The sequence below is a fragment of the Lacticaseibacillus sp. 22 genome (assembly GCF_055413445.1).
The window spans coordinates 1-57,671 of sequence record NZ_JBVAYD010000003.1; the positions used below are offsets into that span (position 1 = coordinate 1).

At 46.1% G+C, this 57,671-nt stretch carries 50 protein-coding genes and 1 pseudogene (1 of these 51 running past the window's edge); 8 read left to right on the top strand and 43 right to left on the bottom strand.

What is annotated here, in order from left to right; all coding sequences use genetic code 11:
• The 9 genes from ACWP87_RS02305 to mgtA form a co-directional block, all read right to left on the bottom strand.
• The coding region (locus ACWP87_RS02305) for a pectate lyase-like adhesive domain-containing protein (protein ID WP_463843713.1) at positions 1-2,408 on the bottom strand (2,408 nt) is incomplete at its 3' end.
• 333 nt (positions 2,409-2,741) lie between these two features.
• The gene (locus ACWP87_RS02310; RefSeq protein WP_005688092.1) at positions 2,742-3,113 is read right to left on the bottom strand and encodes a KxYKxGKxW signal peptide domain-containing protein; all 372 of its coding nucleotides are present in this window, start codon (positions 3,111-3,113) and stop codon (positions 2,742-2,744) included.
• 149 nt (positions 3,114-3,262) lie between these two features.
• Positions 3,263-4,759: a glycosyltransferase gene (locus ACWP87_RS02315; protein WP_005688090.1), complete on the bottom strand. Its 1,497-nt coding sequence runs from the start codon at positions 4,757-4,759 to the stop codon at positions 3,263-3,265.
• Positions 4,756-6,309: a glycosyltransferase family 4 protein gene (locus tag ACWP87_RS02320; RefSeq protein ID WP_005688088.1), complete on the bottom strand. Its 1,554-nt coding sequence runs from the start codon at positions 6,307-6,309 to the stop codon at positions 4,756-4,758. Before ACWP87_RS02320 ends, ACWP87_RS02315 begins: the two co-directional genes overlap by 4 nt.
• 549 nt (positions 6,310-6,858) lie before the next feature.
• Positions 6,859-8,232, bottom strand: coding sequence for an NAD-dependent succinate-semialdehyde dehydrogenase (locus ACWP87_RS02325; protein ID WP_005688087.1), 1,374 nt, complete (start codon positions 8,230-8,232; stop codon positions 6,859-6,861).
• A 166-nt stretch (positions 8,233-8,398) separates the two neighbouring features.
• Positions 8,399-8,944, bottom strand: coding sequence for a GNAT family N-acetyltransferase (locus tag ACWP87_RS02330; protein WP_005688085.1), 546 nt, complete (start codon positions 8,942-8,944; stop codon positions 8,399-8,401).
• 100 nt (positions 8,945-9,044) lie between these two features.
• Positions 9,045-9,734: a 50S ribosomal protein L1 gene (rplA, locus tag ACWP87_RS02335; protein ID WP_005688083.1), complete on the bottom strand. Its 690-nt coding sequence runs from the start codon at positions 9,732-9,734 to the stop codon at positions 9,045-9,047.
• A gap of 96 nt (positions 9,735-9,830) precedes the next feature.
• A complete protein-coding gene (gene rplK, locus ACWP87_RS02340; RefSeq protein WP_005688081.1) occupies positions 9,831-10,256 on the bottom strand; it encodes a 50S ribosomal protein L11 in 426 nt (141 codons plus the stop codon).
• A 158-nt stretch (positions 10,257-10,414) separates the two neighbouring features.
• The gene (gene mgtA, locus ACWP87_RS02345) at positions 10,415-13,045 is read right to left on the bottom strand and encodes a magnesium-translocating P-type ATPase (RefSeq protein WP_015765040.1); all 2,631 of its coding nucleotides are present in this window, start codon (positions 13,043-13,045) and stop codon (positions 10,415-10,417) included.
• Between the two features lie 740 nt (positions 13,046-13,785).
• Here mgtA and ACWP87_RS02350 point away from each other — a divergent pair.
• Positions 13,786-15,237, top strand: a complete 1,452-nt coding sequence (locus ACWP87_RS02350; RefSeq protein WP_014570019.1) for an amidase — start codon at positions 13,786-13,788, stop codon at positions 15,235-15,237.
• A 157-nt stretch (positions 15,238-15,394) separates the two neighbouring features.
• Here ACWP87_RS02350 and ACWP87_RS02355 read toward each other — a convergent pair whose 3' ends face one another.
• From ACWP87_RS02355 to pplA, 14 genes are all read right to left on the bottom strand, one after another.
• Entirely contained in the window at positions 15,395-15,931 is a 537-nt protein-coding gene (locus ACWP87_RS02355; protein ID WP_005686188.1) for a cob(I)yrinic acid a,c-diamide adenosyltransferase, read from the bottom strand.
• A gap of 15 nt (positions 15,932-15,946) precedes the next feature.
• Positions 15,947-16,489: an ECF transporter S component gene (locus tag ACWP87_RS02360; protein WP_005686187.1), complete on the bottom strand. Its 543-nt coding sequence runs from the start codon at positions 16,487-16,489 to the stop codon at positions 15,947-15,949.
• Positions 16,486-16,878 carry a DUF4430 domain-containing protein gene (locus ACWP87_RS02365; protein ID WP_005686185.1) on the bottom strand — a complete coding sequence of 131 codons (393 nt, stop codon included), beginning with the start codon at positions 16,876-16,878 and terminating at the stop codon, positions 16,486-16,488. The genes ACWP87_RS02360 and ACWP87_RS02365 overlap by 4 nt, the downstream gene beginning before the upstream one ends.
• Positions 16,879-16,900: 22 nt before the next feature.
• The gene (gene nrdJ / locus ACWP87_RS02370; RefSeq protein ID WP_005686184.1) at positions 16,901-19,147 is read right to left on the bottom strand and encodes a ribonucleoside-triphosphate reductase, adenosylcobalamin-dependent; all 2,247 of its coding nucleotides are present in this window, start codon (positions 19,145-19,147) and stop codon (positions 16,901-16,903) included.
• A gap of 307 nt (positions 19,148-19,454) precedes the next feature.
• Entirely contained in the window at positions 19,455-19,898 is a 444-nt protein-coding gene (locus ACWP87_RS02375) for a nucleoside 2-deoxyribosyltransferase (protein ID WP_005686183.1), read from the bottom strand.
• A gap of 174 nt (positions 19,899-20,072) precedes the next feature.
• Complete coding sequence (locus tag ACWP87_RS02380; protein WP_005686181.1) at positions 20,073-20,918, bottom strand: alpha/beta fold hydrolase; 846 nt, start codon at positions 20,916-20,918, stop codon at positions 20,073-20,075.
• Positions 20,919-20,927: 9 nt separating this feature from the next.
• On the bottom strand, positions 20,928-21,482 hold the full coding sequence (nusG, locus tag ACWP87_RS02385) for a transcription termination/antitermination protein NusG (protein WP_005686179.1): 555 nt from the start codon (positions 21,480-21,482) through the stop codon (positions 20,928-20,930).
• A gap of 101 nt (positions 21,483-21,583) precedes the next feature.
• Complete coding sequence (secE, locus tag ACWP87_RS02390) at positions 21,584-21,754, bottom strand: preprotein translocase subunit SecE (protein ID WP_005686177.1); 171 nt, start codon at positions 21,752-21,754, stop codon at positions 21,584-21,586.
• Positions 21,755-21,773: 19 nt separating this feature from the next.
• Positions 21,774-21,923: a 50S ribosomal protein L33 gene (gene rpmG / locus ACWP87_RS02395; protein WP_005686176.1), complete on the bottom strand. Its 150-nt coding sequence runs from the start codon at positions 21,921-21,923 to the stop codon at positions 21,774-21,776.
• 297 nt (positions 21,924-22,220) lie between these two features.
• Positions 22,221-23,180 carry a UbiA family prenyltransferase gene (locus tag ACWP87_RS02400; RefSeq protein WP_014570020.1) on the bottom strand — a complete coding sequence of 320 codons (960 nt, stop codon included), beginning with the start codon at positions 23,178-23,180 and terminating at the stop codon, positions 22,221-22,223.
• Positions 23,177-24,115, bottom strand: coding sequence for a 1,4-dihydroxy-2-naphthoate polyprenyltransferase (gene menA / locus ACWP87_RS02405; RefSeq protein ID WP_014570021.1), 939 nt, complete (start codon positions 24,113-24,115; stop codon positions 23,177-23,179). The genes ACWP87_RS02400 and menA overlap by 4 nt, the downstream gene beginning before the upstream one ends.
• Positions 24,116-24,194: 79 nt before the next feature.
• The gene (locus tag ACWP87_RS02410; RefSeq protein ID WP_014570022.1) at positions 24,195-25,259 is read right to left on the bottom strand and encodes an FAD:protein FMN transferase; all 1,065 of its coding nucleotides are present in this window, start codon (positions 25,257-25,259) and stop codon (positions 24,195-24,197) included.
• Positions 25,260-25,434: 175 nt separating this feature from the next.
• Entirely contained in the window at positions 25,435-26,616 is a 1,182-nt protein-coding gene (locus ACWP87_RS02415; protein WP_014570023.1) for an RNA-guided endonuclease InsQ/TnpB family protein, read from the bottom strand.
• Between the two features lie 952 nt (positions 26,617-27,568).
• A complete protein-coding gene (gene pplA, locus ACWP87_RS02420; RefSeq protein ID WP_005686167.1) occupies positions 27,569-28,477 on the bottom strand; it encodes an extracellular electron transfer flavoprotein PplA in 909 nt (302 codons plus the stop codon).
• Between the two features lie 287 nt (positions 28,478-28,764).
• On the opposite strand from pplA, the gene ACWP87_RS02425 reads away from it, so the two are divergent.
• The 6 genes from ACWP87_RS02425 (at position 28,765) to ACWP87_RS02450 (ending at position 34,698) form a co-directional block, all read left to right on the top strand.
• On the top strand, positions 28,765-30,663 hold the full coding sequence (locus ACWP87_RS02425) for an NAD(P)/FAD-dependent oxidoreductase (RefSeq protein ID WP_005713555.1): 1,899 nt from the start codon (positions 28,765-28,767) through the stop codon (positions 30,661-30,663).
• Positions 30,664-30,835: 172 nt separating this feature from the next.
• Positions 30,836-31,279 (top strand): NusG domain II-containing protein, encoded by a 444-nt coding sequence (locus ACWP87_RS02430; protein ID WP_005686164.1) that lies wholly within the window; start codon positions 30,836-30,838, stop codon positions 31,277-31,279.
• Positions 31,276-31,863 carry a Gx transporter family protein gene (locus ACWP87_RS02435; protein WP_005686161.1) on the top strand — a complete coding sequence of 196 codons (588 nt, stop codon included), beginning with the start codon at positions 31,276-31,278 and terminating at the stop codon, positions 31,861-31,863. The genes ACWP87_RS02430 and ACWP87_RS02435 overlap by 4 nt, the downstream gene beginning before the upstream one ends.
• On the top strand, positions 31,838-32,815 hold the full coding sequence (locus ACWP87_RS02440) for a polyprenyl synthetase family protein (protein ID WP_005692383.1): 978 nt from the start codon (positions 31,838-31,840) through the stop codon (positions 32,813-32,815). The genes ACWP87_RS02435 and ACWP87_RS02440 overlap by 26 nt, the downstream gene beginning before the upstream one ends.
• 443 nt (positions 32,816-33,258) lie before the next feature.
• Entirely contained in the window at positions 33,259-33,756 is a 498-nt protein-coding gene (locus ACWP87_RS02445; protein WP_014570024.1) for a hypothetical protein, read from the top strand.
• Positions 33,757-33,906: 150 nt separating this feature from the next.
• Positions 33,907-34,698 (top strand): metallophosphoesterase family protein, encoded by a 792-nt coding sequence (locus ACWP87_RS02450; RefSeq protein ID WP_005698625.1) that lies wholly within the window; start codon positions 33,907-33,909, stop codon positions 34,696-34,698.
• A 441-nt stretch (positions 34,699-35,139) separates the two neighbouring features.
• Here ACWP87_RS02450 and ACWP87_RS02455 read toward each other — a convergent pair whose 3' ends face one another.
• Positions 35,140-35,700, bottom strand: a complete 561-nt coding sequence (locus ACWP87_RS02455; protein WP_014570025.1) for a hypothetical protein — start codon at positions 35,698-35,700, stop codon at positions 35,140-35,142.
• 244 nt (positions 35,701-35,944) lie between these two features.
• Between ACWP87_RS02455 and ACWP87_RS02460 the strand changes: the two genes are divergently transcribed.
• The gene (locus tag ACWP87_RS02460) at positions 35,945-36,829 is read left to right on the top strand and encodes an Rgg family transcriptional regulator (protein WP_014570026.1); all 885 of its coding nucleotides are present in this window, start codon (positions 35,945-35,947) and stop codon (positions 36,827-36,829) included.
• 208 nt (positions 36,830-37,037) lie between these two features.
• Here the strand turns inward: ACWP87_RS02460 and ACWP87_RS02465 are convergent, their stop codons facing one another.
• The 19 genes and pseudogenes from ACWP87_RS02465 to ACWP87_RS02555 form a co-directional block, all read right to left on the bottom strand.
• Positions 37,038-37,223 carry a hypothetical protein gene (locus ACWP87_RS02465; protein ID WP_014570027.1) on the bottom strand — a complete coding sequence of 62 codons (186 nt, stop codon included), beginning with the start codon at positions 37,221-37,223 and terminating at the stop codon, positions 37,038-37,040.
• A 153-nt stretch (positions 37,224-37,376) separates the two neighbouring features.
• On the bottom strand, positions 37,377-38,252 hold the full coding sequence (locus tag ACWP87_RS02470) for an ATP-binding cassette domain-containing protein (protein ID WP_014570028.1): 876 nt from the start codon (positions 38,250-38,252) through the stop codon (positions 37,377-37,379).
• Positions 38,246-39,484: a hypothetical protein gene (locus tag ACWP87_RS02475; RefSeq protein WP_029943655.1), complete on the bottom strand. Its 1,239-nt coding sequence runs from the start codon at positions 39,482-39,484 to the stop codon at positions 38,246-38,248. The genes ACWP87_RS02470 and ACWP87_RS02475 overlap by 7 nt, the downstream gene beginning before the upstream one ends.
• Positions 39,474-40,589, bottom strand: a complete 1,116-nt coding sequence (locus ACWP87_RS02480; RefSeq protein ID WP_014570030.1) for a hypothetical protein — start codon at positions 40,587-40,589, stop codon at positions 39,474-39,476. The genes ACWP87_RS02475 and ACWP87_RS02480 overlap by 11 nt, the downstream gene beginning before the upstream one ends.
• Before the next feature lie 524 nt (positions 40,590-41,113).
• Positions 41,114-41,800, bottom strand: coding sequence for an NADPH-dependent F420 reductase (locus ACWP87_RS02485; protein WP_029943657.1), 687 nt, complete (start codon positions 41,798-41,800; stop codon positions 41,114-41,116).
• On the bottom strand, positions 41,797-42,852 hold the full coding sequence (locus tag ACWP87_RS02490; RefSeq protein ID WP_014570033.1) for an LLM class flavin-dependent oxidoreductase: 1,056 nt from the start codon (positions 42,850-42,852) through the stop codon (positions 41,797-41,799). Before ACWP87_RS02490 ends, ACWP87_RS02485 begins: the two co-directional genes overlap by 4 nt.
• A gap of 228 nt (positions 42,853-43,080) precedes the next feature.
• Positions 43,081-43,620 carry an NYN domain-containing protein gene (locus ACWP87_RS02495; protein WP_005686136.1) on the bottom strand — a complete coding sequence of 180 codons (540 nt, stop codon included), beginning with the start codon at positions 43,618-43,620 and terminating at the stop codon, positions 43,081-43,083.
• Positions 43,621-44,403, bottom strand: coding sequence for a 23S rRNA (guanosine(2251)-2'-O)-methyltransferase RlmB (gene rlmB / locus ACWP87_RS02500; RefSeq protein WP_014570034.1), 783 nt, complete (start codon positions 44,401-44,403; stop codon positions 43,621-43,623).
• Positions 44,375-44,803, bottom strand: coding sequence for a Mini-ribonuclease 3 (locus tag ACWP87_RS02505; RefSeq protein WP_005713584.1), 429 nt, complete (start codon positions 44,801-44,803; stop codon positions 44,375-44,377). Before ACWP87_RS02505 ends, rlmB begins: the two co-directional genes overlap by 29 nt.
• Positions 44,800-46,206: a cysteine--tRNA ligase gene (gene cysS, locus ACWP87_RS02510; protein WP_014570035.1), complete on the bottom strand. Its 1,407-nt coding sequence runs from the start codon at positions 46,204-46,206 to the stop codon at positions 44,800-44,802. The genes ACWP87_RS02505 and cysS overlap by 4 nt, the downstream gene beginning before the upstream one ends.
• A gap of 143 nt (positions 46,207-46,349) precedes the next feature.
• Positions 46,350-47,234, bottom strand: a complete 885-nt coding sequence (locus ACWP87_RS02515) for a helix-turn-helix domain-containing protein (protein ID WP_223804835.1) — start codon at positions 47,232-47,234, stop codon at positions 46,350-46,352.
• Positions 47,235-48,211: 977 nt separating this feature from the next.
• Positions 48,212-49,601 (bottom strand): annotated as a pseudogene (locus ACWP87_RS02520) (FAD-binding oxidoreductase).
• A 124-nt stretch (positions 49,602-49,725) separates the two neighbouring features.
• Positions 49,726-50,295, bottom strand: a complete 570-nt coding sequence (locus tag ACWP87_RS02525) for a hypothetical protein (protein WP_005686125.1) — start codon at positions 50,293-50,295, stop codon at positions 49,726-49,728.
• A 636-nt stretch (positions 50,296-50,931) separates the two neighbouring features.
• A complete protein-coding gene (gltX, locus tag ACWP87_RS02530; protein ID WP_005686122.1) occupies positions 50,932-52,425 on the bottom strand; it encodes a glutamate--tRNA ligase in 1,494 nt (497 codons plus the stop codon).
• Between the two features lie 550 nt (positions 52,426-52,975).
• Complete coding sequence (locus ACWP87_RS02535) at positions 52,976-53,806, bottom strand: YhfC family intramembrane metalloprotease (RefSeq protein ID WP_014570039.1); 831 nt, start codon at positions 53,804-53,806, stop codon at positions 52,976-52,978.
• A 13-nt stretch (positions 53,807-53,819) separates the two neighbouring features.
• Positions 53,820-54,836 carry a DUF5808 domain-containing protein gene (locus tag ACWP87_RS02540; protein ID WP_014570040.1) on the bottom strand — a complete coding sequence of 339 codons (1,017 nt, stop codon included), beginning with the start codon at positions 54,834-54,836 and terminating at the stop codon, positions 53,820-53,822.
• Entirely contained in the window at positions 54,833-55,219 is a 387-nt protein-coding gene (locus ACWP87_RS02545) for a GntR family transcriptional regulator (RefSeq protein ID WP_014570041.1), read from the bottom strand. The genes ACWP87_RS02540 and ACWP87_RS02545 overlap by 4 nt, the downstream gene beginning before the upstream one ends.
• A gap of 131 nt (positions 55,220-55,350) precedes the next feature.
• The gene (locus ACWP87_RS02550) at positions 55,351-56,979 is read right to left on the bottom strand and encodes an ATP-binding cassette domain-containing protein (RefSeq protein WP_014570042.1); all 1,629 of its coding nucleotides are present in this window, start codon (positions 56,977-56,979) and stop codon (positions 55,351-55,353) included.
• 497 nt (positions 56,980-57,476) lie between these two features.
• Positions 57,477-57,671, bottom strand: partial view of a MucBP domain-containing protein gene (locus tag ACWP87_RS02555; protein WP_015765046.1) — the end only. 1,122 nt of this gene lie beyond the right edge of the window; only the last 195 of its 1,317 coding nucleotides appear in the window; the start codon falls outside the window, past its right edge — the gene reads right to left on this strand; the stop codon is at positions 57,477-57,479.

The window sequence follows — 57,671 nt, forward strand, 5'->3', positions numbered from 1 at the left end:
TATGAACCGGCTTCACTGGCACTCGAACTTGCAGCACTAGCATACGCAGATGTTGCAGTCGATGCTTGACCCGCTTCGCTGGCACTGGAGCTTGCGCCACTTGCGTAATCAGTTAGAGACTTGATCTTATTCAAATCATCAAGTGCTTGACTTCTTGCTGTAGCTGCAGTCGCTTGTTTATTCTTGGAGTCGCTTTGAGCTGCACTAGCAACAGCAGCTGCACTACCCGCTGCTGCTGCATCACTCACTGCAACCTTGGCAGCAACTTGCGCTGTCGATAACGCTGCGCTCATGGCAGCCGCAGCGGAACTTGCTGCAGATGATGCAGTGGCATATCCCGAACTATCATTAGCAGCAGAAGCGGCACTGGCCTCAGAAGCGTAGGAATCATAAGCAGCGGCTGCAGAGTTTGCTGATGCATCAGCGTTACTTACGGCAGCAGCTGCAGATGACGCTTCACTAGCCGCGCTACTTGCCACGATTGCTGCGGACGCTGCCGCACTGGAACTAGCCGCAGCAGACTTGCTAGCTGCCAAAGCAATTTGCGATTGCTTCTCAGCATCACTGGCGAGAGACTTGATTTCCATATTATCAGCATGACTGCCAGCAATCGATTGCGCTTCACTTGCATAACTCGCCGCATCACTAGCAGCAGCACTTGTAGCCTTTGCCTGTGAAGCTGTGACATCAGCAGCACTATTGGCGTTGATTAAGCTGCCAGCTGCACTGGATGCCTGCTTTGGCGTTTCGGCATCGTTGATCACTACCGTCGCTGTTTTCACAATGAATCCAGCACTCGAAATAACTTCAAATGAAGCATTGGCAGGTAACGAAACCCCAGTCGGCAGTTCGTAACTCCAATTACCGTCCTTGTCCGCCTGTACCAAATATTTTGTACTATCATAGGAATTCGCAGTTAAGCTGCCTTCTGGAATCCCCTTTAAACCTGAAATCGTTACATAGGCTCCGGCAGTGGTTTTACCTGTAAGCGTTGTGGTTTCATCAGTAACTGGATTTACCTTAATAAAATTATCACTGGCACTGACGAACTCCAAGCTTTTGTCAGTCGCAAACGTGTCGGCAAGTGCTTTCCCGGATTGTTCATCTTCTGCTGTCTCACCTTCAACCGTAGCGGTATCTGAAGAAGAGCCATTCCCTTTTAGTGTATAGATAGCGGACTTATATGGCCCATAGGCATTCCCGTCATCCGGAATGATTTTCACATATTGACCTGTTAGCGTGCCGGTACCACTGACTTTAAATAAACTGCTGTCTGCGTCATCGTTATCGGTAATCTTAAAAAGAACGGATTTCGGCATATAGATGTTAATGTTGGCATCGTCACCGACTTTCAACAAATGCGCTTCGCCCGTGCCACCGTCAATGGTTAAGTTGGCCGTAGCATCCTGTGCAAAACTCAGTTGACCGTCATTTGCTACATTAATTGCATTGACACTCTTTGTCCCTGTACCCGTTACATTAAGATCCAAAGTGCTGCCACTTGCAACGAAGAAGCCTCCGGTACCTTTAATATTGATAAAGCCATAGCCAAGTTTAGGCGCACCATTTTGAGTGATCGTCATGTGCGATCCTTCGTTGAGGTTGACAGTTCCGGTACCGTCAATTCTTACCGGGATGTTTCCAGTTGCACCGGTAATGGATACCGTTGCATTCTTATCAACGGTTAGATTACCACCGTCTTCAATATAGATTGGTGCAAAGCCATCTTTCACAAGTGCATTTTTATTAAGGATAACGGTTGATCCATCCTTAAACTCAACGTTACCTCCCTGTGTATCAATCAATGCATTCGTACCACGTTCATTCGATTTGCTTGCATCCGTGCGTTGTAAGTTAACGGTTGCTCCCTTGTCAACAATAAATGAACCGCCATCATATACTTCAACGTTAGTCCCACCAGTAGTTGTCCCCGTGTAAGTAGCGCCAGGCAAAACCTCTAAATAACTAATTTGAAAGTTTTGCTGGTTGCCTAAGCCTTGGGTTGTCTGGGTTGATCCGTCCAGCGGGGAAACATAACTGCCCACTGACTGAATCTTTGTATTCCCCTTAATAAAGGCTTTTGTATAAATGCCATACATCAGTTGTGCACCTGTGTATGTGACATTATTGAACACTACCGAATGATCGATGCCGTCTTTCGGCTTACTGCCCTTGATAGTAACCGGGCCCCACCAACTGTAACCGTACATATTTAAATCGTTGATGGTAAATGATTCATTCTGACTACTTGTAGGATCAGCTTCGAAATACTTCTTTTGAAAATCAATTGTGTGGTTATTGCCATTAATAATTAGGTTTGGCCGATAAGCATACGATTGGCGATCACCACTAACATCCATAACAAAGTCGGACTGTACGTTGATGACACTTACCGTTGAATCGGCCATGGCTGCATCAAACTCTGACGCGGTGCTGACATCGGCGCTAGAAGCATCGTTTGATACCGCTTCATTAACTGGAGTTTGACCTTCAGATGTATTTGTTGCAGAGGCACTATTGGCGCTTGCACTTGTTACACTGGCGGCGCTGTTGCCTTCATTTGCCTGACTCGTAGTATCTGAACTACCACTTGACGTGCCGCCAACACCCTGACTCGCACGACCATCGCTGGCATCAACTGCACTACTGCTTAGAGCGCTGGTCGCTTTTTCGCCGTTACTGCCAGCACTGGCTAAACTAGTGCTTTTGATCTGGCCACTACTTTCAACGCTAGCACTACTTTAAGACGCACTGGCTGCGTTGGCACTACTTTGACTGCCGCCAATTTTACTATTAGTGGTCGTTGCCACATTAGCCGTGCTCGCTTTGGCTTGACCATCGCTCGCACTGCTGCTGGCTGTAGCTACACTTGCACTTGCTGATTTCAGGCTATTTGTTCCATTTTGACCACTACTGGCTCCCGATGAAGGCGCTTCGGTAAACTCTGAACTGTTGGGCGCTTGAGCATCAGCTTTAACCAAATTCGTCTGATAGGCGGTCCCCAAACCGATGCCGATGAAGAATAATGGAGCAATTAACCATTTCTTCTTTGCCTTAAACATCTTGAAACGCTTTTTCTCCACCAAAACATTTGCTCTATTTATCTTTTTCATACCCAAGATCCTCTCAATAAATAATGAGCAACCCACTTGATTTTTTACTTGTATTTAAAAATCCGGCTTAGAACTGTTTAAATAGTTTCTCGTGGTGCGATCATCCCCTTTCCTGAGTACTTGCAAGCAAAAGCGAACCGGGAGTCATCTCAAAAGAACGCTGATAATACTGACTTCCATGCACCGATGAAATCAGCTTCTGAATGTTGTTTTGCAGTACTTAAAGCACCAGCTTGTAATTTGTGATAAAGCCGATTATCTTGCAACACGACCAAAATCGCCTTGCCTAACTCGCTAGGCGTCATATTAACAACCGCCACCCCATTTTGTCTGTTCACTAACAGGTTATGCTTCAAGAAGTGGCATCCGTATGCAACCACTGGTATGCCATACGACATTGCCTCAAGACTATTCATACCGAAAGCTTCTGACTTCGCCGCAGAAACAAACAGCGTCGTCTTGTCCAAAATATCCTGATTGTCATTGCTATAGGCAACCAGATGAATCGCATCATCAAGTTTTTTCTTGTGGATTCTATCGCGGATCTCCCGGCGATAGGCCTCGTCTGAAAAATAACCTTTGAGGAACAGTTCAGCATCCGGACGTTCTCGGTGTACACGTTCAAACGCATCAACCAAATCCGTAATCTGTTTATCTGGAAAAAGACGCCCGATATACGCCAATCGTGGATGATCGGGTTGTATTTTCTTGGCTTTCGGCGTCTGTGCATAAGTATCCGGGGCAGCCGCAATGGTTAAGTGCGGATATTGAGTCTCAATCGCTTTAACTTGATCATGCGTAGGAAAAATAACGGTACTAAACGGATGCTGCTCGCTTAGTACCTCGTTGTAAATGACATTAGGTACGCGCTTCTTCCCTTCTCCTTTCAAGAACAGGTCACCTTCATGAATAAAAGCGAGCTTAGCAGTTGCATGGTTAACTTGCTTGACGGCAGCATCAAGCGTTCTGCGATCTGAAATCATGATTCCCGGATTGCCTTTACTAATTTCATTCAGGAAAAAACGGAACAGGTCATCTTCGGAATCAAATACATAATCATGTCCTTGATAATGAACCAACTTCCACATTGTCGGTGCAAGCTGACCATTTTTATTCATGTGGATAATCTCCAAAACCACATGGCCTTTCTGATCCAAAAACTTCTGTGCAGCCACGGTTCCATCGGGATTATAATTTTGTTCCATAGACTTAAACCCGCGCCAATCCCAGAATTCGGTTAACTCTTTGTGATCAAAGCGATCATAATAATCAATACTTCCAACTAATCCGACCGTCTCTGGCATGACAGTAATCTTTGCAAGCGTTCGACCTAACAGATCGATAGTTGTCGTATTATTGTCAATCCCAACGACATGATATTTCGTCAGGGGAATCGATTCGAGTAAGCGTAACTTCTGTTCTTTACGCTCAACCCCGACAACACCCTGAAAATAATCGTACATGTTGATATATGCATCTTTGTTAACTCCTGCACGCTTGGCATCCCGATACAAGAAGCGATTATAGTTCCGGAGTAGCAGTTTAGATTCAATGCCATTTTGATTGAAGGCTTTCAGGCGTTGCAGCTGCGAGAACTCAGTGCCGGAATTAAATGTGAAAACATTTTCACCAACCATGTAAATCATTTCGTCACCTTCCCCTCACTCTTTTGTGCATCCATTAAAACTTTGTGCCATTTCTTCCAAACATTTTCTTCAGAATATCTGTTAGCAGATTCGTATGCATTCGTACTCATCTGCTGCATCTTGTCACGATCGGATAGCAATAACTGAATCTTCTCCGCTAAGGCATGAATATCGCCATACGGAGTGACATACCCATTGATGCCGTCTTGCACGATTTCGTTTGGACCGTAGTTAACGTCATAGGTCACGCCGACAACACCATGCGAAATCGCCTCCAGTAATGAGAGATCAAAACCTTCCATGATAGAAGTTAAGCCAAAAATCTGGGCAGTATCATACGCACTTTCCAGATTTTCCGTGTAGCCTTTAAAAGTCACAACCCCTTCCAATGAAAGTTCTTGGATTGTTTTTTCGATTTTTCGTTTTTCAGCATAATGATTCGTTGCATCCGGGTAATCATACAAATCCAGCGTCACTTGCGGTATTTGTTTGTGGACGATGGCAATGGCTCGAACCAGATCATTCAGATTTTTTTCCGGTGCAATCCTAGCAACCGCGATGACTTTGCCGAATATTCGATTTTCCGACAGAATTCGCTGGCGGTGAAGCACGTCATCCGATACCACGCCAACAGGAACATGGAAGGACTTTTTGATGTAAGGGAAGCGTCTTTGAACATCAGCTGCCTGCTTTTTAGTTGCAGAAACAAATGCTGAATACTTCGCACCATTAACTAATGCAAATTCATAATTGTTATTCATAATCGAATCCATTGGCCGTTGCGCATCGCCAGCATGTGAATTATGTAGGTGCATAATCGTGTAAGCGGGTTTCTCTAGATGAATAAGCGCTTCATCCGCCAATAAAGACCGATCAAGGATAAAGACATTCTGGCCAGTTTCATTCATGTCATTAATAAAATGTTCAAAAAACGCATCAATCGTGTCAAACTGAAAAATTTTACCTTTGCGATCTGTCAGAATCCACCCAGTCTGCTTAAGCTTGCCATCTTCATTTTTCTTGTTAAATGCTCTGATTACCGGACGGCCATCCACCGTTAGCCATTCCTCGTTGCCAACCTTATTGTCTGGGGTATACCACTGAACCAATGATTTAAATCCGCGAACATCATAAAATTCAACTTGGTATAGATTCTCAACTCCGTCAAACAATTCGACAGAAACCACCTGTCTAGTGCCGCGAACATAGTTGATCCGCGCAGCCAATCGCCCATCAGCTCGTGAAACCAACATACGATTGTGCTCGTAATCATCGGAATATTGAAGATCTTTAAGTCCCAGGTCTACCTGCTCCGGTAACAACCGGACCGCGTCAACATGGCAGGCGTGCTGATAGTAATCAAACATGTTAACGAGGTGATCATCCGTAATTCCTGCATTGGCAGTGTTAGTATGTAGATCCCGTTCCCAATCCCGTAGAAGAAATACGTAAGGTTCACCATGCTTATCAAATAGGCGCTTGCGCTTTATCTGCGCATGCTCAATACCCGATTTGCTGGCAGGCATACCGAAATTGATGAAATAGTTCACTAGCAATCACTCCTAGACTCAAAAATAAACTTATCGAGAAAAATTGTGTTAGTTATGAAACGAATTCTGACTATTAATTAACCTTGTCCCCCGGAAGCGTTATCTATCCAATATAGGTGCTAACACGTCGGCCACTCAGAACCGTCACTGGCTAGAATTTAACTCATACCCTACACTAATTTCTGACTACTTATACAATACTAGCATTAAAAAATTTGTTAATATATAAATACAATGAAATCGATTCCACTTTTGAATTTTCCTCGAGCATATTGCACCATCCCCCTTTATAATCAGCGCCATATCAGCCATCCACAGGTTAAAAAAAATTTTCGAAAATTATTTTCCAAAAACCGATTCATCACCAAAAAAGCATGCCACCATAAGCTGTTCCTTGGTCTACAAATTTTTTCGCGCCAAATTCCAGTTATTGACTCATGCTTCTGACCATTAAAAAAGACTTTATCACGCCAAATGCGCAACAAAGTCTTTTCAAAGTTTCGTTATGATACAAAGGCGGTTTTTCACTTGAAACTCGTGCGGGCTAGATCACTGACGCAGCGCCCGGGTCACCGTTTGCTCATTGACAAACGTATACAGGCCTAAATCGCCAAGTTCACGACCATACCCGGAGTTCTTGACCCCGCCAAATGGAAGCTCAGCATTGTAACTTTGACTCTGATTGGCACCGACCATACCGGTTTCAATCTGCGCAGCGACTTCTGCCGCATGATTGGTATCACCGGCAAAGACTGCTCCGCCAAGGCCATAAGGAACATCATTAGCCAACGCAATCGCTTCTTCTTCGCTATGCACCTTATAAACGCAGGCAACCGGGCCGAATAATTCTGTCCGATACGCCGGATTGTCCTTGTCAATATCCGTTAAAATAGTCGGCCGGAAGAAGGCACCAGGCAAATCAACCGGTGTATTGCCGTAAACAACTTTGGCTCCGTGTTCAATGGCAGTATCAACCTGACCTTGCAGCTTATCTTTTGCCTTTTGACTGTTCAACGGACCCACATTGACTGATGGATCACTCGGATCGCCAATTTTGACGTTTTTAAAACCTTTCTTCAAGCCGGCAACAAAGTCATCGTAGTATTTATCCAACACAATAAACCGTTTGGAGCTGGTGCAAACCTGTCCGCAATTCATGAGGCGAGTTTTAATGGCTTCTGGAATCACGTGCTCAAGATCAGCCCCGTCCAAGACCAGAAAAGCATCCATACCGCCTAATTCCATCAGCGACTTCTTCAAATACTTACCTGCCAACGCCGCCACATGCGAACCCGCACCTTCTGAACCCGTCAAGCAGACACCGGCAACGCGCGGATCTTTAATAAAGGTCTCGGTATCATCATGCCCGATAAGTGCGATTTGGAAAGCACCCTTGTCAGCGCCGCCAGCCAGAACTGCTTTTTCAAATTCAAGGCCGCTAGCCGGAACATTGCTGGCAGGTTTAATGATCACCGCATTCCCCACCATAAAGTTTGGTGCGAAAACACGCATTAACTGGTAGTAAGGGAAGTTCCACGGTTCAACGCCAAACACAATACCACTGGCAACGTGATTGACCACCGCAGCCCCTGCAGTACTGTTAAGCGGTTGCGGCTGCAACAATGCCGGAGCCCGATCAGCGTACATATCCGCAATTTCAGCGCAAAGTTCAACTTCGCCTAACGCTTCTTCGGTCCGCTTACCCATTTCTTTGGTAATAATAGCCGCCATTTCATCGGCATTGTCGCGGAAATAAGCAGCAACCGCATGCAATGTTGCACTACGCGTTTCAGGGTCAAGATTACGCTGCTGCTTGTAAAAAGCATGCCCCGCCGTCAACATCTCACTAATTTGTGCCGATGTTGTGTTCGCATAAGTTTTCTCCAACGTGTTCGTGTTCGGATCAACGGTTTGATAAGCCATTTTTGTAAACGCTCCCTTCGTGTCCTTACTTAATCATAGCTTATTCAGAGGGTAGATGCCAACCGGATAAATTCCAAGACAGCGGATGAACCTTCGACGACAGATTGCCTGGCAAATTATCGTATCAACAAGCACCGAATAATCCGCTATCAACAAGTCGTCGGGCTCAAATACCCGTTGCAGCAGCTAACTGAATATGGTAAATGGCAAGCGGTTCAGTGTTTTGTCCGGGCAAAATTTCCTGTAAAACGCCGCCACTGGCCTCAATCGTCTTGCGGCTCGCCCAATTAGCCGATTTTGCCGTCACAATGACATAAGGTTCCCGGCGTTGCTGATAATAGCCTAACGCAAATTTGAGCAAGTTTTTCGCATAACCGTGGCCGCGCTGAGACGGAGCCACATGATAGCCAAAATGCCCACCGGTTCTGGCTAGCATCGGTGTCATTTCAGTCCGGCAGCGAACCCGCCCCAAGATGACGTTTTCCGAGTTAAACATGAAAAAAGCAAACTGCGGCACTAGCTCGGGTTTTTCGGGATTCTGATCGGCGGTTAGTACTGCCAACCTTGTCGTAAAGTCGGTTGCAGGCGTCAATTCGCGAACAATATTTTGACTGTAAGGATTTTGCTGATCGAAATTTAAAACATCGCGCCGAAACTCATTAAATGCATCCTCATCATTGGGTCGAAGCGAACGGATCGTGAACGATTCCATAGTAAGACCTCTTTTCGTAACTTGACGGTTCAGACTTAATTTACCGCAAAAGAAAAAGACCCGCTAGTCATAGCGAGTCTTAAAATATTCAATGAATGTTTTAGAAGTCTGTTGGGTTAACCTTGATGCCAGGTGCCATCGTTGAGGTCAACGTCAAACTCTTGATGTAAATACCTTTGGTGCTTGCTGGGCGAGCCTTCAGCACAATATCATTCATTGCTTTGAAGTTTTCAAGCAACTTGTCAGCATCGAAGCTCTTCTTACCGATTGGGGCATGGATGATACCAGCCTTGTCAACACGATAAGCAACTTGACCAGCCTTGATGTCATTAACAGCCTTGGCCGTGTCCATCGTAACAGTACCGGTCTTCGGGTTTGGCATTAAGCCTTTCGGGCCAAGAATCCGACCTAAACGTCCAACTTGGGCCATCATTGGTGGTGTCGCAACGGCAACATCAAAGTCCAACCAGCCGTCCTGGATCTTTTGCACAAGATCTTCGGCGCCAACAATATCAGCACCTGCATCTTCAGCAGCCTTAGCCTGATCGCCTTGGGCAAAAACAATAACCTTCGACGTTTTACCAGTTCCGTTTGGTAGCACAACAGCGCCACGGATCTGCTGGTCAGCCTGCTTTGGATCAACATTCAATCGATATGCAACTTCAACGGTTTCGTCGAACTTTGCAAAGTCGATTTTCTTAAGCAGATTAACTGCTTCTTCAGGGGTATACTGCTTGGTCGCATCAACGGCCTTAGCAGCCTCTAAATACTTTTTACCTTTTTTAGCCATTCTGGGTTTTCCTCCTTGCAAATGTGGTCACTGGGAGCATTTTACTCCCTTCCACCTGATTGCCTCAGTTTTCACTGAGAATCCGAACAGTGCGGCCTAGTCTTCGACTTCGAAGCCCATGGAGCGAGCTGTTCCTTCAACCATGCGCATTGCCGCTTCAACATCGGCAGCGTTAAGGTCTTGCATCTTTGTTTCGGCGATTTCCTTAACCTGAGCTTTGGTTACCTTAGCAACCTTCTTCGTGTTCGGTTCGCCGGAACCATGTTCAACACCAGCAGCTTTCTTCAGTAGAATAGCAGCCGGCGGGGTCTTGGTTACGAAATCAAATGAACGATCTTCATAAACCGTGATAACAACCGGGATAATCATGCCAGCCTGATCAGCTGTCCGTGCATTGAAATCCTTGGTGAACCCCATAATGTTGATACCGGCTTGCCCAAGTGCAGGGCCAACCGGAGGAGCTGGGGTTGCTTTCCCAGCAGGAATTTGGAGTTTGACAATGTTTGCTACTTTTTTAGCCACGAGACATACCTCCTTAAGTCCGTGATGTGGTTATGATGGCCAGAATTTTTGACCTCCCACGCGTATGCTGAAAACATACTCGAATAGATTACCATGTTGGACGATAAAAGGCAAGAAGAACCGGCACATCCCTGCGTTTTATCTGTTCCCAAAAACCTTCATAACCACGGTCGTCCGCGCTTTAGGTAAATTCTTTTAACAGTTTCAACCAATATCAAATAGACAAGAATAATGACGGCAGCTCCGGGCCAGTAAGTGACTGGTAAAATACCGAAATCAAATGCCTGATGGAATGGCGATAGAATGATGAAAAGGCCAACTAACAAAGCCATCATGGTTGACAAGATGACAATAGCTGAGGCTGGTGACCGCCAAAATGGTGTGTGACGAGTACGTAACACATGAACCACCAGCGACTGCGTAAACAATCCAACCACAAACCAACCCGCTTGAAATAGATGCTGCGCCGACACACTGGCGGCGTGAGTTCCAACGCCAAGCCCGAACCATAGAAATAGGAAAGTCGTGATATCAAAAATCGAACTTAGCGGTCCAAAAGTCAATGTGTAGCGCAATAATCCCTTGGCTCGCCATGGTGTCGGTTGCGCTAAGGTTGCTTCATCCACATTGTCCCATGGAATCGTCATTTGCGAGGTATCATAAATCAGATTTTGAACCAGCAATTGAATGGCCAGCATCGGTAGGAAAGGTAAAAAGATACTCGCCACCAACACCGAAAAAGCATTACCGAAATTAGACGCAATGGTCATTTTAATGTACTTCATAGCGTTAGCATAAACGCGACGGCCTTCTAGAATCCCATCTTCCAACACCAGCAAGCTTTTTTCTAACAAAATAATGCCGCTTGCATCTTTGGTAATATCGGCAGCTGTATCCACGCTGATGCTGACATCCGCTTCACGCAACGCTGCAGTATCATTGATGCCATCACCCATGTATCCGACTGTGTGACCGGCCGCACGCATGGTTTTAATGATTCTGGCTTTTTGCATCGGACTTAGTTTCACAAACAAATCCGTGGTCTCAACTGCCTGTCGCAACGCGCTATCATCCATGGCGTCAACGTCATTACCGGTTGCAACAAGCTGATTGGCAATTCCTACTTCCTCAGCAACATGCTGCGTAATAATGGCGTTATCGCCGGTCAGAACCTTAACCCGGACACCATGCGCGCCTAACAACCCAATTGCTTCTTTTGCATCGGGTTTGGCCGGATCAAGAAAACCCAGAAAACCAGCCAAAACCATATGCTGTTCATCCGACGGCGTATAAATTTCCTGTTGATGGACGTCTTGACGATATGCCACGACAATCATGCGCATACCTTGACCACTCATGGCCGCGTTAGTTTGTTTAAGTTTTCGGATCCGCTCAGGTGTCAGCGGCAGCACATCACCATTGAGTTGCACTCGGTCACAAACCGCCAGCATTTCTTCAAAGGCGCCTTTTGTGATCATCCATTGATGCGCATCGTTAGCAACGACAACCGTCAGTCGGCGGCGTTCAAAATCAAACGGAATCTCATCAATTTTGGTCAGCCCGCTTGGTAAATCGGTTAAAAGATGCTGATGCTCACGGGCATAATCCACCACTGCAGTATCCATCAAGTTGTGCCACCCGGTTTGATAATTAGCATTCATATATGCCATCCGCAACACTGCCGGATCGGTTTCGCCCGTAGCATCAACATAGCGCATCACAACGACCCGGTCCTCAGTGATGGTCCCGGTTTTGTCCGTGAAAAGCGTATCAATTGCGCCAAGATTTTGAATGGCGTGCAGTCGTTTCACAATGACTTTCCGCTTCGACATCGCCAACGCCCCTTTTGCCAGGTTACTGTTGACAATCATCGGCAGCATTTCCGGTGTCAGTCCGACCGCCACCGCGATGGCAAAAAAGAATGCCTGGGACCAATCGTGCTTGGTAATACCGTTAATGACAAAGACCACCGGCACCAGCACCAACATCATGCTAATTAAAACCCGGCTAATGGCGCGCATCCCTTGCTCAAAACTGGTCGGCGCCGGCTTATCGCTAATTTGACTCGCCATGTCGCCAAAATAAGTCGCGTCTCCCGTTTTTAGAATAACGGCCGTCCCCGATCCGGAAATTACATCAGTTCCCATAAAAACGAGATTAGGAGCATCAAACAAGCTTTGTTCATCGCTTAAATTCGCCGCGCCTGCTTTCTTCTCTACCGGCATCGCTTCACCAGTAAACGACGACTGATTGACAAATAAATCATGAGTCGCAACTAAATAGGCATCAGCCGGGATCATATCACCGGTCGCCAGCTGAACAATGTCACCAGGCACCACTTCATCCATGGGGTGCTCTTTGGTTTCACCGGCACGTGTGATCGCCGTGGTATTGGCAATCAAGGCCGCCAATGCATGACTTTCCTTTTGAGAACGGTATTCCTGCCAAAAATGAATGGACACCGATAAGATAATCATCAAGCCCATCATTCTGGCGCCGTCATAATCCGCAGTCATGGTTGAGACTGCACACAACAATAGCAATACCCAGACAAAGGGTTCATTGAATGCAGCGAATAAAATTAAATACCACGGGCGCGGATGTTGGGTAACAACCGTGTTGGGGCCGTCCTGTTCAAGCCGTTCTGCTGCCTCTTGTGAAGACAAACCCGCTTCTTGCGTCTTCAAAGCTGCAAAAATGGCTTGTGGTTCTTGCTGGCTGTACCGTGTCAGTGCAGCAGTTTTCTCCTGAGTCGAAGCATCGCGCCTCGATATGGTTTTATTGAACATCATTATTTGTTATATAAACTGTGGAAGCATGCCGCTATGACACGAATTAAAGCTTTATATCGTTCCTCCTCATAAATTTGACGTATGCATGTCGTCTCTAGCAAGCATCCGCGAGACACTTACTGGTTTCATCATACTTGGCAAGGTTTCAGAGCCCATGTTGCTTAATAACAGCTCATCAATACATTTCGCCATTGAGTTTGTTTTGACCACATGAGCACCTTCCACTTAATGATTGCACTCATGTCTGCGTGGGTGCCGCGTCGCTATTATCCATAAACTGCCATTGTTTCCTCACTCCCTCGTTTTCATGCCTTAGCCGAAAAAATATAACGGTCTAAAACAATTAGCTTTACTCAAAGCTTAACTTGACGGTAAGATGGTTGTCAAAGGTAACTAAAAATAACTGCTGTCAGGGAAACAAAAGGCGCTTGTTGGCATGAGGTCTAACCGCGCCGGCTCGCGCTTCGACCATAACGCGCTCACCAGCCCAGAAACCTGCGTGTAAGGACCTCGAACGCGACGGCCAAGCCCGGGCCATCACGCCCGAGGCCGCTTACACTCCGGTTTCTAACCGGGCTGGTTCACGCTCACTTTCTATAACGCGCTCCCCGGCGCAGAAGTCTGCGTGTAAGGACCTTGGTCGCAATGGCCAAAGCCCGGCCATCACGCCCAAGGCCACTTACACTCCGACTTCTAACCGCGCCGGCTCGCGCTCACTATCTTTTTGGAGGCTAAACATGATTTCTTCAGCATTAGCTCAAGCCGCGGCTGTTCGTGCAGGTACCGTGACGAGTGGTGACTTGATTGACATGACTGCAAAAAAATTAACCACGCGCAATCTGCAACTGAATGCGGTAACGTGGACGAGGTTTGATGCGGCAAAGCATGAAGCCGCGGCACTCACGGATACTGGTCAGCCTTTTTTCGGGGTCCCTTTGTTTTTGAAGGGACTCGGTCAAAGCCTCGCCTGCGCTCCAGAAACGGGCGGCAGTCGCCTTTTTAAAAATGCCAAGGCAACCCGTACGAATAACTTTGTTCAGGCCTTGCAAAGACTGGGTTTCATCATTGTCGGTCAAAGTAATGTGCCGGAATTCGGATTTAAAAACATTACCGATGCTGCACTTTACGGACCGGCGCGAAATCCTTGGAATCTGGCCTACTCACCGGGTGGCTCTTCCGGCGGTGCTGCAGCGTTGGTTGCCGCAGGAATTAGCCCGCTCGCAGCCGGTTCTGACGGTGGCGGCTCTATCCGCATCCCCGCTTCATTTTCTGGACTGATCGGGTTAAAACCAACGCGCGGCCGTGTTCCCACCGGTCCCGATGAATGGCGCGGCTGGCAAGGCGCCTCCATTAATTTTGCCTTGACCCGGACGATGGCAGATACCGAAGCGCTCTTACGCGGTTTAGCCACTACTCAATTAGCCGCACCGTTTATTGCCCCACCACTGCGGCTTGATCAAGTCAACGACACGCGACCGTTAAGAATCGCTTACACAACGCAATCTCCCGTGGGCACACCGGTCAGCAGCACCGCCATAACTGCCGTCGAAAAAGCTGTCGATGCGTTGCGCGCTGCAGGGCATACGGTGACCGAAGCCGCTCCGGATGTAGACGGTGTTGCGCTCATGCAGGCTTATTATCTGATGAATGGTGGCGAAACGGCTGCCATGTTCCAAGCCTACACCGATCAAACCGGTCGGACGGTTACGCCTAACGATATCGAGTTAATCACTTGGGCCATTTACCAAGCAGGGTTGCACACCACCGCCGCTGATTACAGCCGGTCATTAGGCATCTGGGATCGGGCCGCTGAAGCTTACAGTCGATTTCATGAAACTTACGACTTGCTGTTAACCCCGACCACCGCCAAAACCGCCCCGCGCATTGATGCCGCGTTACAATCACCAGCGATCATTGAAAAAATGCACCACGCAGCCGAGCTTGACCCAAGCGAACAACAAACGCTGATCTGGGATTTATTCGAACCCAGTCTCACCTATTCACCATTCACGCAACAAGCGAACTTAACCGGCGCCCCAGCCATCAGCTTGCCGACCGCTATTTCAGATGAAGGCCTGCCACTAGGGATCCAATTTACCGCCGCCAAGGGTCGTGAAGATCAACTTCTACGGATCGGCTATTGGTTTGAACAACACCATCTTTTGAAAATGTTGCCAGTAGCGGAATAAGGTCGCCAGCCGCAAGCCAATCTTCGCAAGCGACAGGATAGCTTTTAGTTAAAAATACGTTCCACTATCACAGTATGCAAAAAGCCTTGGTCCAATTTTTCGGATCAAGGCTTTTTACTTGCCGGTCTTTTCAAACTAACGATCACGCTAACCTTGTTTACTTACTTTTCACCTCAGCAACGCCTGCTTTGAAGTTGACATAGCGTGCCAACGCAAAAAGATAGTCAGATAGCCGGTTGCTATATTGCAATGTGACGGCGCTCAAAGTGTCATCTTTAGTAGCTAATTGATCCAATGACCGTTCTGCGCGCCGGGCCACTGTTCTGCCGTATTGTAACGCGGCTGCTAGCGGATGTCCGCCTGGCAAAACAAACGCTGTGATATGGGGAACGGCGGCCATCATTTGATCAATCGCATCTTCTAGTGCTTTCACATGTGCTTCTGTGATCGTTTGGTGCCGCGGAACCGCAATATCCGCCAGCAGCTCATATAATTCCCGCTGCCGTGTTTCCAATGCCTCCGTAAGCCAGTTAAATCCTGGCATTGCCTGCGCTTGAGCAGCAACATAGCCGAGCCACGAATCGAGTTCATCAAGTTCGCCTAGTGCCACAATCTGCGGATCGTATTTTGGCACCTTCTTACCGTTAATCTGTTTGGTCGCACCGTGATCCCCGACTTTTGTGTATAGCTTCATGACTGCCTCCTGTCTTCAACCCTGATGAGAAAAGCGTTTCAATCCCTGTTGCAAAACCAGCACCACTATCGGATAAAACACGAGATTTCCAATGGCGTGATAAGTATCAAACAATAAACCACTTAAATAATAAGCCCAAAAGCCAAGACCATTCAAACTACCAATGACCGCCATTCCTAAACTAACGATGAACCCGTATAAGTAGCCAAGCAGACCGGCTATCCCAATCTGAAGCCAAAGTGTGCGCCGAATCAGTGGTATCAACGTTACGATAACTTGAACCACGACTAGGCACATCGCATAAGCAACAATCTGTGGCAACGTCCACAAGCCAAATCCTAAAATCAGATTTGAAACCACCAAGGTACTCATGGTCAAAGCAATGCCCCACCGAATTCCCAGTAGCAGCGTTGTCACCATCAAAATATCCGTGACGGGCTGAACATTAGGAATCGGTACTTTAATAATGCGCAAAACCGTACACAAGGCGGTTAATAAACCAAGCAAAGCCACCGCCCGGACAGGCGATGGCTTTTTGGCTGCTACTGGCAACTTCATTTAGTCACACTCAAGTCAAACACAACTTTATCATGGTTCTTAACCGGTTGCTGCGAGGCACCTTTTTTAGCCATCTTGCCATTGATGGTGTACAGCCAGTATGTTTTCTTGGCAACATTTTGCTTCTTGCCAGCGATCTCGGTGATGAAGCCCTTGGAAGCCTTGACTTTCCAGCCCTTCTTCAAACCGGTCATAACAACAGATTTTTTAGGTTGCGTAATTTTCTTATTCGCAAATGCCTTACCGTTTTCCTTCAGTTGATACGTGACCACAATCTGATTGGGTTTGCTGCTGCTTTTGGCCGTACTGCTAGCACTGCTGCTGCACCCGGTAAGAACCAACATCGCAGTGAAGAAGACAACCAGTGACCGTAAAACTTTCTTTAACATGAACCTACATCCTCCGTATCGTTTATTTAATCGGGCAAGCACCGCCAGCACAATCGGTTTGATCCACTAATTCGAGATCTTTTTGATCATGATCGGCATTTTGAGCCGCAAAAACCGCTGCAACCGAACCGTGAATCTGTTGGCATTTCTGCTTGTAAGTCTGGACGTCAATTGGCTCTTTTGGTGCTTGTTTAAAGCCTGCGCCAACGTATGGCAGCATTGACGTGGACTTGATGACATGCCGATATTGTGATAATAAGTCAGCAATCTGGTCAGCTTCTTCAGGCTGGAAGGTCACGGTGCAACTCACCGCATTATCAGACCAGTACGTTTGCAAGAACGCTTGGGTGGCAATTTGTTCGGCAATCGAAACCGTGCCTGCCGAAGCAAATGCCGGATCATCCGCATGCGCTGCACGAATCGGAAATTCAACGACCATCGTATTTTTAGTGTAAACATCCGGTTCAATGTGATAGCCGCATGCCTTCAGTGCCGGCAATAGCGGATCATTGGCCTGGAACCGAATCCGTTGAATCAAATAACCGGCATAATGGAAATGCATGCCTTCGGAAACACCCGCCAATTTAGCCACAGTTCCGGATGGTTTAACGGTTGTGTGCTTGCGCGACGGTTCGCATCCCAAGGCTTCAGAATAAGCTTTATCCGCGTTGACCACCGTACGATAAAGCCCATCAACCGCTTGTTTAATTTCCGGATCATAAACCGGTTTCTCAACCATTTTACCCGTATGCGGATCAACAACCGGTTCAAATCCGGAAACAACTCGATGACCGAAATCATCCAGGAACCAGTCTTGAATCCCGGACATCGAAATGCCGATTCGCCGGTTCTTCTTGATAATATCGCGTGAAACCTGCCAGTCGTAGTTGCTAAAGGTGACCCGTTTAGCATAACGCGCAGCTAACGTGAAGGCCTGTTTTAGCTTCCAACCTTGCTGCACGGCCACAACCGGGAATACTTCAAATAAATTGCAGGGCTCACCGTTGGCCAAAGAAATTTCGCCGCAAGGATTTGTCCCTTCGACATCCGGATCATTGGCGGCATTTTCGCCATCGACAATGCGTCCATAGCGCCGGGACAAGTCGAGATTGACAATGCCTGGTTCGCCATTTTTGGCAATCGCCGTCGCAATCGGTGCATAGGCTTCAAACTGGGTATCAATCGCAACACTGTTATTCGATGCCCAACGATGATGATACAGTTGCTTTTGATCCTGCTTCATGGTGATAAACGCATCATCATCAGCTGAACCTAACGACATTTCGGCAGAACGGCGAACATTACCTGCGACAACGGTTTTACCAATCAGATTACCAATATCGGTTGCATCAACCGCCGTCAAATGCTTACCAACTCGCGCATTAAGCACGTTATTGATATCCTGCAACATTTCAACTAACGGCATGGGCCCTGAAGCCGTACCGCCAAAGCCATGAATGCGCGCGCCTTTTGGTCGAATATTGGTAATGTCTAATACCAATTTCGTTTGGCCACTAGGATTAGTTGCGGCAAAATGGTGATCAATCACCTTGGCATTGGCCAAAACCCAGCCTTCGCGCGTATCCGGCAAAACATACCGATCGTTGCGTTCGGTTGCATGGGCTTGTTCCCATGCTTGTCGATCAACCGCGCCCATCTTAAGTGAAGCTTCATAACTGGCGCTGCGCCGATCAATGACAATCGTCAAATCAACCGCACTGGCTACTGGTGGCAACTTGGCGATATTGTCTTTGGTGACGGAAAAACCAACACCGCCGCCTTTCATCAATTCATCAAACATGAAGGAATATGGCATCGAAACAGCAGGCTGATCAGCAGAAAAATCGGCTGGTACAATGTGTGAATCGCCATATGGTTGGGGACGAATCGCAATAAACCAGCAATTATTCAATGCATCGCCATTACGCTTTTGATAATCCGTTCCGGAAATCCAAAGGTTACGGCCAGATGGCGTGCCTGCCAACCCATAAATAAGTTTGAAAAGATTGCGCGCCTCTTTTTGCAAGGCCGTTACTACTTTAGGATCCGGATCCGCAGTATGTAAACGCGGATCAAGGTTAATATTGCCTTCAACAACGCGCTTGACGGTTTCATCCCAATTTTCGGTTCGCTCTTCATTCGGCAGCCACCGCGCATAGGTCCGCTTGTAGGTTACCCAGCCAAGCTCCCCCCAGTGCGGCTTAATTTCTTTCTTAACCTCGGCAATGAATTCAGGCGCCAAGGTGATCGGTTTCATCATAACTTGCATATCCGTCCCTCCCGTATACAAGATATGGTATAGCCAAACGAATCTAATATCAAGATATAGATTAATCAATAACAATTCGTTAATGCTGGCGATGACCGGTCAAACAGAGAATGGCGGGCTTTTAAAAAATTCAGGATGACATTAAAAAAGCCAGCGTCACATCACGCTAGCAAGTTATCAGTTATCACCATAACGCGCTCCGATGCAGAAACCTGCGTGTAAGGATCTTGGTCGCAATGGTCAAAGCCCGACCATCACAACCAAGGCCACTTACACTCCGGTTTCTAAGCAGCCCTGTTCACGCTCACTAAAACACCGGTCCCACATAAGGACGAACGAGCACATGATCTAAATCCAGTGTTTTCAGCTCGGCAATATCTGTTACAAAACAAGTAATGGAGCCGGCGAGCATCAGGTTCATTTTCATGTCCGTCAGTTGTAGCGCCACAATTGGCATGTGGTGCGCATACGCATAGCCGATTTCAAAGGCGGTTCCCGGATCAGGGTCTTCGCCAATATAATCCAAAATCGCGACCATCACCGTTGCTTGGTGCAAGCCGCGAATATCTTCACCAAAAACCTGTCGCTGCCAAGCTGGTGAATTTTCCGTCAAACCTGCTTTGTTAGTATCATCGCGTGGTGAAAAAATACCGCTAACGGACTCATTTTCATTTAAGGCCGCTAATACCTGATTCAACCGCTTTGTCTGAGCGGGGTCAAAAAAAGGAGCGGCAAGATAGACTTGGGCCATATTTTCCTCCTAGCAAGCATTGCGGCAACTCTATTGTCGCCAATGCCTTATTTCCGGTGACAGCAACTTGCGGGTAAAACATAAGGAACCTTGGCCATCATGGTCAAGGTTCCTAAGCAATGCCAAAAATAATGTGCCGTTGCTTATCGCGCAACCGATATCTTCTGACAATAGCTAAAAATCGCGTTGCTGCTGCCATAAATATTCAACAATATCATGATCAACGAGGCGATTCTCATGGAGCAAACTGTGGGCTGCCCGTGGTCCGCGAATGACGACCTCCGTATAGTCCTTGATCCGATCCTTCACCAGATAACGCACCGCAAAGCTGCTGTTAATCGCAACCTCACCGTCATGGCGACCTCCAAGCATCAAGTCTCCGGCAATATTTAGCCATCGCAGATCAGCAGGAAGATTGTCAATGGTTCGCTGAAATTGCTGATAAATAGGGGCTGTGTGTTCCGGTCCCTGGCGCGTCAATGACCAGTTTAGAATCGGTGAGCGCTGAGCAACTTCTAAGTCATTCATAGGCGCAGCAATAGTGACTAGGTTGGCGACTGGCACAGCTGGTTTGCTTAATAAATACAACACTGCCGTCACACCGCCCATTGAGTGTCCAATCAGATTAAGCTGACTGAAAGCTTGTTGCGCCTGTAAAGCCGTAATCACGTGATTTAATCCGCGTAATTGCGCAGCTGGGCGTACGGTTTTATCGGTGAATAGCACTTGCACCGCAGCATGATGATTCAAGTTCAACCGACCACGCAAACGCACCCTGCCATCAGGGGCAACAATCGCGACAACATCTTTACTCAAGCCATAACGACGCTGCATACGCCACAACATATGGCCGAATGAATACCGCGTACCTAAATGGCCGGGGATGAACAAAGTCGGCGTTGCATCCATGACTAATGGCACCGGCGCATATCCGGGACGACCCAGTAATATAAAGTCTGCTAAACCGCCCGCAATCACAACAGTGCCAACTGCAATCACGAGCCAAAACCAGCTGCTCATGAGCCTTGCCTACAGTTTGTCGACTTGATCAAAATCCAGTTCAGCAGTGACTTCGCGGTCAAACATTTCGGTCACGACTTTGAGCTTCATCTTGTCTTTATCAACAGCGGTTACTTTACCATGCATCCCGGTAAAGGCCCCATCGATAATCGTAACGGGTTCGCCCACATCAAACTCAACATCCTGATGCCGTGTGCTCATGCCCATTGAATGCAAGACACTTGCAACTTCTTCAGGCAACAATGGCGCCGGCTTTGAACCTGCACCATGGGAACCCACGAAACCGGTAACGCCAGGCGTGTTCCGCACTACGAACCATGATTGATCCGTCATGACCATTTCGACTAACACGTACCCCGGGAAGGTCTTCTTCATTTCGATCTTCTCTTTGCCGTTCTTTTGCTCGTGTTCTTCTTCTTCCGGAACAACTACCCGGAAAATATAATCATCCATATTCATACTGCTGGTCCGTTGTTCAAGGTTTGTCTTCACCTTATTTTCATAACCAGAATAAGTGTGCAAGACATACCAACGTTTCTCTGCTGATGTAACTGTTTCAGCCATAATGTTCTCCTTTTAGTGTTTTGAGTCAAAATAAAAAACCGTCATCGAAGGCGGTTTTGCGCTGCTCATAGTATAGCAAAAATAAAGCAGTTTGTCAGGTCTTAATATAAGAAGGCTTGGAAGACTGCATTGATAACCCAGTCCACACCCGCAAAATAGATCGCAAAAATAATGGAAGTCATGATGACGGTAAACGTATCACGCCGCGTCTGCTGGGCAGTTGGCCAAGTGACAGCTTTCATTTCCGCGAAAACACTTTTGATAAATTTCATCATTGCGCTCCTTCCATTATTACTTGGTTTCTTGATGGACCGTCACGCGGCCACAATGTTTACAAAACTTTTTTAACGTTAACCGTTCTGTTCGTTTTGGGTTTTCGGGAACAAAATAATTCCGTTGCCCACAAACCGAACAAGCTAAAGCAACTTTCTTTACTGACATCTTGTTCCCTCCAGTCACGTCCAATATCTTACCAAGATTACAAACAGATAGCAAGCAGAGGTTCGCGCCGGTAAGTGTCAACTTTTTCTCGGTTCTACTCTAATTAAGTGATTTCCGTTACTCCGAGCTGGCTCCGCGGTGGCGAGGGCTGGCGACCGCGCAGCTAGAGTGGTGGGCACGACTGAGCCCGCCACCGCTCCGCCAGCTCTTGCTTTCTATCTTAATATTCTAACAAGGTGGACCCATCGCACTGCTACCAACTACCATGATCGAGTCTGATATTTTGGACCCACACCATCAGAAGAAAATACCAAGCCACAAGGTCAACAGCAAAGCACCGCCAACGATCATTAAAGATTGAATCGTAAAAATAAAAGTTTTGTCTTTGCTTGGTGCTTCAGTGTACCGACGCGTGTTTTTTTTCACCACCGGCCAAGTCAACATAACGAGTAAACTCCACCATGGCAAACTGCGGGTCAAAACACCTAGCAGTAACGCAACAAAGGTACAGAAGGGTATCAACCGGTACCAACGTAAAGCTCGGGTTCGGCCAAGGTAATATGGCAATGTAAAGCGCTGATTTTTGATATCCTGCTCCATATCAGCAATGTTATCGGCAAACATGACAGCAGCATTCAAAATGATCACCGGTAAAACAGCGATCAACAGTTGTAACAGCCAGCCTAGATTAAGTGCAAATGTAAACGTGCGGCGGTCAAGCGTTAAGTCAAGGGGTCCCGGTGGTGTCATATTGATAAACACCGCGATCACGAAAGTCCCATAACCTTCCACAAACCCGGCCAACACCTCTCCCAGCGGCAATCGTGATAGAGGAACCGGCCCGAATGTATATAAAATGGCCACGCCGACGCCGACCACGCCAATCACTAACAAGCTCAGGTTGGTACGCATGACAAGAATGATGCCTAAAACCACGCTGATGAGCAAAATAAAGATGGTAAGTGCCAACATGCCCCAAGGTGACAAATGCTCGCGGCCGATAATATTTTGCGACTGCTGATAACTGCGATCTTTGGCCTTAAAATAATCCTGAACATTGTTGAATCCTGTCACAAATAAGGCAATAGCCAATTGAGCCGCAGCGTATATGAGACTATTGATCCAAGAAAACTGATGAAATGCCCAAGCAGCGTAACTGATTCCCAACACCAGCGGCAACATACTGGCAGCCTTAGCCGGTAACCGAATAAATTCTAAAAATAGCGGCCACGTCAGCCGATGATAAGACTGGGTCATAGCACCACCCCCATTCCCAAACCCAAAACCAGCAAACCGTTTTCCAAAACCAGGTTGATCACCGCGGTATGAAACGTTCGCTGTTTGCTGGGATCACGAATGAACCGATGCACATTGCGAATCACCAACGGCCAGGCTAACTCCACCACCAATGTCCATATCGGTAGCGCGCCAAAAATGACGCCCAAGATCACCGCTAAGAAGCCGGCATAAGCTAACAATGCGTAAACCCGTGGCGACCACCATTGACCCAAATACATCGGCAGCGTGTGGCGATGATTGCGCTGATCTTCCTCAATATCAGACATATTATTAGCCAGCATAATATTGGCAATGGTTGCCATCGGGGTGATGCAGGCTAACCCTAATGCAATGATGGCGATAAAGTCACCACGTAAAACAACCGTTGGCCACTCCAAATCCAAGGCAAGCAAGCGTCCCGGGGCAATATTGACATAGGTTGCAATAACCGGAATGCCTAATCCCATGACAATCCCGGAAAAAATTTCACCAAGCGGCAAACGAGAAAGCGGTAATGGCCCCCAAGTATACAAAATACCAATGGCAAAACAAGCCATCCCCATTAACAGCAACAGCCAATCCGTCCGCACGACCAACACAACGCCCAGCAACGAAGCAACCACAAGCATTACCAGAATCAACTTGGCAACCATTCCCGGATCAAGCTGAGCCCGACCAATGACATTCACTTCCTGCTGATAATGAGCATCTTTGGCTTTTTGATAATCCATCAAATTATTAAGCGCAGTTGTCATCATATCGAAAATCAACATTGCAATAAAAAATAAAAGCGTATTGAGCCAATCAAAGGCGTGAAAATAAGTCACTGCAAACAAAGTGCCAATCGCAAATGGCAAAACACTTGCCAGTTTGGTGCGAATTTCAACCAGTTCTAAAAATATCGGTAACGACATCTACTCTCCCCTTTTGTAGTGAGCGCGAGCCAGCGCGGTTAGAAGTCGGTCAAGCTTTTATTGTGAACCCTTAACCAACTTACTTTAACTTCGCCAGCGTATACCCCGAGTCCTTCAACAACTTAAACTTATCTTTCAACCCCGAGCTCACGTAAACTTTTTTATCTTTGGTAACAAAAATAGCATCAGCATAATTCAACTTTTCAATATAGGCCATCCCATCAACTAGCCCCTTATCAAAAGTCGCGGTTGACAAAGCATCCCCATCCACACTCTTTTTGGTAATAATCGAAACACCCATTAATTCATTATCAAATGGATAGCCGGTTTTGGGATTCATCAGGTGCATATAAACCTTACCATCAACTTTAAGATAGCGTTCATAGATACCCGAGGTCACGATGGTTTTATTGCTGGCAGGTAAGGTCCCGATGGCCGTCCCACGAGGCTTCTTAGGATCCTGAATACCGACACTCCAATCCTTTTTAGAACTTTTAGGACTTTTGCCCATGACAAAAATATTGCCGCCTAAGTCAATAATAGCAGTCGTTACATGCTGTTTCTTCAACGTTTTCACGACTTCATCGGTAATAAAGCCTTTAGCAATACCACCTAGATCAATTGCCATGCCCTTTTTCTTAAGATATACCGTCTGTTGTTTCTTATTGAGAACAACATCTTGATAGTGAACCAATGGCAGCTTGGCATCAATTTCACTTTGCGCCGGTTTGCGCGCATCGGCAAAGCCAATATGCCACAAACTCGTAATCGGCCCAATTGCCAAGTCAAACGAACCATTCGAATTTTCACTATAATGCTTGGCCGCTTCAATCACCCGATAAACACTTGGGGTCACGTGTACGGGTTTCATCCCTGCATTTTTATTCACGGCATCGACTTCGGAGCCTTTTTGGTTAACCGTCAGTTCATCGGCCAACTGCTGAACGCGGGAAAAAGCAGCATCTAGTGCTCCCTGTTTCCCCTTGTCATAAATCTTAATCGTAACAACCGTCCCCATCAGAAACTGAGTATCCGAATAAGGATCGCCCGAAACCAATTCCCGTTTAGCTGTCGTCTGACTCGAACAGCCCGTCGCCACCAGTGCCAAAAGCATCAGGATAACGACAATCAATCGCTTTTTCATGTACAACCTGCTATATAAAATGTGGAAGAATGTCTCTTTGACACCAATAAAGGTTCTATATATTTCCTTTCTTGATTGACATTCAGCATCTCATTTAGTCCCGTTAACAGCGGTATTCCCACTCTGAAATAATTCATCATGACAGTGACCGCCTCTTGAACTTTTAGGGTATAGCCTACCCATGTACTTTTGATTTCGCATAATCGATCAGGTTATCAACTGCATTTTCATCACGTCGCATCTTGGCTCCGCATTGGTAGCAAATGTAATCATCATGTCCGGTGTGGTATTTGACATTACCGTGCAAAGTAAGTTTCTCTTCACCGGTTTTGATATAACCACATCTAGAACACCGTTGCGTACTCGGAAACATTGGATCGGCAAGAATTAAAGTACTGCCGTGCCAATCCGCTTTGTATTGCATCATGATTTTGAATTTACCAAACATTGAACGATGCAGGTTTTTAGCAAGACGACGATTCATGCGCATGTGCTGATTATCCAAGTCTTCTATCCCAATTAGATCGTGATCAACAACTAGCTTGGTCGTAAATTTGTTTAACAAATCCATTTGTATCCGTTCAACGCGTTGATAGTTTCGCTTCAACTTGGTTCTCGTTGCGCGATAGGCCGCCGAATTAAAGTGCTTTGGATTTGTTGTTCGCTTACGGGCAAGCTGTTTTTGGTAGTGAGTGATACGAGCGTAAAGTGCTGGTAGCGAAGCAGGTAGTGTTGGCTGAATGGCATAACCTGATGGGGTCTTGTAGTCGAACTTGCCTACATTGACGTCAACGGCAGTAACCCGTTGAGTGGGTCGCTTTTCAACCAGGACTGCAACTTCAATAGACAACGCTGCATAGTAACCATCTGCGTCTTGAACGATGCAAACCTGCTTGATTTCACCCTGCCATCGTGGCTGTTCAGCCATTTTAATGTCATACCAGAGTTTGGTGCCACGTGGCTGATCCAAACGAAGCTTGCCATTGACTATCTGAGCACGATCCGTTTTAAAAGTTTTACGTGAGCGCTTTTTCGACTTCCACTTAGGCTTGTCATGATTGGGCATTTTAGGATTCAAATAGTTTGCCCACGCCTTACTTAAATCATTCACGGCAAGCTGTAAAACGCGCGCCGATCGTTCAAACTGCCAATCTGCTTTGTTCGCAACCAGTTCATCACGAACTTTTCGCTCATTAGGCCGTATCGACTTATCCATCATGACTAAAGAGGCGTCATACATGTCATTCCAGATTTCCAGCCCTTGGTTCCAAACGAAACGGCGATAATCAAACAATTTTTCTAATTCTTTACGCATCGTTGCATTGGGATAAAGTTTGATCTTATGCGTTTTAATCAAAAGTGTTCACCTCCCTTCAAGTTAACTAAAGGACTTACTTCAAAAATGGATCGTCTTCAAGCTTTCCTTGTATTGACGTAAGCCGGATAACCGACGCGAAAATACGTGAATCATACTAATTAAGTCTTCAGTTAGCTCTCCCTGAGGTGATAGACCAGGATGATTCAACCCCACAAGCTGTGTGGTTGAATCTTTGGGGTTTGGCGCTCAAACCAATCATAGCCAAAACGCACGCAACTCGTCGATGTTTCTTTAATTCATCAGCATGACCGATATAAGCCAAGTATTGATGCTCGGTATAATAACATCAATTAGGTGGTGTTCTGCGAGCTTTGAGCTTTCCAGACTTATCCCACTGTTGCAGTTGCACCGAGACATTTAGCCATTTCGTTTGGTCTGAGCATATGAGCATCTTCCACTTAATTATCGTGCTCATAACATACCATGTTACGCTACATTGTTACATATATTTGTCTGCTGTTAATCACCTCCAAAAAGTGTGAGCGCGAGCCGGCGCGCTTAGAAACCGGAGCATAAGTGGCCTTGGACGTGATGACCGGGCTTTGGTCATTGCGTCCAAGGTCCTTATGTGCAGGTTTCTGCGCCGGGGAGCGCGTTATAGTGAGCTGAGCGTGAGCCAGCGCGCTTAGAGATCGGAGTGTAAGTGGCCTTGGACGTGATGGCCGGGCTTTGGCCATTGCGTCCAAGGCCCTTACACGCAGATCTCTGCGCTGGCGAACGCTTTATGCACCGGTGAGCATCTTGAACCGAAAGCAAGCCGACACACTAGCCAAGTGCCACATCGTTTACTGACTAAAACGGTTACAGCACCATTATACCGGGCATTATGAGCATAAGAAAAGAACTCGCTCAGAAAAATTATTCCAAACAAGTTCTTGCTTAGTTAACCCGCGCTAATAACGCACATTAACTTCTTTTCAAGATCACGCCATTACTTGTAAACAATATTGTCGACTTCGATCTTGTTGGTATTACCATTTTGAGCAGCGTTAACTAACTGATCAGCATACAAGATGAAGGTATCGGAACTGTGGGTTGCACCGGAAACCACATCAACCTTGGCTGGTGACTGCTTAGCAACCAGTGACTTGTTCAGTTCTGGGATGTATTCCTTCGGGCCAACCTTGTTCACTTTCTTCATGTTAGCTTCGTATTTCGTATCCTGAGTCTTGGACTTACCGTCTTTATTGACGTTGTCGTAGTTGCTTTCGGTAATCTTACCGTCTTTAACCGTGATGGAGAAGGTTACCCGATAGCCGTTGAAGTAGTTCTTTTCTTCAAGCGTGTAAGTACCATCTTTCATCTTGCCAGTGTTATTGACTTCAATTGGCTTGGTGTCCCCAGCCTGAGCCGCCTGAACTAATTGTTGGGCGTAATTCTTAAAGGTCATACTGGAATCGGTCGCACCGGAAATAACATCGATAGCGCCGACATTGGTTCCATTCTTCTTAAAGGACTTGTTTAATTCAGGAATGTATTCCTTTGGTCCAACCTTGACCTTAGCCTTCATGGCCTTTTCATAGCTGGCGTCTTTGGTCTTGGATTTGCCATTCTTATCAACGTAATCATACTTAGTAGAAGTAATCTTCCCGTCTTTGACCGTCATCGCCATTTCAACCTTATAGCCATGGTCATAGCCGGTTTCATTCAGCTTGTAAGTACCATCCTTCAACGGGCCACCTGCAACCTGCTTTTGGGTTGATGACTTCTTGACCACTTTACTGCTGGAAGCCTTGCTGCTGGATGAATTTTTGCTGCTTGAACTACTGCTGCATGCACTTAAAACCAAAGTGGACAGTGCAACAACGGCTGTCCCCGTCACAACTTTACTTAACTTCATGACATTTACCCCTTTTGCAGTTCATAACTGCGATATTGTGTTTTCAATCACATATTTAGTTTAGCTAGTCAAATCAAAAAAATCAACCAAACACGGGTATTATAAGCGCTTTCTCATTTTTTAATCGTCCTTTACGAAGCGTATTTTTGTGTCATTTTACACAAAAATGTACGGCTTTAGAAAAAGAGAGCGCGAACGTTAGACATTACGTAATTTTAAAGGCTATAATGGCTTAGATACATACTTTGTAAGAGTATGGGTAAAGCAAATGGTAAGGAGTGTTATGCATGGCGAAAACCAATATCGTCGTGGTTGGCGCGGGGTTTGCCGGGGTCTATGCGACAAAGCACCTGGCCAAGCACTACAAACGTAACAAAGACGTGACGATCACGCTGATCGATCGCCACTCGTACTTCACTTATGTCACCGAACTGCACGAAATCGCCGCGGATCGTGTCCCAGAAGACGCAATCCAATACGATTTACAGCGGTTGTTCAATCGACGTAAGAATGTCAAGCTGGTCACCGATAATGTGACTGGGATTGACCGCGACAAGAAGGAAGTTGTCACTGAAAACGGACGCTTCCCTTATGATTATGTGATCTTGGGAATTGGATCACAACCGAACGACTTTGGGACGCCTGGCGTTGCCGAACACGGTTTCACCTTGGGTAAGTGGGAAGACGCGATTCGGCTAAAGCGCCACATTGAAGACGTTGTTCGGCGCGGTTCCGAAGAGCACGATCCGGCTAAACGCAAAGCCCTTTTGTCTATCGTCATTGTCGGTTCTGGCTTCACTGGTACCGAAACGATTGGTGAATTACGTGACTGGCGCGATACCTTAGCCAAACAGTACAAGCTAGATCCGAACGAAATTCAATTTAGCTTGATGGAAATGGCGCCAACGATCATGAATATGCTAGATCGTTCAGACGCGAACAAAGCCGAACGTTACATGGAAAAACGCGGCATCAAGGTCATGAAGAATACCGGCGTTGTCGGCGTTCACGCAGATCACGTTGATCTAAAAGACGGCTCCACGTTCCCAACATGCACCTTAGTCTGGACGGCCGGGGTTAAAGCAACTGACCAAGCGAAAGATTTCGGCTTGAAACAAGGACGTGCCGGCCGAATCTTAGTCAAAAACAACATGGAATCGCAAGACGATCCAAGCATCTATGTTGTCGGCGATGTATCGTTAGTTGATCAAGACGGCACCGGCAAGGGCCAGCCGCAAATCGTTCAAGGCGCTGAGGCAACTGCCCACACCGCGTTGACGAACATTGAAGCCAAGTTGGAAAATAAGGAACAGGTTGAATATAAAGCCAACTATTCCGGATTTATGGTCAGCTTGGGTTCAAAATATGGTGTTGCCAATATCATGGGCTGGCTGCACCTTTCCGGTTTCTTTGCGATGTTGATGAAACATTTAGTCAACATGCTCTACTTCGTTCAGATCTATTCCGGTTATTATTTATTCGAGTACTTCATGCACGAATTTTTCCGGACCCGCAATGGCCGCAACATGTTCCGCGGACATCTTTCCCGTCAAGGCAATGTTTTATGGACACTGCCTGCCCGTCTCACATTAGGCGCTATGTGGTTGATTGATTGCTGGCCGAAGATTCAAGGTAAAGAGTCATGGTTCATTGACAAGCTCCGGTTGCCATTTAGCTGGTTACAACCGGCTGCTACCAGTGGTGCCTCTGCTGCTGGCGCTGATGCAACCAGTGCTGCTTCCGGGGCCGCTGCCGGTGCTGCCAAAGCAACCAAGACCGTCTTCTCCCTTTCATATCAGTATGGTAATGATCCGATGATGGTCTTTGACAAGATGCCAAACTGGTACTACAGCATTACCAAGACCTTGATTCCTAATCAGCAAGTTGCCTTCTTCATGCAAAAGGCCATGACGATTATGGAAATTCTGATTGGGCTTGCGCTTGTTGCCGGTTTATTCACCTGGTTGACCTCTGCTGCTACGATCGCTTTTGTCGGCGTCTTCTGCCTCAGTGGTATGTTCTACTGGGTTAACATTTGGATGATCCCGATGGCCTTTGCCTGCATGAACGGTTCCGGCCGCGCATTTGGGCTCGATAAATGGGTTGTCCCTTATCTCCAGAAAGTCTTTGGCAAATGGCGCTATGGAACACCGCGATCTCTTTACGGTACCGATGCACTCAAATAATTGTCTACACAAAAGGCTCTGGGTGGACTTACCTAGAGTCTTTTTTCAAGAGCGGGAAGCTGCTGCGGTCTCTTTTATCGGCCACGACTGCTCCCCGTCCTTCGTGTTCACATCATCGTTTTGAAGTCATGAACTTGAACGCGATTCAATTTCACTAGATTGGAGGCTCACAATGAAACGGCCAAATACCTTTAAACGTTATCTTAAGATGATTCGCCCATTTGACTGGATCATTGTTGGCGGCCTGTTTATCGCAGCGTTCATTCCGTATCTTATTTTCGGCATTCATGAGAATCAGCAGCAAGCAACCGCCTCGCAACAGGTATTAACAGCCGTGGTGACCCATGACGGCCATGAAGTTTATCGCAAGCGACTAACCGGTCATACTGGGACCAGCCACTTCACCTATCGTGATAAAGACGGTGACTGGAATAAGATTGAAGTCAAAGGCGCGGGAATCGCGATTACGGAAGCTAACTGTCAGGATCAGGTCTGCGTTCGCCGCGGTCGGATTACGAAACCCGGTCAAACAATTGTCTGCCTGCCGCATAAGCTACTCATTGCGATTAAGTCAAATAAAGGCGATAGCAACACGGGAGGTATGGTGACCGAATGAGTGTTTATAAAGCCGACCGTACCCGGCAGTATATCTATATTGCCTTACTCTGCGCTCAAGGCGTCATTATCGGCCTACTCGAGCGTATGATCCCGTTTCCCTTTGCCTTTGCGCCTGGTGCCAAATTGGGCCTGGCCAATTTAATCACGATCATTTCATTGTTCACGATGTCAATTCCCGACAGCTTTATTCTGATGTGCTTGCGACTGCTGCTCACCACACTACTTGGCGGCACCTTGTCAACCTTTCTTTACAGTGGTGCTGGTGCGGTTTTATCGTGGTTTGGCATGTTACTCATTAAACAATTAGGTGAAAAACGTGTCAGTATGATCGGTATTTCTGCAGCAGGTGGCATTTTGCATAATGTCGGCCAGCTCTTGATGGCATCCTTCATCGCCCAAAGCTGGACCGTCATGCTCTATTTACCGATTCTCGCGTTTATGGGCATTCTGGCGGGCATTGCGGTTGGGATTGCTGCTAATTTTCTTTTTGAACACATCGATATCTTACGACGACTCCGCTATGATCGCACCAAGCGTCGTAAAAAAGGAGCTACACATGAAAATTCATCCCATGTGGCATGAATACCCGACGTTGGCGCCGGAGCTTGCTTCAGCGCTAACGTTGATTGAAAAACAGATCACAACCAACAATACACCTGTGGCCAAGGCGATCATGGAAATGATTAATGGCGGTGGCAAATTGTTACGGCCGGCGTACTGTCTGCTTTTCTCCCGGTTTCAAGACACGGATCGCGAGAAAATGATTGCACTGGCGGCCGCCATTGAGACGCTTCATACCGCCACTTTGATCCACGACGACATTATCGATAAATCTCCAACCCGCCGCAATCAGGTGACGATTCAAAAACAATTCGGCCCGGACACAGCAGTTTATGCTGGCGATTATCTCTTTGTTGTCTGCTTCAAGCTGTTGGCACATTACGCCTCAAGCCTCCGCAGCATTCAACAAGACAGCGGCAGCATGGAGAAAATCTTAAAAGGCGAACTGGATCAGATGGCCACACGCTACCAAACCCAAATCACCATTAATGACTATCTCAAGCAGGTTTCCGGAAAAACCGGCCAGCTCTTTGCGTTAAGCTGTTTTGTCGGTGCCTACGAAAGCGGCGGAACAACGAACTTTGCCAAAACGGCCGAAAAAATCGGCATGAACATTGGCATCGCCTTCCAATTGCTAGACGACATTCTCGATTACACTAGCGATGGCGAAACTTTGGGCAAACCGGTTTACGAAGATGTGCGCAGCGGCGTCTACTCAGCACCACTCATTTTGGCCATGCAGCGCGATCGCCAAGCCTTTTTGCCGCTGTTAGCGAAAAAAGAACACATTAGCGATACCGAGATGATTCAACTGCGCGATCTTGTCATCAAGTATGAAGGTGTCAAGCAGGCCTACACTATGGCGCAACAACGTACTGAACTGGCGACTGCCGGTTTGCAGAAGTTGCCTGCCGGCGCTGCACGAGACGATTTAATCCGTTTGACGGAGAGCCTTTTGAAGCGCAAATCTTAATTCGTATTAACCGGATCTTAAGCAACCAGCAGAAATTGAGCTGGTTGCTTTTTTGTTAATGCAGATGTACAACAAATCCTCTAACTCCTAGATCGCTATCAGGTTCGATTTTTCTTACTCTCGATTAATGACCATTAACTTTTCATTTTTGATCTGTTTATCTGCCCATGGTCTTTACGGCGTCTTGTCGATATGTAGCCCATTTTGATGAAAAATCTCTTCGCTTCATGAGAAAATTCCACGACTTTTTCGCTTTCACAATTGTTGGAATTTGTTATTTAAAGTCGAACTTCCATCTGTGAAAAATCACCTAAATAATCAAGTTAGTACAAAAGTCTCATTCGATAAATCCGCTTTCAATGGGAACGAAAACAGCTTACTATAGGTTCACAATTTTAAATCCTGGAAGTCAGTAGTCTATTTTTTAATAGTGGGTAATCGTTATGGAAAATAAAGCTAAACTCTTTAATTCCGGCAAGATAATTGTCAGTCATATCGTTTTCCCCTTGGTTCTAGCTATTGCGGTTGGCATCACCACTTCTGGATCATTTGTTTACCAAGCCGTTAATCATGAAGAACCCGTTGTCGTCCAGGCTGCTTCATATCCCACTCCTGCAAAGCGCGGTATCACCCCATATGGATTGGGTAATGATACGGTTTACGTTTACTACTCAGCCTCACAAATGGCTGCAGTTAAAGCGGCTTCAAACACCCATGCAAATGCTAGACTAGCTTTTGCGGCTGCTTTTGGCGCCATAAATCAATACGCAGGGCTTCTGGCAACGGCCGCATTGATTCGAACAAACACCCAATTCAATAACTTTAGAGAGGCGATCAATTCGGCTATTTCTAAAAAGAAAGGCTTGCAGCTTCAGTACAAAACAACTTTCGATGATGGTAATAACAGCGCTACCTGGGGAGCATCATTTGTTGTTAAGTAATTAGCATTTCCCTTAAATCGACCCCATGCAATGTACATTGCTGAATTGAAGGAACAATCAGCTCATCTGCTGGTTGTTTTTTTGCGTTCCACGAAGCATAGTTATCCATAGAGCGTTCAACCATTCTCAACCCAGGAAAGTGTGAGTGACATGACCACCATTGCCGTTTTTTCAGATATCCATGGCAACTTAGCAGCGTTAGAAGCCGTGTATGCAGATGCGATTCAACATGGCGCTGAAACTTATTGGTTCTTAGGTGATCTTTTTGGGCCCGGACCAGACGTTCAGCCATTGTGGGAAGAATTACAAACCATCAATCCGACAATCAAAATCCGGGGCAACTGGGAAGACTTCTTGATCACCACATGGTCAGGTAGAGATCGTCTATCTCCCATGCAAAAGAAAATTGAAGCTTATATTTTGAACCACCTGCATGATCCGGCCAAAATTTGCGCCACCCTTGCCAGTTGGCCGCTTCACCAAGAAGTGACGGTTAATGGGGTGCAAATTGGGCTCTCACACCATCTTCCCGCCAATAACAGCGGGGATATGCTCTCAGTCCGTGCTGAAGGTTCCGCATTATCGGCATTATTCAGTGGACCCCGTAGTACCCTTGACTTGGCTATCTATGCCCACATTCACCATCCCACAATGCGGTATGTCGACTTAAGCATGCCGACCCAAATCGCTGATGCCTTTGATTATGCCAAAGCCGATGAACGCCTTGTTTTGAACCTTGGCTCAGTCGGTTTACCTTTCGACAAACCAACTCGTCGGTATCAAGAGTGGCGCGCTGAGTATCTCTTATTGGAAGTGACTGACGACGGCGCAATCAATCCGCAGTTTCGCCGAATTTCTTATGATCTGCAGCGAGAATTCAAGCAGGCGCAGGCAATGGACATGCCGTTTGCTGAGAATTATCGGCATAATTTTTATATTTAAGCGGGGGAGGTTTGCTGTGCATATTTTTCTGCTTTTGTTAGGATTTTAGTCGGCCCAACATTTAAAAGATTCAGTATACTGATATACATTGTAACTGGATGGCATAGAGACTGTTTACAAGCAAAAAAAGTCCCATAAAATTGGGACTTTCTGTACTTCAAACACTCCTATTAAATTGTTAAGGCTGATGCTATTAGTTGATTTATCGCATATCTGGAGAAAATATCCTGTTAATATCGTATGGAAGCCTTCACTACTCTGACCTATCTTTAAAATAAACGCTCCCTATGAGTACAGCAATCATTAGATAACCAGTTAATTTAAAATATTGCGTCCAATAAAGCTCACCCAGAAAAAGAAGATCATAACCAATATTAAAGAGCATCAACGCCAACCATAGTAAAAATCCTCCAAGATATGTCTTGGCTTTATTCTTAACGTTTACCACCCCAGACCGCATTGTACGGCATACCATGCCAATACGGTTGCCATAACAGCTGCATTACGTTTAATACCCTGAGCTGCTACTTTAGCAACGATAGCCTTTGCTGCTTCCAACCAGAGCTTTTTGTCAATATAAGCCACGATAGTATTGACATTGACCATGCTTCGGATTTCCTCACCGAGTTTTCCCAGCATGCAATTTCCAATATCGGCTAGATCGCGTTGAACAATTCGATGCTCCGTTGGAAAAATACGAGATTCATTCTCAGAGATACCGATAAACCTTTCTGTAGCCTGAATTTCATCTTTTCCATATTTGGCAATGAGATAATCAATGTTAAGATTTTCAATATCGCCATCTACAAACATCTTTTCTAGTTCCTTGGCGATGGCTTGCTCTTTTGGCGTTGCCGAGTTTACAGTAATCTCGTCTGCTTTAGTTGCTGCATTGACCGGTTTGGCTCCGGTTAGCATTAGACTAACAAACAATGTCGTTGTGAATATCGCTAGCAATGCAAGAAATTTAGGTGTTCTTTTCCACTTCGACTGAAATTCCATGTGAATCCCCCCATCTGTTAAGCGAGTTACTCGCTTTTTTTGTCAACATCCGCCATAATTTATCCAGGAACAATAATAACGTCATCACCCACCGGATAAGTGTCATTCAGGATCTCTGTCAAATCCGGCACACGGATTTCCCCCTTTCTCCTCCAACCTCCTTCGACATTTACACTGATAATTTAATCAAACTTCAGCTAAAAAAATTCAAAAGTCGAGTATTTTCTACATGAGAGGTGAAGAAATGTTTGCTGATCAATTTACTTGTGGTAACTTATTTCGCCAAATTCGTGAACGTCGTCATCTTAAAATCGCCGATGTACAAGGACCCTTACACAAGACTTCAGTTTCTTTCTTTGAGACTAAAGATGCCAACATCCGTCTTTTTAGCCTGATGGAGATCTTGAAGCCAACAATGACAGAACCCCAGGAATTCTTTGAGTTAATTGATCAAACGCATAGCCAATTGCGTCGCTTTTTTAGAGAGCTCAGTACCTTATATGAAAGTCTGGATTTAGAGGGCTTACAAATGCTCTTGACCGACTATCATGAAATTAAACGATCTGAAACACCACAGTATATGCTCAAGCTAATCGTTATGTCTTGTATTGCTAAAATTAAGGAACAAAGCCCAGTTTTCTCGGCTGAGGATGAAGAGTGCATCCAGCAGTTTTTGTTAACAGAAGGGCGTTGGTTCCATTTTGAGTATCTGGTATATGCCAATTTGTGCCACTCACTCTCCAATCGCATCAATGACCGCTTACTTCGCCATATGGTCACCAAATATCAAGAATTTCACCTATCTCGGTACGATGAGGCTTTTGTTGGTGCTTTTTATAATATTTCCGCGAGGTACTTAAAAGATGCCGATTATGACCGTGCCTTATCAATGCTAGATATAGTTGCCGACTTTCCTGTCAAAAATACAGCCCTGTATCTGCGGCATCATGTGGCATTCATCCGGCTAGCTGTGCCGATCTTAAAGTACCAAGATCAGGACGCCAAAAAGAAACTAGCTGCCTTACTGATGGCCACAGAGATCATTGACCCGAAGTTATATAAGACGAATATGGCGTGGATGAAGTCTCTGAATTTAGATCCCGAGGCAATCTTAAATAACATCACCTGAAGAAGTGCTGGGTCCCCATGGAAGAGGAGAACGATTAACCTAGTATTCTAAGGTGGAATATTTGATGTTAGCCTAGGATTAAACAGTTTGCAAAAAGCAGCAAGTCCACCCGTCTTAGCACAGACGGGGCGAACTTGCTGCTTTGTTAATTTCATTTATTCAAGGTTGCACATCCCAAACAAAGTCAAAAAATGTATAGCGCTAAATCTCATTGATTCACTAAGGTTCCAACATACCAAGTTGTCCAAATAAGCAACAAAGACAGTACGCCGACCAGGACAAATCGTTTCAAACTAAACTTTTTATCAGGAACCAGCCGTCCGTACCCTATATAACCGGCCATGGCAAGCGTTAATACGATTAACACTCGATGCAAACCTTCAAGAAATGTCATAATTTTTTATGATTAATCTATGCCTCTGCCCTTTGTCAAACTCAACTAGACTAATTCACTCGCATTTTTAATCTTTAACAATACCGAATCCAAGCCGGCTTTACACGATTATCCGTTTCACATTCAACAAATCTTTATGATCGTAAATCACACTCACGCTTTTTGAAATATCAGCCTAAACTCATCCGCCAACGAAAGCGGCGCAACACTATATGGCACGTCATGAGTCACAAGTCCTAAAACAAGTTTTTCACGTGTTGCCTCATCCAATTTTGCCAAATCAATAAGCACCTGATCACGATCAATATCTAATATCGCATCCGCACTAACATCGGTTAACAGCTGAGGTGTCTGCCGCATTTTCAAAAAGTTTGGTTGGCTCTCATGCATATTGATTTGTTTGACAATCTTGCCCGCCCGCAGAAAAAGAATGCGATCAGCCAAGCTTTGCAGGTTGTCCAGTAAATGCGAGACCATGATGACGAGCTTGCCATTTTCTCGCAGTTGCTGAATTTGACCCGAGATCAGCGCAACATTTTCCGGGTCAAGGCCGTTCATGGCTTCATCCAGTAACATGATCGGCGTATCCGAAGCCACGACCATTGCAAAACATAATCGCTGTTTCATTCCGAGCGAATAGGTGCTGACTTTTTGGGTGATATAACTGCGCATTTTCAAACCATCGACTAAGGCATCGAGCGTGATCTGACTCTGCCACATGTTTCGGTACAATTTCAAATGTTCATAGCCATTTAACTCACCAAAAAGCTCGCTTTCTAAAGGGAATGCACAAATTTTTTGATGAATCGCCTTAATCGCTTGATTGCTTTCGTAACGCAGCCCGTCCACCTCTACATAGCCACGGTCAGGCTTTAGATTATTCATGATGACATTCAAAAGCGTGGTTTTACCTGTGCCATTCGGAGCCACAAGACCGACAATTTCTTTCTGATTTAAAGTGAGCGTGATGTCATCTAAGACCTGCTTTTTGTTGGCAAAGGACAATCCAATATCATTTAGCTTTAGCATGATGCCACCTCTCTCTTTTTCGGGTGCCGTTTGTGAGCCAGGCAAAATATAATGACTTCAAGTACAATTATCACGCTCAGAATCATGATCAACCCGAACACGAAGGTCATTTGTGTCGTCTCATACCTGAAGTTTTGAAAGCCCACCACCAACCGGCCGATATTGAAGTAACTCGGCAGCAAGTATAACGAGTTGTGATTAATGGCGACTAAGCCGGGTAGAAAATAAAGACTTTCGCTAACTAGCAACAGGATTGTCACCGCCAAACTGGCAAACTCACTTTTCAAGATTAACTGTAAGACAACCTGCAGACGAATGATCAGCCATACGCTTAACAGTAAAAGAACAAGGGCTTCCCCGATAAACTGGCCTAGCGAAATTGTGCTGAAAGTGAGCCCTTCATACACCGGTATCGGTAAGGACAGACTGCCAATTCCGAACTTGATCATGTTAAACGGTAATAAGATGGCCAAAAAGCCAAGTAACAAGCCGCCACTCATTAGTAACGCTGACAAAGATTTGTCATTGAGCATGGCCCAAGTTGTTAACGGGAAGTTTTTCAAAATCGATTGTTTCTTGCGATCTCTTGTCACTAAATCCGTACTGATCATCGCCGTCAAAAGCAATAACGACAACGCCAGTCCATAAAAGAACGCGCGTTGCAGCTGCTGTAAGGCTGTTTGTTGATTAATCACCGCTGCCGTGACGTTATTGTTTGCCATATTTGCATATTGACGCAACCGAGTCCGCGCCTCTAAATTCCAATAATGGCCATTACGGTTCTGATTGCCTGAACCTGCATCGCGGACCACATTCGGATCACTATAATATTGCAGCGGATAACTAAGCCACGGCTGCCCTTGTAGCACTAAGCGATCAGTAAGCGCTAATTCGTCAGCCATTGATGCTGCTACCCGATTGTATTTGCCTTGCCCAGCCGCTTTCAACTGCGCGCGTTCAGCTTTCATAAACTGAGGAACATAGGTACCAGCGTTGGCAATGGTCGGATAGTTAGGAAATGCCGGATTGAAGGATTTCATGAATTTTGCATTTTTCTGGTACTTAGCGGTCACCTCCTGGCGTGAAAAGTTTTCCAAAGTGCTATTTGCAGGTAAGTATTGATAGCAGAGCCAAAAACTCCATAGCAAAAAAATTAAGCACGCGCCCCAATTTTTCTTACTGAGGAGATTTTGTTTGATTTGAAAGGCTATGTATGAACGATTACGACTCATTTTTTGCACGCCCCCACCTTGAAATCACGAATAAAATACCCGTCAGCCAGATTAACATCATCCCCAAACCTGTCACCCAACCGATGGGCAGATGATCGTTTATTAGAAAATGGCCTGAATACACATTAGCAATGCTTAAATAAGGTAGCGGTGTTAAATAGAACACTGCTGGCAGCGATGGACTGAATGTCACGATGATTATTACGGTAATCAAAGCAAGGAGCGTTGCATAGAAATTTCCGATCAGTCGATTCAACCAAATGGCTACGACCGACATCAATACTGTGAGCACAACTGCATAGACCGCAATCAGTAAACCGGCAAGCCAACTGGGAACCGTGGTGATCTTGTTTATCAAGGTAAAAGCGGTTGGATAGTTCCAGTCCCCGAAACCGATAACGATTCCTAAAAGTATTAATCCCACAACTGGCAGAACCAAAAACAATCCGATACTCAATTGAAAGTTTGCTTTGACGTGGGCCGCCATTTTACCAAGAAAATGAACCGGCATGTTCCTCAAAATACTTTGGTGCTCAAGTTCTACTAACCATGAATCTCCGACTAAATAGGCGATTAAAAAAGGTGCGCACACTGCGATGACCTGAAATAATAAGGCGCCATAGTCACTGGCAGTCTTGATGGCAACCCGCGGCGAACCTTGAACTTGTTGTAACTTTCTGGCAACCGCGATCTTCCCGGTCACGGCTTCTTTGGTTGGGATTAATAGTCCACTAGCACCGGCAAAATCAAGTGAATAACTTTTAAGTTGTGCCTGTGCCAATTCGACCTGCCCATTAAGAATCATGCCGGCATCATGGACGAGTAAGCCACTATCAATCTTGCCGGTTCCTGAAAGTTGCTCATTCAGCGCCTGCACCATTTTTCCTTGTTTGCTGGTTTTCGAATAGCTTTGGGCATCATAGCGTAAATAACTCGATTGCACCGACTGTTGAATCCTAAATGTCTCAATCTTCAAATCGGCAATCTGCTGAAATTTAGCAACCCAAAACAAGCCAATCACTAGAAAAACCATAAATAGTTCGCCTACCAGATTTTTCTGATTCAGCATCACTTGCTTTTGAAAGAAGGCGCTTAGCTGTTTCATCTTAAATGCCTCTCTGTTCACCCATTTTTGCTTTCTCTGGTCAAAACTTTACTCAAAGTGAAATTCTGTGAGTTGCTTTAACATACTGAATCAATAGGTCCACATATTTTGAGTATATTGATAAAATATGAGCCCAGCAAAAACCAGCTATTTCTTTACTAGTTCATACCTTCTATCCTCTTTATCCATTGATTAGTACATGATGAGTTTTACATTACATTAAAATGAGGCCGCCATCAAGTAAGAGCTCAAATTAATCGTGCAGCACGTCCGCCATAATGTGCTGCACGGCGAGGAAGTCTGCGTGTAAAGACCTTGGACGCGTGTTTTCTTTTATGCCCATAACGCGCTCCCCGGCGCAGGGATCTGCATGTAAGGACCTCAGGCGCAATGGCCAAGACCGGGCCATCACGCCTGAGGCCACTTACACTCCGATCCCTAACCGCGCCGGCTCGCGCTTACCAAAAAAGCCAAAGCACCGCAGCCTTCAAAAAGACTGGGTACCTTGGCTTATTAAACCTGCATCAATGAGTGTGAACTTTTGCAGCGATTTGTTTGCCAAAATCTGTTTGATCAAAATGATCGATAATGTCCTTAAGCTCAGCATACCGCAGACTAGCGCCGAACAACGGACTTCCCGGTTCGGTCATAATACCGTCTGCTAATCGATTGTGGACAACAGTGTCAAAGCCCATTCGATCAACAAAAGCCGCTACTTGATCAACAGCCGCGGGATCATCGCCGGTCACAAACAGCGCCTTGCGTTTTGAATTCCCTTTAGGCCGCGCTTCTTCTTGCAGGTTATGATAGCCCATATGATTGAAGGTTTTGACAATTTTGGCACCTTTAAAATAGGCTTGAACCTGTTCACTCGAAGTGGTCGTTGGATCTAACACTTCTTCGCGAATACCGTCTGTTTCCCACCAGTAATTCATCGCGTCAATGACCAAATGACCTTTGAGTAAGTCTGCATCAATATTTTTATACCGGCTTAACGGGATTGCTAAAATGATCAAGTCACTGTTAGCCACCACCTCGGCATTTTCGGAAGCAATCGCGCCGGGGACGAGGGTTTTGATGGTTAAGGCGATTTTTTTGACTGTGCCTGAGCCGGAAATTCGGACAGTATAACCGGCATCTAAGGCCAAACCCGCAAGAACGATGCCGACTTTACCAGCACCAAGAATGCCTATACGTTGAATCGCCATTATTTCACCGCCGCCTTTTCTGCTAGAATTTCTTTAACCCGCGGGATGACTTTCGTGCCATACAACTCAATCATGCGTTCACGCTGAGCCGCAGTTTGGTTGCCGGCACCGTAAACAAGGTCAAAGCGGCCCAAATCCAGCAGATCGATTGTTTCTGCCATGCGCCGCGCCACGGTTTCCGGATTGCCGACATAAAAAGAGCCCACTTTAGTTTCACCATCGAACTGTTCGCGACTCATCGGTGCCCAGCCGCGAGTTAAGCCGATGCGGTCAAAATTGGCTTTGATATTCTTGAAGGCGACTTCAATTGCTTCATCTTCGTCATCTGCAATAAAGCCATGAGAGTGGACGGCGATTGGAAATTCAGGTTTGCCGAGTTCCTTTGCGGCAGCATGGTACAGCTGAATATATGGCTTAAACCGACTCGCCTGACCGCCAATAATCGCGATGATCACTTTATAGCCGAAGTTAACCGCTCGAATGACAGATTCCGGTGAGCCGCCGATACCAATGTATGTCTCCAGTTTGCCGTTTTCTGTTTTGGGATAAACTTCCTGATTCTTCAAAGCAGCGCGGAATTTTCCTGACCAGGTCACTGCTTTTTCATTGCGCAAGGCATCGTACAAGCCAAGTTTTTCGTTGAACAAGTCGTCATAGTCGGTCAAATCGTAGCCAAATAACGGGAAGGATTCGGTGAATGATCCGCGGCCTAACATTACTTGCGCGCGCCCGTCAGACAACGCATCTAAAGTTGCAAAGCGCTCATAAACCCGGACCGGATCATCGGAACTGAGCACCGTGACCGCCGTAGCAAGCTTAATTTGCTTGGTCACTGTCGAAATCGCTGCCAAAACCGTTTCCGGACTTGAAACGCTATAATCCGGGCGATGATGTTCGCCCACTCCGAAAACCTGAATGCCTAATTCGTCAGCCAGTTGACCTTCCCGCACAATCTGTCGAATCGAGGCCGCCGCCGTTTGTAAACTGCCATCTTCATTCGCCACAATGTCACCAAACGTCTCCAGACCAAACTGTAAATGCTCAATGTCTACCATCAAAAAAGCCTCCCAAACGATAATACTTACTTTTTGTAAGTTGATAATCGTATCATAGCCTTTTTTCTGGCGGGTGGCAAGCTTTCACACAGATATTCATACGAGAATACGCCAATTCATTTATCCAGAGACGCAAAAAAGTCCGATCATCGTGCGACGGTCATAAGCCAATATTGACAATGACCCGCTGCGTAACCGGACTTTTTAAATGAAGTCACATCTGAAGACTTATTCTTTTGGTTTCGGCCGACGTTCCAAGTGGCGCCGCATTTTATCGAGCAAGAAGAGTTGATCATTATTCCATGGGCTATTACGGCGAGCTAGATGCGCGGCGTAACTAGACGTATCATGGTTAAATTCACGTTCCGAGCGTTGCACTTCCTTGAGAAAGTCGCGCGAACTGATGCGTAGAGCGCCGCGGGAAAAAACCGTCCACTGCTCTGCTTGATCACTGGTGACCACGACCAGCTGCACCAGCGGCGAGTTCATCTCCTGAGCCAGTCGTTCGATATAGCTGTCGGCAGTTTCGTCTTCTTTCGTGAAAACCACTTGCAAGTCCCACTTGGCATAACTTTTACCGATTCCCGGAACATACATGGCATCGAAAACCACAATCATTTTCGCATTTTCATGACTGCGGTATTCAGCCAGAATATCCAGTAAGCGATCACGGGCGACATCGAAATGATCTTCTGCTTTCAACTTGGCGAGTTCAGGCCAGTTACCGATGACGTTATAGCCATCCACAATCATAATATGTTCGCGCATTTACTTACCCTCATGGCGACTGGCAAAAGCTTGATACATCAAGATGCCCGCCGCAACACTCGCGTTAAGGCTCTGCACGTGACCGGCCATGGGAATGGCAATGGTGGCATCCATCAATTTGGCAATTCCCGGCGAAATGCCTTTGCCTTCATTGCCGATGACTAACGCCGTGCTGCCTTTTGCGTCCCACTGGCGATAATCCTGCCCATCCATGGCGGTGCCAAAAATCCACATGCCGCGATCTTTCAAGATTTTGATGGTTTGCGCTAGGTTCGTGACCCGCGCAACCGGCACATATTCGATCGCCCCAGTGCTGACTTTGGCCACGGCACTGGTCAAACCGACTGCCCGATGCTTTGGGATAATAATGCCATGCACCCCGCTCGCATCAGCCGTTCGCAAAATCGAGCCGAGATTGTGCGGATCTTCCAAGTTATCCAGCAATAAGAAGAACGGATCTTCCCCTTTATCTGCCGCGTGCTTAAACAGATCGTCCAATGTTGCGTAAGCATATGGCGTCATCGCCAAGAGAACCCCTTGATGATTGCCGTGGTCACTCATGAGATCAAGTTTTTGCTTTGGAGCCGTGGCGACTAAGATCTTCTTCTTTTGCGCCATGCCGACAAGATGCTGAATCGGTTCGCTTTTTAGATCGGTCTGGACAAACAGCTTGTTAATGGTGGCTGCGGTTCCGGCCTTGAGCGCGGCTTCAACTGCATGGCGGCCGAAGACGAATTCATCTGGCTCATGTTCATTATTTGGTGCTTGCGGCTGTTTTGCCATGACCCGTCTTCCCTTCTTCAACGTATTGGATACACCATGCGGCTAGCTCGGCAACGCGATCATCGCGGCCTTCAAGATGCAAGTAACCAAACAGTGCTTCAAATCCTGTCGAGATGCGATACGTGACCACATCCGTATGTTTGGCATGGGTGTAACTTTTGGCATTGCGCCCATGCTTGAAAACTTCTGTCTCTTCGGCACTTAACAAATCCGCCGTCTGCATCCCGGCAATCAACGCCGCTTGTGCCTTGGCGGAAACAAAATCCTTGGCTGCGCGTTGCAAGGCTGCCGGGCGCACCAGTCCGCGTTTGAGTAAGTGTTCCCGAATATAGACTTCATAAACTGCATCGCCTAGATAGGCCAGTGCAATCCCGTTCAATTGTTTTGGATCAAATGTCATTTTCTACGCCACCGTGTCCCTTGAGGAGTGTCTTCCAAAATAATCCCTTGTGCTGCCAGCTGATCGCGAATCTCATCGCTCTTGGCAAAATCTTTCGCCGCGCGCGCCACATCCCGAGCCTTCACCAAGGCGTCAATATTCGCATCCAGATTGGTCGGGTCGGTGAAAACAACCCCGAAAATCTGCAGCCAAGCATCATACTGATTCAGGAGATCATTGACACTTTCCTGTTTGACGGTATCTTCATTGGCATATTCATTCAACAATTTGGCAAGATCAAATAGCACAGTCAGGCCATTTTGCACGTTCACATCATCGTCCATTGCAGCAATGAAACGGTCTTTTAAGGTTTTAAGCTCAGCAGTGATCTGTGCATCAACGCCGGCAACAGCATTGGCACGGCGATAGACCAAGTTTTCCCGGGCAATTTTCAAACGATTTAAGCTATTAGCAGCATTCTTTAAATTCGCCTCTGAATACCGAATCGGCATCCGATATTGCGTCCCTGCCATGAAGAAACGCAAAACCTGGGGATCGACCGTTTTGAGAATGTCGTGGACCGTAATAAAATTACCCAGCGACTTGCTCATTTTCTGGTCATCTTCGCCAATGGTCACAAACCCGTTGTGCATCCAGTAACGCACAAACTGCTTGCCGGTTTTGGCTTCACTTTGGGCAATTTCGTTTTCGTGGTGCGGAAATTCCAGATCCTGACCGCCGCCGTGAATATCAAACGTATCCCCAAGCAGTTGGGTACTCATAACCGAGCATTCGATGTGCCAACCTGGCCGCCCTTTACCCCATGGTGAGTCCCAACTGATTTCACCGGGTTTAGCAGCTTTCCACAAGGCAAAATCGATTGGATCTTCTTTCTTGTCCAGCTCTTCCTGTGTGATATGCTGACTGGCACCTTCTTCGAGTTCATCAACATTTTGATGGGATAACTCGCCGTAATGTTTGAATTTACGGGCGCGATAATAAACATCCCCATCAACCGCATATGCATAGCCTTTTGCAATTAAATCCTGGACGAAATCGACAATGTCCGGAATCATCTGACTGGCACGCGGATGCGCCGTCGCCGGTTCGATGCCAAGCGCAGTGGTATCCTCCATGAACGCATCAATAAAACGTTGCGCCAGATCAAGGGGAGCTTCCCCGGTTTTGTGTGCAGCGGTGATAATTTTATCATCGACATCAGTGAAATTCGAAACATAGGTGACCTTAAATCCGCGATATTCAAAATAACGGCGGATTGTATCAAACGCAATGGCACTGCGCGCGTTACCGATGTGGATGTAATTATAGACAGTCGGGCCGCAGACATACATTCGGATTTCTCCGGGATGCAAGGGTTTAAACGGCTCTTTTTGTCGCGACATCGTATTATATAGCGTTAACATCGGCTCATTTCCTTCCTGTAGCGTCTTACCTGCATTTTACAGGAAACAGCAGCGTTTATAAAGGAACGTGACGCGGTTGGCGGTAATAATTCTTCCGCCTTTCAAAAAGGAAACCTTCAAATTATCTGTAAATGCCAAGATTCTCACCGATGAGAAAATTCTTCCTCCCATTTTTTACCAAAGGCGGGGCTTATGATAGTCAGAACATGTATAAGTTGCTCCAATTCGTCCTGATCGCTGTTACAATTCTTAAGCTTAACCTGGCATCGCCTTCGCAAAAGCTCAGCTTGTATCCGAATGTAAAAGTGATCATCCGGTAGTCCGTGCATTTGTAGTTGCGTTAATGTTATCAAGGCTCTTTCATAGTCGCTTTGATAGTAAAACATTGCAGCCGTATTATATAGTGCCTGAAAAAAAAGATCCTGCTGACCATTTTTTTGCTTTAAAGCGAAATGAATGGTCAGCAGCTTTTCAAATAGCTTTTCAAAGTATTTAGACTCTAGAAAAGGAATGCAGTCTATGTACAAAATATATTCCAATGAATACCAAGAAGTTCGTTTCATCAAGTAATTCATAACAGTTTCTGAGTCTTGTTTAGAAAAACATTCTGCGCCATCTTCAATATCGAGCTTGACCGCAGTAACCATAATAGAACGTAACTTAAAAAGTATGTTATGCGTCTTTGAGAATTCTTGAATCAGTTCTTGCTTCAGTTGATATAGTTGGCCAATATTTTTTTGCAAAGATAACTGCAATAACTTCTGGTTAAAATCCTGTTGCGATAAATCAACATCAGAAGTTTTAAACTGATTCTTTTTCTCAAAGAGTTCAAAGAATTCCGCTGGCTCAACACACACATTGTGCAAAAGCGTAAAAAGATTCTCCGCAGAAATCTCTGTTCGACCGTTTTCAAACTTAGAAACCGTACTTATGTTTAGGGGCCTAGCTATATCGGAAATACGGAGTCCCCGATCAGTACGAATTTCTTTAAAGAGTTGGCCTAAACTATATCGCTCCAATTTTCTCACTTCCTGTTGATGAGATGAATTTTAATTTTATTATAATCAAATGTTCTTTGTTGTACATGAAAAATTTTAATTTAAGCAATTAGTCTGAGTCCATTTCCAGATCCTGTTAATATCAACAAATAAGGAAGGAAAATATGTTTCAAAGTACTCCCGCAATTGTTAGTTGACAATATGTTAAGCTTCAATCAGCTTCAAGTTGGTCTATCAGTAACGGCTATAGCGTTTCAAATGCGATAGAATGGCTGAATGCCCACGTATCAAAATGAGTGAAGGGTGATGTACCACTAATGATTAATGCCTACTTTTTACAAAAACTTCTGTGGGGTGTTAATGTTGTATCACTGATTGTAATGTTATGTTTTTTATTGCCGGGATATACTGATCAGTACTGGCTAATTTTTATATGCCTACAACTCGTTGTTAACATCCTTGATCGAGGACTTTTACGTCAGCATCTACCAGAAAAATATTCCGACTCAAATATTGGTGGAAGCATCAGGTACCTTATTCTGGCGGTTGGACTACCACTTTTCTACCCGGTAGTTTCCCACAATCGTTACTTGTGGTTAATGGTAGTCATTGGAAGTATAAACGTTATATTCACTCTGGCTTCTGATGCATCAAAACGAACCAAATATAAGAAGTCTTGAAAAAATATATTGCAGTCACCAAGAACTTTCTCGAAACATAAAAGCAACGCAAACTCATGAGTAGCATGGGTTTGCGTTGCTTTTGCACTTTCATTTTTTAGTGCTGTAAAAGTGAACCTTAACAGCTAAAAGTTTCCTTAACCAGCTGATGCGCCGAGGTTGCTTGGCAGTTTTCGACTAAATCGGACTTAAAATGATGCGATCTTGGCATTAATCTCCCCACCACGATGATGTGGTAATAGAAAAAGCTATCAAAACTGACTCATAAACCATCAAGCCCTAAATCTTCAAAAAAGTTCATCAAGACCTGTCTTAAGCCCTTTGCTTTTAATCAATCTTCCGCTTTAGATTCAAAATGTTTAACGGGTCGAACAAGTCTTTGATTCGATGTTGTAACTCATCAACAGCAAAGCCGAGTTCTTCGTTGTTCCATTGATTCTTGCTCATCCCCACAGCATGTTCGCCGGAAATTGTTCCGCCTAGTGCAAGAGCTTTGCGAAACATCATGCGAATTGCCTGCAGCGCTTCTTTTGGCGGTTCAACTTGATCGGCTGGCCAAATGACGGTTGGGTGAACATTGCCATCGCCTGCGTGTCCGGCGGTGTAAATTTCAACGTTTAACTCTTTGGCAACTGCCGCAATATAATCCATCATTTCCGGAAGCTTGGAAAGTGGCACAGCCATGTCTTCCATGATGTGTTGACCGTTTGCAAACACAGCAGGCAACATGTCCTGGCGCAGTTTGATAATCGCGGCTGATTCAGCGGGATCACTGGTCACCTGAATGTTTTTAGCATGGTCAGCGGTTAATATTTTCTCGGCAATTTTCAAGCTCGCCTCGCCACCGGTATCCAAGCGGAAAATGAGCATGGCTTCGGCGCCTTCTGCATAATGCGTGCCTTCATAACGATCCAGTGCCGCCACTGTTAAACCATCCAGTGCCTCCAGTGTCACCGGATAAATACCGGACAAAATCCTCAACCCCTTTTGCTAAAGCGGTCATATTGTCAAAATACGCCACGCCGACAACCGGAGTGCCAACCGGAATCGGATTTAACTTGACGGTAATTTCCGTGATGATCCCCAGCGTTCCTTCAGATCCGACAAAGAGATGGGTTAAATCATAACTGAAGGCATGTTTATAAGTACGCCCGCCAAGCTTGATTTCACGCCCATCTGCAAGCACCACTTTTAGTCCTAGCACGTTGTCAGTGGTAGCGCCATATTTCACCGTGCTCATGCCACCTGCATTCGTTGCAACATTCCCGCCAATGCTTGAAATCGGCTTGGAACCCGGGTCAGGCGCATAAAATAGGCCTTGTTTTCGGGCGGCTTGATCCAGATCGCCATTGATCACGCCAGGTTCCACAACGGCCAATAAGTCGCCTTTACTGATCTCTTTGATCCGCTTCATTCGCGCTGTGGACAAAATGATGCTCCCGTCCAGTCCGTCAGCACCAATCACCGTGCTGGTATCAGCTCCTTGAGGCACGACCGGAATGTGATATTGCCGCGCCACCTTTAAAACGCCTTGAATATCAGGCACGTCCCCCACTGCAATGTAGGCCAAAATATGCCCAGCTATCTCCTGTTGGGCATTGCCATTAGCGCTATGTTCGCGGGCAACTTTATCATCTGTGTGAATCTCCGCATGCGGCGCGGCATCCTGCAATGCGGTTAAAATCTCTGCATGATCGTAAGCTGTAAAAATTGCCATGATCCAGACCCCCTGTCCTGACCGTCTATCGTCAAATTTTGCTGATATGAATCGTTCACTTTTATTATGGCCCAATTCACAAAAGATGGTCATGATTTAGTCTTAGCGGTCGATCTGGGTTTGATTAGGCCAAGCGATTGGTATCATCAAGATCGCGATACGACAGTTTAGGATGGACGGTAATCACCGCTTCTCCCAACCACGTTAAATCTCGGGCCATTCTTTTCGTCTGCAATGGCCGCCGCGGATAGCCAAGACCGGTCACTTTCGTTTGCGAGGCCACACAAATGGTCAAGACATCCGTGTCGGCGCAGGAATCTGGCTCATGCCGAAACCGCAATGCATTGAAAACTTCCCCGGGCGCTATTTGCAAGGGTGCCGCCATTTGCGGATAAGCAACGCGCACCACATGCCGACCGTGAGTATCAAAACCGGTCAAAACCGCGACTTCAGGCTGCCCCAGCAAGCCAAAATGACGATCAAATCCGTCAAACCGGCTAAAGCGCGGCAGAATATAATAAAAAGTCGGCATCATTAATTTCAGCATCTGTTGACCGGTTAGCATTAGCCCAGCCTTTCCAGCAAAACAACCGGCCGCGGCAGAACCGGGAATATAGCGCAACGCAAAGGCAGGATATTTTGAGGAAGTGGTAACCGAATTTTTCGGGGATGGGGGCTGGCGGGAAGACAACATCAACATTCACTCCTATCGCATCATTAGACTATAAATAAAATAATACTCGGTTAACTGCTGAAAACGCACGCGATAACCCTTCGCCATGCCATCAACCCTAACCTTATAAAAAACAGGCCGGGCTTCAGCTGCCGAATCCGACGCTGTCCCCCCTGCCTGTCATCTGAAACCTACCCCAAAAACCAACATCACCTAGCTTGTTCGAAACGCACCCGATCAAGTCCGCCTCGTTCGCACAGCTAGATCATGCCGCAATATCCATCACCTTTCCGTTCATCACGAAAAGAGCCACCCACTTAACAGACGAAAAAGCCCTGCCGTAACCAACCCTGTCACAATGCCCGCCAAAAAATAGCCGACTTTGGACATACTTCGTTTACGTTTCATTTTCGCTTCACCTCAGATGATGTTACCGCTTACCCTTACCAACAACTTTCATTTTACCCTATCGAGATGCATTTGTGGGTTTTCACAAATAAACGTCGGAAAATCACCGATTAACGTTGTGCTGAGTCGTCAAGAGTTGGATTTAGCGTCCAAGTAACGGGTGAAAAAATGTTTTTTCTATAACGCGCCGGCTCGCGCTCACACACAAAAACCCGCGGCAAACGTATGCGCGCGGGTTTTTAAATTTGCTTAAAGTTGCGACGTAACAATCTCAACATTCTTCAAGACTTGATCGCGTCCCATTAATTCGATAGTTTCCGCTAGTTGTGGACCATGCATCCGTAATGTTGCGGCAATTCGGATTGGCATGTAAAGCTTGCGTCCCTTAACTTGCGTCTCCTGCTTGACCTCGTTAACGATGTGCCCAATGGAATAAGCATCAAACGTATCGAGTGCTCGAATCTTTTTGGCAAAAGCTTCGATCACTGGCTTCGCGTTATCATCCGCCAGTTCCTTGCGCTCATCATCAGTCAAATCAGTGGCCTTATCAAAGAAAATATCCGCCAATTTACTAATCTGAGCCGTATAACTCATTTGATCAGTGTAAAGGCTGATCAGCTGCCGGGCCCATTCAATCGTCTTGGGATCCGGATCGCTTTGAATCTTGCCATCTTCAATTAGGTTAGCCAATGACAGGCTCATTAACTCATTTGGATTGGTCTTTTGCTTAGCCTTGATGTACTGGTTATTGACCCATTCCAGTTTCTTTTGATCAAACCGTGCCGGACTCTTGGACAAACGCTTAGGATCAAACTGCTTGATGAATTCCTTCTTGGTAAAGATTTCGTCTTCGCCAACCGGAGACCATCCTAACAGGGTGATAAAGTTGAACATTGCGTCTGGCAGGTAGCCCAATTCACGATATTGTTCGATGAATTGCAAAACCGTTTCATCGCGTTTGGACAACTTCTTACCGGTTGCGCCATTGATAATCAAAGTCATGTGGCCGAAGATCGGTGGTTCCCAGCCGAACGCGTCATAAATCGCTAACTGCTTTGGCGTGTTGGCAATGTGGTCATCCCCACGTAGCACATGACTAATTTCCATCAAATGGTCATCGACAACCACCGCAAAGTTATACGTCGGCATGCCATCACGTTTTTGAATGACAAAATCGCCGCCAAGCGTGTTGGCATCAATTGAAATTTTGCCCTTAACAATGTCATTCCACTCATAAGTTTTATCAGTCGGAATGTGGAACCGAATGACTGGCTGTAATCCCTTGGCCTTGGCTGCAGCAATTGCATCCGCTTTTTCTGCTTCACTCATGCCTTCATATTCGTACTCGTAATGTGGCATTTCGTGACGGGCCTTTTGGGCTTCGCGATCGGCTTTCAGTTCCTCTTCGGTCCGATATGATTCGTAAGCAAAACCCTTATCCACAAGCTGCTTGATCAACTTGTCATAAATGTCTTTACGTTCAGACTGACGGTATGGGCCAAAGTCGCCACCTTTATCAGGGCCTTCATCCCAATCAATACCAAGCCAGTGAAGGTTGTCCATCTGACTCTTTTCACCGTCTGCAACGTTGCGTTTCGTATCGGTGTCTTCAATCCGCAGCACCAACGTCCCTTTGTTGTGCCGTGCGAATAAATAATTGAACAGCGCCGTCCGTGCATTGCCAATATGCAAATGCCCAGTCGGACTTGGTGCATAACGCACCCGAATTGGTCGATCTGCCAATGTCTTAGCCTCCATTTTCTGTAAACATGCACTGCTAGTGTACCACAGAAGGGCAAACGATGGATGGGTCCGAGTGCAATTGACACTTACTTAATTTGCTAATTCGTTGACCGCCAACGCGAAAATCTTTAGACTGTTATCAGGCTCAGAAAAAGGAGTAATTACCCTTGTTCTTTGTTTAGCGGATTGGATGGCACACACCCCTCAACATTCTTTGAACGCGGAGGTGATAGCCATGCCAAAATCAGGAGACGAAAGGGGTTCGCCGCATTGGACGTGGCGTCGATTATCGTCGCGCTTGCCATACTGGTTACCAGAATGGCCAAAGCTTACGCGATAATCAAAAAAGCTAACCGTAAAGGCTAGCTTTTACCCACAGTCATCTGAACCGCGTCGAGGTCATCGGGATGCCGCCTGATGGCCTCTTTTCAACGCCATTATTATACCTTGGATGTCGACAAATCGTCAAGAACGACCAGACCGTTCCTTATTAGACGTCAGCTTATCAAATTGAAGCCAATTAAAACGCTCACTAACCCACCGCTTGACTTTAGTCACTAACTTGTCGGTTGCGCATCGTCCGTTGCCATAGCCAGTAAACAAGTACCACAATTAGCACGGATTGCCCAACTAAAATGAATTCTTCAACCGTCAAACTGAGTGCTCCTACTTGCGCCAGTGCCGCAGGAAAGTCGATGAAAGCATGTAACCCGATCGGTACCAATAACCAGAACCATTGCTTCCGTTTAACGATAAGCAACCAAACCACAACGGAAAGGGCAATCTGTACGGCTAATGCCATGATCCGTTCCAGCAACGACAGCGAAACTGTCCACGCACTCATACCCGTTAGCTGCTTCACTACCGCGGTGATTGCCGACCTCGAGCTAGCAGGTGTTTGATTGATCACCTTTTCAATCTCCCCGCTATTTATTATGAACGCAAACGCATAATTACTAAGTACTGTCACGCTGCCAATCAAAATCATCTCCAAGCCGCCATGTCCCAAGCCATACAGGAATGGCGTCTCAGGATCGTTAATTTTAGCGGGAATACGCTTTTGGATAAACTTGAAGCCCAAAAACCGGCCAACTTCTTCAAAGACACCGGCCAAAAGCGCGCCATAAAGTGCATAAGCCCAAGGTGTGTGCTGAAACTGCCGGGCAATTCCGCGAAACGGGCCTTCTAGTACACCGGCAAATAAGAAGAAGATTCCCATCCCGATGAAGAAGATTTTAGTCGCCCCTTTTTGGGGATGACTTCGCCGCTTAATAACCCAAACTGCCAGCCCAATCGGCAACGCTAAGCAGATGAGCATTTGAATCAACATCATGGTCACGGCTGATTGGCTGACCATTTGATTATTCACAACTTTTTCCATTCGCTTTTACCTCTCAATCAAACCAGAATGCTAAGAGCACAATACCAAGGATCAATACCAGCGTTAGTCCCATTAAAACCCAACTGATCGGCCGAGCCATATTCAACGTAAACCCAATGCCGATGCGCTTCTCGACAAAAATGGCTGGGTCGCCGGGATTGTAGTAAAAAATACCACCAATCCAATGCTGATTGTCGTTCAGCACCTTGCCTTTTGCATCCAGTTTACGCGTGCCAGCAATATAAGCCATGGGCAGTAACATAACCGAGACCAGCGTCAGGGTTGCGGTGAGAATCACGTTAAGCCACTGCCAATCGCTAGACATTGCCGGTAACATCAGCTGTAAGACCAGCAAGCTTTGTGAGAGGAAGCCAATTAAAAGCAGATAGTACAAAATAGCGTTACGCACGCGCCCGGATCGCGGTTCGGCATCCGGATTACCACGAACCGTACCACGTGCTCGACGGGTCAAATAAAAAGCGGTTAATAAGATCAGCGTTTCGATGCCCAACGCCATTAAGAGCACGATGGTATCTGCGGAAGGCTGGCGGAAACCCAGAAAAATAGCCAGCAAGCATTGTGGCAACAGAACCAGACCCGCTGCGGCCGGGACCAGTGTTTGCGGCTTTAGGTTTGCCAAGTCAATTGTCACTTGATGGTTAGTCAACGCCTGATCTGCATGTAGTTGCTGCATCAATTGTTTACTTTTCCGGTGACCATCGATGATTAATACACCATTAAGGCTCACTGTTGCTAAAGTAGCGGCAATTTGAATCCAGGCAAGGGTCACTGACGACAATGCCCAAATAGCCACGGCCCCGCCTGCCAAAACAGCAATCACCACTGCGCCTAACAACGAAGCAACTAGATAACGCCGTCGCAACGTCACTGCTTCAGGACGTTGCCAAATTGATGTGCGTGCATAAACAACGCCAAAGAGAACATTGCGGCGCGACAGCCACGGCAGCATCGCCTGAATGGCAACAAGCACAAGCCAGGTTATGACAAGGATCAAAATTTCTGCTTTCATCTACCTTCACTCCCCGTTAGTTGGTCGTACAGCTGATCAATCATTTTATGCACCGTGCTTCGGTCAAGGTTCCGCGCCACCGCTTCGGCAACGACTTTTTCAAGTGCTGGCCGTAAAACGTTCTCGACAGCTTGTTCAGGGGCGCCGCGTGATTGGACCACCGCACCGCGTCCTCGTTGTATGACTACGAAACCTTCTTGTTGCAACGCTTGATAGGCTTTGTTCACTGTGTGCAAGTTGACACCCAGCTCATTTCCCAGTGCGCGAATAGAAGGCAACACGGTTCCATTTGCGAGCGTGCCAGTCGCGATACCATTCACAATAGCATCGCGAATTTGTTGATAAAGCGGTACTTTAGAAGCCAAATCAATCGTCAAACGCACAAACCCGCCTTCTTTCCGTTACACTTGTTCTACACCATGTATAACACTTGTGTGAAAAAAGGTCAACGAATTTTGGCTAAATTACCGCCGCTCGACTTTTTTTATTATAAGTACCTTAAAAGACGCCTTTTTTACCGCATTGAAATCGGCGTACCAATTTGTGCGAGTTGATCATCATGCGTAATCGCAATCACCAACCGCGTTTTTGCCAGCTCCTGCAGCAAGTGAATCACATCCGCTTTGATTTCCGGATAAATATTGGCGGTAGGTTCATCTAAAACATAGGTCGTGGCATGTTCCTTGCTCAAGGCCTTTAGAAGTCGAACCAGTTGCAACTCGCCGCTTGAAAGAATATCGACTTTTTTATCTAGTAAATTGAATATGTTGAAATTAGGCGAATGGAACACTTGAGCAAAATGCTTCGGTTCTTCATTTAAAAATGCCGCCACATTGCGACAGTCATCGGCTAAGTATTCGCCAACTGTCAGATGCGGGCTAGGTACATCTTGAAATAAAAACCCAATTTGCTCGCGCCGCACTTTTGCCAAATCGACTTGTGCCGCATTAAGCCCATTTATCAGCACATCGCCCGTCATTTCAGGTTGGTAAATTCCGGTAATGGTTCGAACAAAAGTCGTTTTTCCAATCCCATTGTCGCCGGAAATAACATAAAGTCCGGGCGTTCGAAATGAAACATTCATGTTCTTGGCATAAAACATCTCATCGTTACTTGGCTGCTGGGAAAACCTTCTGACATTGAATCCTTTGACCTCAATAGTGTGAATCTCGTTCACTTGTCCGGTCCCTTTTTCATCAGGCGCAATGCTTAGAATTTGTCGCATGCGTGCAAGCGAAGCCCGGTATGCTTCCGTGCCCATTGCTACCGTCAGCAGCTGGTCAACCGAATTTAACAATTGACTGAAATATTGCAAAATAATCGAGAAAAAGCCAATGGTAATCTGTCCATTGAGCACTGCAAATCCGCCGACTAAGAAGAAACAGGTTTGAAAGATCAACTGAATACTGATTTGCGAAGCAGACATCGTAAACCGAATCCAGAAATCTCTGATATAAGTCTGGAATAGCCCTGCTTCAACCCGATTCAAGCGCTTTGCTTCGTTCTGAAAACTGCCAGCACCTTTAATTTCAATATAACGGCCGATAAAATCATTGCGCGCCGTGAAGTATTCGTTTTGCTTGTTCTTAACTCGCAAGCTGATCGCGTAGATTTTCTGGTGGAAGACAACGTAAATCACAAAATAAATCGGGACAAAGATTGCCATCATGCCAAAAATTTTAGCATCTGCTTTCATCACATAAAGGGCAATAGTCAATGTTGACACGATAATGCCGATGAGCCGCACCACGGTATCCGCAAAGAAGCCGACAATTTCGTTGACGTCATCGTTTATGCGGGAACTCAAGGTAGTCGGACTCCAGGTCAGGATTGCGAGGGTCTTCTTAGTAAACAAGCACGCCAAAATACTGCGATTCATCGCCAGGATTGTTCGCCGTCGCGTCAGGATCTGAATACGATTCTGAAAATAGGAAACGATCAGCCGCGACAGCCCGATTCCTAGAATGATTAGCAGCAAGGTGACAAATAAGGTACGATCGTGACTGTACACAAGGCTATCTAACAGTTTACCTTCTAAATAAGTCCCGCCAGTGATTAAACTGGTCCCGGTCACTGCCAGTAAAATTAATGCGATGAAGGGAGCCGTCCGTTTTTTCAGAACATGTTTAATGATGGGTGGCATAGGCGTACCTCTGTTTCGCGTTTGACGTGTTTCGACTGGTTCTGCAAAAAGTCCGGATTCTGTCCGGAAAAAACATAGCATTGTTACATCGTCCTGCCATTCTCGCTGCATAGACAACTATTTACCGAAACAGAACTAGCTTGTCAGGATAATTTGTTTGTACCTGTCTTCATGTGATTCGTCAACGATTTGCTTAACACTAATGCCATTATCAAATATTTCTTTAATTTTGCAACTTAATCTTTTGCTTAGTAACTGAGGCAGCAATTTTTGTGATCGTGTTCTTTTTACGTTTGCCAATCAATTATGAATCCTAACCAGTTGTTTCTTTTTGCTTGTTAACCAGGCTAATATTCTCATAGCCGAATTTTAGAATATGTAAAGTCGTTTTCTCATTTCAATTGTCAGCCTTTTCGCCACCAAAAAAATCGGTCCCAAATACCGAGAACCGATTTTGCTTAATCTTCATGTAGCTGATTTAGATTTACTTTCATCCACTACTGGCGCTTCGCCTTACGAAACAGCAGTGTCGAACCAAGGCCCATAAGTGATAACAACGCTAACCCCACTGCTGCAATACCGTACTCGTGCTTTTCGTTGGTATTAGGCAGCCGCCGCTGAGCACTTGGCGTTATGACTTCAGTTGTGGCAGACTGGCTGCTGGTTGATGGTACCGTTGATGTTTCCGGCGT

Excerpts from the sequence above, each read along its gene's own strand:
- ACWP87_RS02310 (WP_005688092.1), bottom strand. The coding sequence starts at position 3,113 with ATGAAAAAGATAAATAGAGCAAATGTTTTGGTGGAGAAAAAGCGTTTC.
- ACWP87_RS02315 (WP_005688090.1), bottom strand. The coding sequence starts at position 4,759 with ATGATTTACATGGTTGGTGAAAATGTTTTCACATTTAATTCCGGCACT.
- ACWP87_RS02325 (WP_005688087.1), bottom strand. The coding sequence starts at position 8,232 with ATGGCTTATCAAACCGTTGATCCGAACACGAACACGTTGGAGAAAACT.
- ACWP87_RS02330 (WP_005688085.1), bottom strand. The coding sequence starts at position 8,944 with ATGGAATCGTTCACGATCCGTTCGCTTCGACCCAATGATGAGGATGCA.
- rplA (WP_005688083.1), bottom strand. The coding sequence starts at position 9,734 with ATGGCTAAAAAAGGTAAAAAGTATTTAGAGGCTGCTAAGGCCGTTGAT.
- mgtA (WP_015765040.1), bottom strand. The coding sequence starts at position 13,045 with ATGTTCAATAAAACCATATCGAGGCGCGATGCTTCGACTCAGGAGAAA.
- ACWP87_RS02350 (WP_014570019.1), top strand. The coding sequence starts at position 13,786 with ATGATTTCTTCAGCATTAGCTCAAGCCGCGGCTGTTCGTGCAGGTACC.
- ACWP87_RS02355 (WP_005686188.1), bottom strand. The coding sequence starts at position 15,931 with ATGAAGCTATACACAAAAGTCGGGGATCACGGTGCGACCAAACAGATT.
- ACWP87_RS02360 (WP_005686187.1), bottom strand. The coding sequence starts at position 16,489 with ATGAAGTTGCCAGTAGCAGCCAAAAAGCCATCGCCTGTCCGGGCGGTG.
- ACWP87_RS02365 (WP_005686185.1), bottom strand. The coding sequence starts at position 16,878 with ATGTTAAAGAAAGTTTTACGGTCACTGGTTGTCTTCTTCACTGCGATG.
- nrdJ (WP_005686184.1), bottom strand. The coding sequence starts at position 19,147 with ATGCAAGTTATGATGAAACCGATCACCTTGGCGCCTGAATTCATTGCC.
- ACWP87_RS02375 (WP_005686183.1), bottom strand. The coding sequence starts at position 19,898 with ATGGCCCAAGTCTATCTTGCCGCTCCTTTTTTTGACCCCGCTCAGACA.
- ACWP87_RS02380 (WP_005686181.1), bottom strand. The coding sequence starts at position 20,918 with ATGAGCAGCTGGTTTTGGCTCGTGATTGCAGTTGGCACTGTTGTGATT.
- nusG (WP_005686179.1), bottom strand. The coding sequence starts at position 21,482 with ATGGCTGAAACAGTTACATCAGCAGAGAAACGTTGGTATGTCTTGCAC.
- secE (WP_005686177.1), bottom strand. The coding sequence starts at position 21,754 with ATGAAATTTATCAAAAGTGTTTTCGCGGAAATGAAAGCTGTCACTTGG.
- rpmG (WP_005686176.1), bottom strand. The coding sequence starts at position 21,923 with ATGTCAGTAAAGAAAGTTGCTTTAGCTTGTTCGGTTTGTGGGCAACGG.
- ACWP87_RS02400 (WP_014570020.1), bottom strand. The coding sequence starts at position 23,180 with ATGACCCAGTCTTATCATCGGCTGACGTGGCCGCTATTTTTAGAATTT.
- menA (WP_014570021.1), bottom strand. The coding sequence starts at position 24,115 with ATGTCGTTACCGATATTTTTAGAACTGGTTGAAATTCGCACCAAACTG.
- ACWP87_RS02410 (WP_014570022.1), bottom strand. The coding sequence starts at position 25,259 with ATGAAAAAGCGATTGATTGTCGTTATCCTGATGCTTTTGGCACTGGTG.
- pplA (WP_005686167.1), bottom strand. The coding sequence starts at position 28,477 with ATGAAGTTAAGTAAAGTTGTGACGGGGACAGCCGTTGTTGCACTGTCC.
- ACWP87_RS02425 (WP_005713555.1), top strand. The coding sequence starts at position 28,765 with ATGGCGAAAACCAATATCGTCGTGGTTGGCGCGGGGTTTGCCGGGGTC.
- ACWP87_RS02430 (WP_005686164.1), top strand. The coding sequence starts at position 30,836 with ATGAAACGGCCAAATACCTTTAAACGTTATCTTAAGATGATTCGCCCA.
- ACWP87_RS02435 (WP_005686161.1), top strand. The coding sequence starts at position 31,276 with ATGAGTGTTTATAAAGCCGACCGTACCCGGCAGTATATCTATATTGCC.
- ACWP87_RS02440 (WP_005692383.1), top strand. The coding sequence starts at position 31,838 with ATGAAAATTCATCCCATGTGGCATGAATACCCGACGTTGGCGCCGGAG.
- ACWP87_RS02445 (WP_014570024.1), top strand. The coding sequence starts at position 33,259 with ATGGAAAATAAAGCTAAACTCTTTAATTCCGGCAAGATAATTGTCAGT.
- ACWP87_RS02450 (WP_005698625.1), top strand. The coding sequence starts at position 33,907 with ATGACCACCATTGCCGTTTTTTCAGATATCCATGGCAACTTAGCAGCG.
- ACWP87_RS02455 (WP_014570025.1), bottom strand. The coding sequence starts at position 35,700 with ATGGAATTTCAGTCGAAGTGGAAAAGAACACCTAAATTTCTTGCATTG.
- ACWP87_RS02460 (WP_014570026.1), top strand. The coding sequence starts at position 35,945 with ATGTTTGCTGATCAATTTACTTGTGGTAACTTATTTCGCCAAATTCGT.
- ACWP87_RS02465 (WP_014570027.1), bottom strand. The coding sequence starts at position 37,223 with ATGACATTTCTTGAAGGTTTGCATCGAGTGTTAATCGTATTAACGCTT.
- ACWP87_RS02470 (WP_014570028.1), bottom strand. The coding sequence starts at position 38,252 with ATGCTAAAGCTAAATGATATTGGATTGTCCTTTGCCAACAAAAAGCAG.
- ACWP87_RS02475 (WP_029943655.1), bottom strand. The coding sequence starts at position 39,484 with ATGAGTCGTAATCGTTCATACATAGCCTTTCAAATCAAACAAAATCTC.
- ACWP87_RS02480 (WP_014570030.1), bottom strand. The coding sequence starts at position 40,589 with ATGAAACAGCTAAGCGCCTTCTTTCAAAAGCAAGTGATGCTGAATCAG.
- ACWP87_RS02490 (WP_014570033.1), bottom strand. The coding sequence starts at position 42,852 with ATGGTAGACATTGAGCATTTACAGTTTGGTCTGGAGACGTTTGGTGAC.
- ACWP87_RS02495 (WP_005686136.1), bottom strand. The coding sequence starts at position 43,620 with ATGCGCGAACATATTATGATTGTGGATGGCTATAACGTCATCGGTAAC.
- rlmB (WP_014570034.1), bottom strand. The coding sequence starts at position 44,403 with ATGGCAAAACAGCCGCAAGCACCAAATAATGAACATGAGCCAGATGAA.
- ACWP87_RS02505 (WP_005713584.1), bottom strand. The coding sequence starts at position 44,803 with ATGACATTTGATCCAAAACAATTGAACGGGATTGCACTGGCCTATCTA.
- cysS (WP_014570035.1), bottom strand. The coding sequence starts at position 46,206 with ATGTTAACGCTATATAATACGATGTCGCGACAAAAAGAGCCGTTTAAA.
- ACWP87_RS02525 (WP_005686125.1), bottom strand. The coding sequence starts at position 50,295 with ATGTTGTCTTCCCGCCAGCCCCCATCCCCGAAAAATTCGGTTACCACT.
- ACWP87_RS02535 (WP_014570039.1), bottom strand. The coding sequence starts at position 53,806 with ATGGAAAAAGTTGTGAATAATCAAATGGTCAGCCAATCAGCCGTGACC.
- ACWP87_RS02540 (WP_014570040.1), bottom strand. The coding sequence starts at position 54,836 with ATGAAAGCAGAAATTTTGATCCTTGTCATAACCTGGCTTGTGCTTGTT.
- ACWP87_RS02550 (WP_014570042.1), bottom strand. The coding sequence starts at position 56,979 with ATGCCACCCATCATTAAACATGTTCTGAAAAAACGGACGGCTCCCTTC.